Below are 56405 nucleotides of genomic sequence, written 5' to 3' on the forward strand. Positions count from 1 at the left end.
CCAGCTCGTCGCGCAGCTGCTGGCGCTCCGCTTCCCAGCCGCCACCGTCGGAGACGGCGCCATCTTTTTCCGCTTCGACCATAAGTTTTTCTTTTCTTACCACGTTTGATCGTTTATGCCAATATTTGCGTTGAATGCAACAGTAGCAAGCCGACGCGGCGGAAAGGAACTGTTTTTGTCCCCTTTTCGCCGAGTTTTCCGATCCGTCAGGCGAAATCCGACCACCCGAGGGGACCCGAGATGCCGAAATCGATCGTAGCCGCGACAGCCCAGGGGCCGATCCTGGTGTGTGACGAGGGTCTCAGCGTCTGGGGTGGGGTCGATCCCGCGACCGGGCGGATCATCGATGCGCTGCATCCGCAGCACGGGCAGGGGCTTGCGGGTCGGGTGGTGATGATGCCGACCAGCCGCGGCTCCTGCACCGGCAGCGGCGTGCTGCTTGGACTTGCCTTCGCCGGTGCCGCCCCAAAGGCGCTTGTCTTCCGCGAGGGCGAGGACATCCTGACCCTCGGCGCGCTGGTCGCCGCGCGGCTCTTCGGCCACGAGATCGCCGTGCTGCGCCTCTCCGGCGCCGACTATGACGCGCTGGCCGGCGAGAGCCAGGCCGAGATCACCCCTGACCGCCTGCGTGCCGGGGCGCTCGACTGGCCGCTGACGCCGGAAACCGCCGAGGTGCAGCTCACCGCGCAGGACCGCGCCTTCCTCGACGGTGCCCATGGCGCGGCGGCGCAGCTGGCGATGGAGATCATCACCACCATGGCCGCGGCGCAGGGCGCGACCGAGCTGGTCGACGTCAGCCGCGTGCATATCGACGGCTGCATCTACGCCAGTCCCGCCTTCCTGACCTTTGCCCGCGCCATGGCCGACAAGGGTGGCCGGGTGCGCGTGCCGACGACGATGAATGCCATTTCGGTCGATCACGCCAACTGGCGCGCGCAGGGCGTGGCCGAGGACTTCGGCCTGCCCGCCAGCCAGCTCGCCGACGCCTATGTCGAGATGGGTGCCCGCCCCAGCTTCACCTGCGCCCCCTACCTGCTCGACGATCGCCCGTCGGAGGGCGAGGACATCGCCTGGGCCGAGAGCAACGCGGTGATCTACGCCAACAGCGTGCTCGGTGCCCGCACCGTCAAGCACGCCGACTTCATGGACCTGTGCATCGCGCTCACCGGGCGCGCCGCCCGCGCCGGGGTCTACCTGACGCCCAACCGCGCGCCGCGCCGCATCCTCGACGTGACCCTGCCCGAGGGCGCCGACGATGCCTTCTGGCCGATGCTCGGCTGGCTGGTCGGCCAGGCCGCGCCCGACCGCATCCCGCTGATCCGCGGGCTTGAGGGCAGCGCACCCTCCGAGGATGACCTCAAGGCGCTCTGCGCCGCCTATGGCACCACCTCGGCCTCGCCGATGCTGCATATCGCCGGGATCACCCCCGAGGCGGAGCTTGCCCCGGCGCCGGAGGCCGACCGCATCGCCATCACGCCGGCGGATTTCGCGCGGCTCTGGCGGGAGTTCAACAAGGGGGCGGAGAAGGTCGATCTTGTCGCTTTCGGCAGCCCGCACTTCTCGGAGAGCGAATGCGCCGCGCTGGCCGATCTCATGGATGGCCGGACCGTGCATCCCGAGGTGGCGGCGATCGTCACCCTGGGCCGCGGCTCGCTGGCGGCGATCACCGCAAGCGGCGTGAAGGCGCGGCTCGAGGCGGCGGGGCTCACGCTGGTGCCCGATCTGTGCTGGTGCTCGATCTCGGAGCCGGTCTTCCCGCCCTCGGCAGAGGTGCTGATGACCAATTCCGGCAAATATGCCCATTACGCGCCCGGCCTGAGCAACCGCGCCGTGCGCTTCGGGTCGCTGGCAGATTGCGCCGAAACCGCCTGCATCGGGCGCGCGCCCGGCGTCCCGCCGCGCTGGATCGACAGCGGCGCGGCCTCTCCCGCCCCATCCGGTCGCGCGTGATCCCCGCGCCGACACGCCCTTCCACCCCCTCCTAGCCTACGGACATTCCCATGAACAAAGACGTCTTCTTCGGCACCATCCCCGCCCTGCTCACCCCCTGCACCCCCGACCGTCAGCCCGATTTCGACGCGCTGGTGAAGAAGGGCAAGGAGATGATCGCGGCGGGCATGTCGGCGGTGGTCTACTGCGGCTCCTGCGGCGACTGGCCCCTGCTCACCGACGCGCAGCGCATGGAAGGTGTTGCGCGGCTGACCGAGGCGGGCGTGCCCGTCATCGTCGGCACCGGCGCGATCAACACCAAGTCCGCCGTCGCCCATGCCGCCCACGCGCAGAAGATCGGCGCTGCCGGTCTCATGGTGATCCCGCGCGTGCTGTCGCGCGGCCTGTCGGTCGCCGCGCAGCGCAACCACTTCAAGGCGATCCTCGACGCCGCGCCGGACGTGCCCGCGATCATCTACAACAGCCCCTATTACGGCTATGCCACCAAGGCGGACCTGTTCTTTGCCCTGCGCGCCGAACACCCCAACCTGATCGGCTTCAAGGAGTTCGGCGGCAAGGCGGATCTCAGCTACGCGGCCGAGCACATCACCTCGCAGGACGATAACGTGATCCTGATGGTCGGCGTCGACACCGAGGTCTACCACGGCTTCGTCAAATGCGGCGCGGTCGGCGCGATCACCGGCATCGGCACGATCTTCCCCACCGAGGCGCTGCTGCAGGTCGAGCTGTCGCGCCGCGCCGCGACCGGCTGCCCCGAGGCCGACCTGCGCGCCCGCGAGCTCGCCGAGGCCTTCTCGGTGCTGGCGAAATTCGACGAGGGTGTCGACCTGGTGCTCTATTTCAAGCACCTGATGGTGCTGAAGGGCGAAGAGGAATACCGTCTCAACATCTACGAGACCGACGCGCTGTCGCCGTCGCAGGCGAAGTTCTGCGAGGCGCAGTTCCACCAGTTCAACCGCTGGTTCGCGACCTGGTCCAAACAGGGTGGAGTGATCGCCGAATGCATGTGATCGACAGCCACACCGGGGGCGAGCCCACGCGTGTGATCCTTGACGGGGGGCCGGACCTCGGGTCCGGGCCGCTGGCCGAGCGCGCCGCGAAGCTGGCGAGCGAGCACCGCGCCTTTTACCGTTCGGTCAGCCTCGAGCCGCGCGGCCAGGTCGCGATGGTCTGCGCGCTGCTGGTGGAGCCGGTGGATCCGGATTGTGTTACCGGCGTCATCTATTTCGACGCCGAGGCGGTGCTGGGCATGTGCGGTCACGGCACCATCGGGCTGGCGGTGACGCTGGCGCACATGGGCAGGATCGGGCCCGGCAAGCACCGGATCGAGACGCCCGTAGGCGTGGTCACCGTCGAGGTCATCGACGCCAACACCGTCACCGTGACCAACGTCGAGAGCCGCCGCACGCAGGCGGGCGTCTCGGTCGAGGTCGAGGGGCTTGGCACGGTGACCGGCGATGTCGCCTATGGTGGCAACTGGTTCTTCCTTGTCGATCCCAGCCCGATCCCGGTGGTCTCGTCGAACATCCGCCAGCTCACCGACATGACCGTCGCCACCCGCACGGCGCTCAAGGCACAGGGCATTGCCGGCGAGAACGGCGGCGAGATCGACCACGTGATCTTCTACGGGCCTTCTGACAGCGCCGAGGTGCACAGCCGCAACTTCGTGCTCTGCCCCGACGATGCCTACGACCGCTCGCCCTGCGGCACCGGCAGCTCGGCGCGGCTTTCGTGCCTCGCCGCCTCGGGCCGCCTCGCCGAGGGCGCGGAGATCGTGCAGGAAAGCGTCATCGGCAGCAGCTACCGGCTGTCCTATGCCGCGGGGCCGAGCGGCGGCGTGATCCCCTCGATCACCGGCCGCGCCTACGTCATGGCGGAAAGCAAGCTGCTCTTCGATCCGGCCGATCCGTTCAAGCACGGCATCGAGCTCTGATCCCCCGCCGCCGCGCGCCCCCTGCTCCCGGCGCGCGGCGGCGCTTCTCTTCATTCCGCGCAGATCGAGGTCCGCCATGGCTGAGGCCGAGCACACAGAAATTCTTGTCATCGGGGCGGGCATCATCGGCGTCACCGCCGCTCTGGCGCTGCAATCCGAAGGCCACAAGGTCCGCCTGCTCGACCGCGCCGGTGTCGCCGCCGGGACCTCGGTGGGCAACGCCGGGGCCTTCGCCTATGCGGACGTCGAGCCGCTGGCGACGCCGGGGATCATCCGCAAGGCCCCGAAATGGCTGCTGGATCCGCTCGGCCCGCTGTCGCTGCGTCCCGGCTACGCCCTGCAACTCACCCCCTGGCTGCTGAAGTTCTGGCGCGCCAGCCGCAAGGACCGCTACGCCGCCGCCGTCAAGGCGCAGTCCGAGCTGATGCATCTTGCGCAGGCGGCGCAGGAGCGGCTGATCACCGAGGTCTCGGGCGAGCCGCTGATGCGCCGCGAGGGACAGATGCAGCTCTACGAGGGCGCGGCCTCCTACCGCGCGAGCCTGCCGTCCTGGGAGCTGCGCCGCCAGCATGGGGTAACGTTCGAGCTGTTCGAAACCCCCGACGCCATCGCCGAGATCCAGCCCGGCGTCGCGCGGCGCTTCACCCATGCAGGCTACACGCCCGAGTGGATGAACACCGTCGATCCGGCGCTCTGGACCCGCCATGTCGCCGAGGCCTTCGTCGCGCGGGGCGGCACGATCGAGATCACCGAGATCCGCGCGCTGCGCCCGCTTGGGCAGGGCGTCGAGGTCGAGACGGCCAGCGGTCCCCTGCGGGCCGCCAAGGTCGTGCTGGCCGCCGGGGCGTGGTCGCACCGCATCGCCCGCACGCTCGGCGATCGCATCCCGCTCGACACCGAGCGCGGCTACAACACCACCTTCCCCACCGCCAGCTTCGATCTGCGCACCCACCTGACCTTCAGCGACCACGGTTTCGTCATCAGCCGCATCGGCGAGGGGCTGCGCGTCGGCGGCGCGGTGGAGCTGGGCGGGCTGGAGCTGCCGCCCAATTACAAACGTGCCGAGATCCTGGTGGACAAGGCCGCGACATTCCTTCCGGGCTTCGAGACCACGGGCGGCACGCAGTGGATGGGCTTCCGCCCGTCGATGCCAGACAGCCTGCCGGTGATCTCGGCCTCGCCGACGTCGCGTGACGTGATCTACGCCTTCGGCCACGGCCACCTCGGGCTGACGCAATCGGCGGGCACCGCGCAGCTGGTCGCCGCGCTCTGCGCCGGCCGCGCGCCGGGCATCGATCTATCGCCGTTCCGCGCCGACCGGTTCTGAGACGTCCGGCGGCCGCGCGAAGGCGGCCTGGCGATCAAGGAAAGCGGGCCCGGAGACGCCTCCGAGCCCGCCATGAGGGGATCGTTTCCGGGAAGTCTGGGGGGTGGTCCTGTGCTGGCTGTTCAATTCCACCCCGGCCCGATTGGCGCGCCGTTCTTTCTGCCAATCGGCGCCCCGCGGCGCTCAGGAGGCGATCGCGAGTTCGGTCAGTTCGCCGCCCGAAGAAAGATGCGCCTCGACCCATTTCGGTTTCCGGCCGCGGCCAGTCCAGGTTTGCGAAGGGTTTTCCGGGTGCGCGTACTTCGGAGCGCCCTTGCTTCCCTTTGTGGCCGGTGCATCGAGAAGGTCCGAAAGAGAATAGCCGTGTTCCTTGGCTAGCGCTTCGGCAGCGGCGCGCGCCTTGGCTTTCTGGCGGGTGTCGTAATCCGCCAAGGCCTTAGAGACGCGTTTGCCGAGTTCCGTCAGCTCTTTCTCGTTCATGTCTTGTAGATTTATATCGTTCTTCATTTTTTTGGTCTCCGCTTCCGATGGCCGCAAATATAAACTCAGGCGCTAATAAAGCAAGTTCTCTTATCGGTCACCAATTGGCATCGACAGCTATGGCATGTTTCCGCTTGAGGTTTCCGCATGTGTTTGGTGAGGCAAGAGAGGAAAAAATAATTATTTTGATAATGTTTTGCAGCCGGCCCGCTTGCTTCACCCGCTCCGTATCCCCACATCCGCGACTGAAACGCGATTGGGTTTTGCGCCACGAAAAAACAATCAATGCATACGCAAGAATGCGCATTGGAAATGTAATTTGCGTCAATATGATTTGTGTTCAATGTGTTACGCGGAACTCCCGCCGCGCGTGCTCGGCTTGTCTCACCATGCTTTGAAAAGGATTTTTCCGGGACCATCGCATGTATCTGAATTGGAGGTCCGAAGGGCGTGATGAAAATTTTCCGGGTCACCTCCTGGAAAATTTTCACAAAGTAACCAGGTCATGTTGGCTTATTTTTATTCAAGAAAAGAGTATTCACAGGCAATTTTTGGAATGTTCGCAACATCAGGTTTGCGCGTTTCGCGCGATCCGGCGGGGAAATGTCGGCCGAGGTGAACGCAAAAGCGAGCCCCTTGCCTTCCAGCGGGAGAGGGTAAGTCCGGCGGGCTTCCCGGCTGCGACGCACCGCCGGTTCTGCGGCGGTCGCTTTGCGCCCCCATTCGCCGCCCCCGGCATACACAAAGGTTTTGCCCGGTCGGGGCTGGGCAATCGTGACTGTCGGCCATTCCAATGATCGGTGCGCAGGCGTGTATCGCGGTGTGACGGGCAGGTGGGGCGAAGGCCGTGACGGCGCAATGCGCCGGGCGGGGCGACGCCCAATGCGCCCGCTCGCCATCACGCGGAACTGGCGGGCGCGGGCGGGTCATCGCGGCGAGGCCGGGGAAGAAATGCCGCCGACGCCACGCGGGATCCATCGCGCCCCCTCCCCGCGGTTTCCGTGCCGGGTAAAAAAAGGCCGCCCGGACCTGGAGTGGTCGGGGCGGCAATATCGAGGGGCACTGCGCGCGAATGACTCGCGCCTTGGGGGAAAATCAGGAGTGGCGCACGATACGCTTTTCGGCCCAGGGCGGAGCAACTTTCATCTCCCGGTTGATGGGGAGATTGACGTAATATTCCATATCGCCGTAACGGCGGTCGTAGACACCCCAATCGCAAACGTATTCGACGCGGTATCCTGCGAGTTTCAGAAGTCCTTGGACCATTTTCTTCTCTCCTTCCGACCAGCCTCTGCGAACATCTCTTGATCTCCGCGGCGTAAGTTGAAGGTAGCGCATCCTGCGCCCGTGCCTCCAGACCCGCGCAGGGATGGGCATTGAGCGTCGGAGGAGTGCCAACCTCGCCAAACGGGTAGGTCCGCCCTGCCCGCCGGTCGAGGGGATGACCCGCTTGTGGCGCCCCGAGTGTCGCGGCCGCGACATTCGCCCGGATCGGGGGCGGCAGTCGCGCTTAAGGAGAAAGGATCGCCGGTGAAGATCGCTTTTCGCGAACAAGCCGTAATTGTATTCCTGGCTCGATATGATTGAATTGATGCGCGTGCCGGTGTTGCGCCACATAGGGCGAATGCCAAGTGTCATCCTGGCGACAATTAATTGAGTGGATTTTTTAACCCGGCATTAATCCGGTGAGTCAATATCAATTCCCGGATGCGCTTGTTTTGCGTCCCGAGCCAAGAGCCAGAACGGCACATCGGCTTGAGTGTGTTTGGAGCATGAGTGATGACGTCGGTACGGACCAATATTTCATCAATGTCTGCCTTGTTGACGCTGACCCAGATCGGCAAGGACCTTGAGACCACGCAGACGCGGATTTCCACGGGCCTGAAGGTCGCGTCCGGCAAGGACAACGCCGCCTATTACGCGATCTCAGAGAGCATGGGCAGCGATGCCTCGGTCTATGGCGCGATCAGCGAAGGGCTGACCCTGACCCGCAACTCGCTGTCCACCGCGCGGCTCGGGGCAGAGAGCTTCCAGGACATCGCCGGAGAGTTCGTCGACCGGCTCGCCTTCGCGCAGGGGGCAGAGGGTGGCATGGGCTCGATCGAGACCGACCTGAAGGGCCTGGTGTCGCAGATGAAGGACATCATCGCGCAGGCCACCTTCAACGGCAACGACCTGGTCAACGCCGCGGGGGCAAGCTCGGGGACGGCGGCGGTGACCGCGCTTGGCGTGCTCACCACCTCCGCCACGGTCAGCGCGGTGCAGACCGTGGTTACCGGCATCACCCGCGGCGGTGGCAGCCTGTCAACCACCAGCACCACGTTCCAGTCCGAGGACCTGACGCGGTTGATGCTGGGCTTCGACGCCATCGCCACGGGTTTCGAAGCCCATGCCACCGCCGCGACGGGACCCACCTTTCTGCAGAACGTGCTGTCCGCCGCCGACGGGCTCTTGTCGGGATCGATCGCGGCCGCCACCCGGCTTGGCGTCGCGGAGAAGGGGATCGAGAAGCAGCAGGACTTTCTTTCGGCGCTGGTCGACAACCTCAAGACCGGCATCGGTGGCATGATCGATGCCAATATGGAGGAGGAGGCCGCGCGGCTGCAGGCGCTGCAAATCCAGCAGCAGCTCGCCACGCAGGCGCTGTCGATCGCCAACGCGCAGCCACAGGGAATCCTCGCACTGTTCCAGTAAGCCGCCCGGCGCATCGCGCGGCTCAGGCCAAGTCCCGCCGCCCCGATATTTTCCGGTGGCTGGCCCTGCCCGACTGCGCGACACTGCGGTCATTGAATCGCACGCATTTCACGGGAGAATTCGGCATGGGACTTTTCAGCTTCCTCAAGGGCAAGGGCAAGAAACTCGGCACCGAGCCGACTCCGGCCAAGGCCGAGCTCGAGGCGGAACTCGACACGCTCGGGCTCGACAAGACCGGCGTTGATATCGAGGTCGATCCGGACACGTCGAAGGTGAAGATCAAGGGCCAGCCCAAGGACCAGGAGACGCGCGAGAAGATGATCCTTGCGGTGGGCAACATCGAGGGCGTGGCCGAGGTCGAGGATGAGGCCGAGGGTCCGGCGCCGGTGTTCCACACCGTGAAAGAGGGCGAAAACCTGTGGAAGATCGCCGAGGCCACGCTTGGCGAGGGCGCGCGCTACACCGAGATCTTCGAGGCCAACAAGCCGATGCTCAGCGACCCGGACAAGATCTACCCCGGACAGGTGCTGCGGATTCCCGCCTGAGCGCCCGGATGCGCCGCCAATGGATGAGCGGCGCATCCCAGCCGCAATCATGAGATGCAGATCGGCAGGGCGCCGCCGAGAAAGCCGCCCGTTGCCCCGCGGCCCGATCCGCAAGGCCGGGCATGACAAAAGGCTGGCTTGCCTTTCGTCCGCGACCCGACAACACTCGCCGGAACTGCAATTTCGGGTTGCCCATGCCACGGGAAATCGAACGCAAGTTTCTGGTCGCAGCGGACAGTTGGCGCCCGCGTGTCCTGCATCGTGTCGAGCTGCGCGACGGCATCATTGCCCTGCGCGATGGCCGCAAGATACGCGTGCGTTTCTACGGCGATACGCGTGCGACGCTCTGCGTGAAGGGGCCGCGCAGCGGCATGTCTCGCGACGAGTTCGAATACACCATCCCCTGTGAGGACGGGCTGGTGATGCTCACCCACCATTGCGATGGTCCGCCGATTCGGAAGACCCGTCACCACCTGAGCCACGAGGGGCGGGCCTGGACGATCGACGAATATCACGGCGTGCTGGACGGAATCCTGATCGCCGAGATCGAATTGCCGTCTGAAGACAGCGACTTCCCGCGTCCACCCTGGCTGGGGATCGAGGTGACCTTCAACCGCGACTACCGGCAATCGGCGCTGCTTCGCCGCCACATGTCGGCGCTGGCCGACAGCGCCTAGTCCAGAATTCTTTACAAAACCCTAACGTGTGTGGTTACTTTGTGGGACGAGTCCGCGAGGCGCGGTGTTCATTCAGTTAATTTTAAGCGCTTCCCTGCGCCGTTTCGGGCGGACCCGCGCAAGACCCGGCCATTTTCCCGCCGGACCACAGACCCACGACACAATTCACGTCGCGTTTTTATACTGTGAGGATTTATGAAGTACGTTTGTATCGGTACGGCCGCGCTGGCACTCCTGTCAGCCTGCGGCGACGGCAGCAAGAGCTCCAACAGCGGTTCGGCTGTCCCCGGCTTCACGTCATTCAGCGCCATGGGGACGTCCGGTGACGGCACCTATCGCGCCAATGGCATGGCGCTTTCGACCAGCTACGTGACCGACGCGGAGGGCAATGTCACCTCTGTCGGCGCGCCGGTTCTGGACCGGAACATCACCACGGATCTGACCTATGCGGGGGGCGAGCTGACTGGCGCGACGATCCGCACCAGCAAGGGGACGATCACGCTCTCGACCGCCAATGGCGACACGTTCGACGTCACCTCGATCGACGGCGGCTTCCTGGCCACCAGCGCCGATGGCGACAGGTTCCTCGTTGCCGCGGACCCCTTCCAGCAGGGCTACGAGTATCAGACCTTCGGCACCTGGCAGACCGGGATGACCGGCACCAGCCGGGTCGCCGGAGCCGGCTCGGTGGGCAGCCGCACCTCGGCCAGCCAGATGCCGGCCACCGGCAGTGCCAGCTATTACGGCGACAGCCTCGGGCAGGTGATCACCGATGGCCAGGTGGCGGTCACCACCTCCTATATCGCGGTGGACACGCCCGATTTCTCGACGGTCGAGATCTACAGCAGCGACACGATCACCGCCGATCCCCTCACCGGGGCAAAGATCGCCGACCGGGCGGACCTGGATTTCTACGCCGCCGGCACGGTCAGCGGCACGGGGTTCGCCGCCGATATCGACACCGGCGTGCTGACCGGCGCGGTCGACGGGCAGTTCTACGGCAGCAACGCGCAGGAGGTCGGCGGCACCTTCTCGGGCACCACCGCCGACAGCACCTATATCGGTGCCTTCGGCGCGGTCGACGTCAGCCGCTGACCATGCCCGCCCGCAAGGCCCTGCGCGCTGGCCCCCGCTGGGGGCTGGCCGCTGCGCTCGCGCTGGCCGCTCTGCTCCCGGCGGCCGAGGCGCGAGCGCAACAGGCCCCCGCCCCGGCGGCCGCCGAAATGGAGGCCGGGTTCCAGCAGGCGCTGGCCGCGCTGGCGCAGCGCCAGCCCGAGACCGCCGTCCGGCTGCTGCGCAGGCTGCTTGCCACCGATCCCGGCCTGCTGCGCGTCCGCCTCGAACTGGCGCGGGCGCTCTTCGAGGCCGGCGATTACGCGCAGTCGCGCGAACAGTTCCGCATCGTGCTGTCGAGCCCGGACCTGCCGCCGTCGGTGCGCGCCAACGTGATGCGCTTCATGCGGGCCATCGACGAGAAGCGCGGGCTGCGCACGCGGTTCTCGTTTGCCCTGCGCGCCCCCGAGGGCGCGGGCCGCAGCTACGACAGCGACCAGATCCAGTCCGTCCTCGGCGATCCGCCGATCGTCCTGTCGATGACCCGAGAGGAGGCGCCGCTGACCGGCCTAGAGCTGTCCGGGGCGCTGCGCAAGCAATGGCCGCTGCGCACGCTTGCCGGCGGTGCTGGGCTGACCGGCTACGTTGCGGCCGAGGGCGATCTTTACCAGACCGGCGGCAGCGACTGGGACGAGCTGGGGGCCGAGCTGAGCGCCGGCCTGCAGCTGACCTGGCCGCAGACGACGGCCTGGGCCGAGGTGATCGCGGGCACCGATTACTTCGGCGGCGAGCGGGTCGAGGACCGCTACGGGCTCGGCGTGGGGGTCACCTGGCGAAGCGTCTCGGGGCTGACCACGACGCTCGAGGGTGAGCTGATGACGGTGGACCTGGGGAGCGTGCCCGAGGTCGATGTGACCCGTTCGAGCGCCCGGCTTTCGGTGATCCGCCCGCTGCGCGGCCGCGCGCAGATCGCCGGCAGCCTGTCGCTCCAGCACCAGCAGGCAGAGCGCGACGACCTGTCCTACGATTATGCCGAGCTGCGGCTTGGCGCGCGCAGCGAGGTCGGCGGCGGCTTCCTGATCGAGCCGTCGGTCTATGCCGCGGCCTTCGACCAGGTCGGCGCCTCGCCGGTGCTGGGCAAGACGCGCAACGAAACCGAATACGGCATCGAGCTGCGCATCGACAAGACCGACAGCTTCCTGTTCGGACGGCTCACACCCTATGTGCAGATCGAGGCGGCGCGGCGCGAGAGCAATTTCGACGCCTACAGCTATCGCGATCTGCGGCTCAGTGCCGGGCTGACCAGCGCGTTCTGAAAAGGGGGGGCGCAGGCCCCCCTTCCCCGCATGCTAGATCGCCGTCTTCTTCAACCAGGCGCTCATTTCGCGCAGCCGGTCCTCGGCGGCGCTGCCGAAGCCGATCGCATGCAGGTAGTCGCGCACCAGCCCCTTGCCGGGATCGATCTGCGCGCTCACCCCCGCCTCTTCCAGGGCCTCGGCATAGGCGATGCCGCTGTCGCGCAGCGGGTCATGCTCGGCCAGCGCCAGATAGGCCGGCGGCAGCCCGTCGTGCGAGCTTGCCAGCAGCGGCGCGACCAGTGGATCGCTGTAGCGCAGCTGGGTGTCCGGGCAATATTGCACATGCGCCGAGAGCAGCTGCGCCAGCGTCCAGAGCGGGCCTTCGGCATATTCCGTGCAGGAGGGCCGCGCGGTGTCGAAGTCGCAGATCGGGTAGATCAGCAGCTGCGCCGAAAGCGCGATGCCCGCCTCGCGGCAGAGCAACGTGGCCGCCGCGGCGAGGTTGCCGCCCGCGCCATCGCCGCCGATCGCCAGCCGCGCCGGATCGAGGCCGAGCATCTCGGCCTGCTCGCGGGCCCAGAGCAGCACCGCGGGCACCTGCCCCAGCGCCTCGGGGTAGGTGTGTTCGGGCGCCAGCGCGTAGTCCACCGAGATCACCAGGTGCCCCGACCAGGCGGCGAGCCGCGCGGTGATGTTCCAATGGGTCTCGGGGCTGCCCTGACGCCAGGCCCCGCCGTGCAGGTAGATCAAGGCGGGCAGCGGACCCTGACCCGCCGGGCGGAACAGCCGCACCCGCACCGGGCCGCTGTCGGTGTCGATCCAATGCTCTTCGTCGGTCTCGACCCCCTCGGGGCTGGGCAGGCGCATGGAGCGCGAGACGGATTCGAAATGCAGCCGGCGGGTGGCGGCGTCGCCCTCGGTCGGCAGCGTTGCCCAGGTGGCGTCCCAGGTCTCGCGGAAGCGGTAGATGTCGGGGTGGATGGCGCGGGTCTCGGTGATCGGCCGGGCCGAGGCTTCCTCGACCGAGAGCCCCGGTTTCATCACGAAGCGCAGCAGCATGTCGCCGACATGGCGGCGCAGCTGCTGCTGGCCCTTGGGTTGGAACAGCGTGTCGCCGAAGAGGCTGGAAAAGGTCGCCCGGTTTGCGACGTTGAAGATCGCCAGCGCCGAGATGTGCCAATGCAGCTCGAGCGCGGTCAGGCCGCGGCGGAACAGCCCTTCGGCGCAGCCGCGCTGATAGATCTGGTCGAGCAGGCGGATCGCCGAGATGTTCTGCCCGGAGAGGTCCCCGGCCCTTTCCATGTGGCGCGCCTTTTCCAGGTTCTCGACCATCACCAGCCGCACGAAATCCGCGTGTTCGGCATGGTGGTCGAAGGTGAATTCCGCCAGCCGCCGCAGCGCCTCGACCGGGTGCAGGCTGGCCAGTTCCAGCCGGTCTTCGGCGGCGCGCACGCGCGCGTAGGCATCGGCGAGCACCGCGCGGTAGAGCCCTTCCTTGTCGCCGAAGTAATAGTAGATCATTCGCTTCGAGGTCTCGGTGCCCGCAGCGATGTCGTCGATCTTGGCGCCGGTCAGGCCGTGCTCGACAAAAGCCTTGCGGGCGACCTCGAGAATATTGGCGCGCACCGCCTCGGGGTTCTGCTTCCAGTGACGCCGCGACGCCCCATTGGCATCATGCTCCGAGTCGCCTTTGATCACGGTGCTGTCCTCCATAAAAATCTCTCCACAAAAAATCACGGTCAGGGACTGCGGTCCCGGCCTGCCTTGGTTCAAAGATCGCGCCAAGAGCTTGAGCTCATTCGTTAATTTGTCCAGGCGCGAGCGGCATGCGCCGAAAATGCAGCGTTAATTAAACAGATCGTTAAAATTTGACGCCCCGCGGGCCGGGTCAGGACCACCGAAACATGGTGCCCCCGCGGACCCGACGCGGTGCGCTACATCTATAGGTATAATGAAAATCACCCCGCGTCACGACCGGAGCGGATGAAACTGCCCTGCTCGTACATTTCTGATGCCAATGCGCGTCAAGCTTTGCCCCGGTGCCTGCCGGTTGGGCACCGCGGGGAGCCCGGCCTAGGGTTTGGCCGGCCCGTCCTCCGGTTGCCGGGCCTGTCCCGCCAGCGCCCAGCGGGAGAGCGGCCAGGACAGGGCGATGAGCACCAGCCCGGCGACGGCGCTGCCGAAGAACAGCTGGTTGAACAGCCCCGGCAGGGCAGAGGGGGTTTCCGTGTCCATGCCCGCCGCCAGCAGCCCGGCCAGCAGGTTGCCGAGCGAGGCGGCGACGAACCAGAAGCCCATCATCTGGCTGACGAAACGCTCCGGCGCGAGCCGCGAGAAGGTCGACAGCCCCACCGGGCTGAGCAGCAGCTCGGCGCAGGTGTGGATGAAGAAGGTGGCGATGAGGAACAGCGCCGAGACCTTGGCGCCGGTCATGGCGATCTTGGCCGCCGGCACGAGGATCCAGAAGCCGAGGCCGACCAGCACCAGTGCCAGCCCGAACTTGACGAAGACCGAGATCTCCCAGCCGCGGTCCTGCGCCCAGGTCCAGAAGGCGGCGAAGAGCGGCGTCAGCAGGATGATGAAGGCCGGGTTGAGGTTCTGGAACCACGAGGCGGGCACCTCGAAGCCGACGAGGTCGCGGCGGGTCAGCTCGGCGGCGAAGATCGACAGCGACGATCCGGCCTGCTCGAAGCGCGACCAGAACACCGCCGCGCCGACGAAGAGCACCGCCAGCACGATCATCCGCTTCTTCTCGTCGGCCGAGAGGTCTCCGGCGACGAAGATGTTGAGGAAGAAGCCCACGGCGATGGTCACGATCAGCACGCCCGTCGCCTGCGCCACGCCCTCGGCGCTGCCGACGTCGATGGTGCCGCTGCCGATCAGCACCGCAAGCAGCGCCACCACCGCAGCGGTGATGCCGAGGCTGACCATGCGGTCGCGCCGATGGGTCGCCGCATCGACCAGCTTGGGCGGTGGCCGCTCGCCCTTGCCGCGCAGCGAGCGGTTGCCGGCATAGAGGAAGTTGACCAGCCCCAGCGCCATCGCAAGCGCCGCCGCGCCGAAGCCCCAGTGCCAGCCCCAGACCTCGCCGAGATAGCCGGCGATGAAGCCGCCGAGGATCGCGCCGAGATTGATGCCCATGTAGAAGAACGAGAAGCCCGCATCGCGCCCGCCGACATCGTCCTTGTCGTAGAGCTCGCCCACCATGGTCGAGATATTGGGCTTCAGCAGCCCCGTGCCCACCGCGATGCAGACAAGTCCGGCAAGGAAAATCCAGGCCGTCGAGCCGGAGATCGCCAGCAGGATGTGGCCGATGATGATCACCACCGCCCCGGCGATGATCGCCTTGCGCGCGCCCCAGAACCGGTCGGCGATCCAGCCGCCGGGCAGGGCGAGGATGTAAACGGCGGCCGAGTAGATGCCGTAGATGGCCACCGCCTCCGAGGTTTGCAGCCCCATCCCTCCGGTTTCCACCGCATCGACGAGGTAGAGCACGAGGATCGCCCGCATGCCGTAGAAGCTGAAGCGTTCCCACATCTCGACGAGAAACAGCGAGGGCAACCCGGCGGGGTATCTTGCAAATCTGGACATCAAAGGCCTGCAACGAAAGCAATTCCCCGACGATAGCGCGAAAACCCGCAAGGCGCGAAGTATTTGGCGGAAGCTCGCCTAACTCAGGCGGCGGCTTGCCGACGCGGTCCCTGCCCCGGGGACAGGGTGATCTCCTTAACGGACGCATGAGTGGTTGACAGGTCGTCTCTGGGTCTATTTTTTGTAGGACAAATAAGGAGGAGAGTCGGATGCGGGTCACTGCTGCCATCCATCGGGCGTTTGAAATCGCAAAGATCGACGACAGGCTGTATGCCGCGTTCATCGAGCACATGGGCCGGGCGATCTATTCCGGCATCTACGAGCCGGGCCACCCGCAGGCGGACGGAGACGGTTTCCGCCGCGACGTCGCGCAGATGGTGCGGGATCTGAAGATCCCGGCAATCCGCTATCCGGGCGGCAATTTCGTCTCGGCCTACAACTGGGAAGACGGGATCGGGCCGAAGGAGGATCGGCCGGTGCGGCTCGACCTCGCCTGGCGCAGCAAGGAGAGCAACCAGGTCGGCATCAACGAGTTCGCCATCTGGGCACAGGACCTTGGCATCGACATGATGCTGGCGGTGAACCTCGGCTCGCGCGGCATTTCCGATGCGCGCAACTTCATGGAATACGTCAACCACCCCTCGGGCAGCTACTGGTCCGACCTGCGCCGCAGTCACGGGGTGGAGCAGCCCTACAACGTGAAAATGTGGTGCCTCGGCAACGAGATGGACGGCCCCTGGCAGATCGGCCACAAGGAGGCCAAGGAATACGGCCGCCTTGCCGACGAGACCGCCAAGGCGCTGCGCCAGCTCACGCCGGGTGCCGAGATGGTGGTCTGCGGCTCGTCCAACGACGAGATGCCGACCTATCCCGACTGGGAGCGCGGCGTGCTGGAGGAATGCTACCAGAACGTCGACTACATCTCGCTGCACAAGTATTTCGGCAATTCCAGCCACGACACGCTGAATTTCTTCGGCAAGGTCGAGGAGACCGGCCGCTACATCCAGGCCATCGCCGGGGTGATCGACTTCGTGAAGGCCAAGAAGCGGGCGAAGAACGACGTCTACATCTGCTTCGACGAATGGAACGTCTGGTACCACAAGCGCGAGCAGGACTCGAAGAACTGGAAGAGCTGGGACTGGCCCGAGGCCCCTGCCCTGCTCGAGGAAGACTACAACTTCGAGGACGCGCTCTTCGTCGCCTGCCTGCTCAACGAGTTCATCCGGCGCTCGGACCGGGTGAAGATCGCCTGCATCGCGCAGCTGGTGAACGTCATCGCGCCGATCCGCGCCGAGAAGGACGGCCCGGCCTGGCGGCAGTCGATCTACTGGCCCTATCAGCTTGCCTCGCTCTACGGGCGCGGCACGGCGCTGCGGGTCTCGGTGGACGGGCCGACCTACGACTGCGCGGTCGCCGATGACGTGCAATATCTCGACGTCGCGGCGACCCATGACACGGCGGGCGGCACGGTGACGCTGTTCATCGTCAACCGCCACCTGACCGAAGCCGCCGACCTGCGGCTGGCGCTGACCGGCTTCGAGGGGGCCTCGGTTCTGGACCACCAGGTGATGGAGGGCCACGACCTGCGCGCCACCAACGGGCCGGGCCGCGAGGCCATCGTGCCGGCGCAGGGCAGCGGGCTCGCGGTCGAGGACGGCACGCTGGGCGGCTCGGTCGCGCCGCTGTCCTACCATGTCGTCCGGCTCAAGGTGTAAGCCATGTCGGGCGTGAAGCTGACGAACGTTAAGAAGTCCTTCGGGGCGCATGACGTCATCAAGGACGTGTCGCTGGAGATCCCGAAGGGCGAGTTCGGGGTCTTCGTCGGCCCCTCGGGCTGCGGCAAGTCCACGCTGCTGCGGATGATCGCCGGGCTGGAGGAGAGCAGCGGCGGCACCATCGAGATCGGCGGGCGGGACGTCACCCATGTCGAGCCCGCCAAGCGCGGCGTCGCCATGGTGTTCCAGTCCTACGCGCTCTACCCGCACCTGAGCGTCGCCGAGAACATGGGCTTCTCGCTGCGCCTCGCCCGCGCCCCGCGCCACGAGCGCGAGGAGAAGGTGCGCGAGGCGGCGCGGATTTTGCAGCTGACCGATCACCTCGACAAGAAGCCCTCGGCGCTCTCGGGCGGGCAGCGCCAGCGCGTCGCCATCGGCCGCGCCATCGTGCGCGAGCCCGAGGTGTTCCTGTTCGACGAGCCGCTGTCGAACCTCGACGCCGAGCTGCGGGTGCAGATGCGGCTCGAACTGACCCGGCTGCACCGGCAGATCGGCGCGACGATGATCTACGTCACCCACGACCAGGTCGAGGCGATGACCCTGGCCGACGACATCTTCGTGCTGAAGGGCGGCCACGTGATGCAGGCGGGGCGTCCGCTGCATCTCTACGACGATCCCGACAACCGCTTCGTCGCGGGGTTCATCGGCTCTCCGGCGATGAACTTCGTCGAGGCCGTGGTCACCGGCAGCGACGAGGGCACCATCACCGCAGAGGCCGAGGAGGGCCTTCTGCGCGCGGCGCTGCGCGGGCCGAAACCGGCCGAGGGCAGCCGTGTGGTGCTGGGCGTGCGCCCCGAGCACCTGGTGCCGACCGAGACCGGCGGCCTGCCGGTGACGGTCGAGGTGGCCGAGGAGCTGGGGGGCAATTCCTACCTGCACACCCGCTCGGCCTCGGGCGCGGACATCGTCTTCGAACGGCGCGGCAGTCGCGATCGGCTCGAGGGACAGCGGCTCAATATCGGCGCCGAGCCGGACAAGGTTTTTGCCTTCACGCCCGAGGGCGTGAGGCTTCGCTAGGGTCTGCTGGAGGGCGGACCGACACGGGACGGGGCGCCTTTCGCCCCACGGTCAAGGAGGAGGACCGAATGAAACTGAAAACATTGGCACAGGTCTCTGCAATCGCGGCGCTTGCCGGCATCGGCATGCCCGCCTTCGCGCAGCAGACCGTCACCTGGTGGGATTTCTTCGCCGGCGGCGACGGCGTGCGCATGAAGGCGCTGATCGAGCAGTTCAACGAGGAACACCCCGACGTGCAGATCGAGGGCACCACGCTGGAATGGGGCGTGCCCTTCTACACCAAGGTACGCACCTCCGCCGCCGTGGGCCGCGGGCCGGATCTCATGACCTACCATCTGTCGCGCATGCCGCTCGGCCTCAGCGAGGGGGTGCTGACCCCGATCACCGCGGCCGACCTGGACGCCGCGGGCCTCAGCGAGGGTGATTTCTTCGCCAGCTCGCTCGACGCGGCCAAGGGGCCGGACGGCGCGCTCTACGCGGTGCCCTTCGACATCCATTCGATCGTGCTCTACTACAACAAGTCCTACCTCGAGGGGACGCGCTTCCTCGACGCCGAGGGCAAGCTGACCGGCATCGAGAGCCTCGCCGACTTCGAGGAAGCGCTGCAGGCCGCCGCCGACAATGGCTCGGAGGCCCCGGTGACCTATGCCACCGGCGACGATGGCGGCACCTACCGCGTGTTCTACACGCTGCTCTCGCAGCAGGGCGGCACGCTGATCTCGGACGATGGCGAGGTGCTGCCCGGCGACAGCGCCGAGAAGGCGGTCAAGGCGCTCGAGATCATGACCAACTGGCACGACAAGGGCTGGCAGCCCGAGCAGGCGCTCTACGAGGCCTCGGTCGCGCTCTTCACCTCGGGCAAGTCGGCGTTCCAGCTCAACGGCGTCTGGGAAGTCCCGACGATGAAGGACCTCGAGAAGAACGGCAACCTCGGCTTCGAATGGGGCGCGGTGGAGATCCCCAAGCTGATGGACACCCAGACCACCTGGGCCGACAGCCACGCCTGGGCGATCCCCGTGCAGGGCGACACGGAGATGGATCCCGCCAAGCGCGAGGCGGTCATGCAGGTGATCGGCTGGATGGAGAAACACGCGATCCAATGGGCCGACGCGGGCCACATCCCGGCCTACAAGCCGGTGGCCGAGAGCGAGGAGTTCAAGACCATGGAGCCGAACGCGACCTACTCGTCGCTGGCCGATGGCGCGACCTACGATCCGCGCAGCGAGGTCGCCGGCGTGGCCTCGCCCGCCTATGACGCGGCGCAGAACATCATCTCGCCCGCGATGCACGGCTACCTGTCGCCCGCCGATGCGATCGAGCAGGTGAAATCCGAGCTGGAAAGCAAGATGAACTGAGGCGCGACCCGCGTCCACGCCCCCGCGCGTCGTCGCGCGCGCGGGGGCAGAATACCCCCCTGGGAGGAGAATTGACGACATGGCCATGATCCGGAACCGGTCACGGCACAGGCTGGTGGCCTATTCGCTGATCCTGCCCTTCGTGGCGATCTTCGCGCTGGTCTTCGCCTACCCGGTGATCGAGGTGGTCCGCATGAGCTTCACCGACGCGCCGCTGATCGGCGGCGGCGACTGGGTGGGCTTTGACAACTACGCGCGGCTGCTGTCCGACAAGCTGTTCTACAAGTCGCTGGTGAACAACGGCTATTTCGTTCTGCTGACGGTGATCCCGACAACGGTGATCGCACTGGTCATCGCGCTGGCGGTGAACCGGCTGTCGGGGCGGATGCAGGCGCTGGCGCTGGTGCTCTTCTTCATGCCCTACGTGCTGCCGGTCTCGGTGGTGACGCAGATCTGGGCCTGGATGCTCGACTTCCAGTTCGGCATCCTGCAACCGGTCATAGAATTCTTCACCGGCAAGCCGGTGCCCGTCTTCAAGAACCCCTTCTGGGTGATGCCCGCCGTGGCGGTGGTGACGATCTGGTGGACCAACGGCTTCAACGTGCTGCTGTTCCTCGCCGGTCTGCGCAACATCCCCGAAGAGCTCTACGAGGCCGCCAAGCTCGATGGCGCGACGCGCAGGCAGCTGTTCCTGCGGGTGACATGGCCGCTGCTGTGGCCGGTGACCGCGCTGGTGCTGACGCTGCAACTGATCCTGCAACTGAAGATCTTCGACCAGGTCTACCTGCTGTCCGAGGGCGGGCCGTTCAACTCCAGCTACGTGCTGCTGCTGATGGTCTACCGCGAGGCCTTCCAGCTCAACCACGGCGGCTATGCCGCGGCGATCTCGCTGGTGCTGTTCCTGATCATCGTGGTGATCTCGGTGCTGCAATTCCAGATCCTGCGCATCGGGGGGAAAGACAAATGACCCGGCAGAGACGTTTCGAGAACCTCGCGCTCACCGCGATCACGCTGCTTGCCGGGCTGATCTGGATCTTCCCGCTCTACTGGGCCTTCGTCACCTCGATCCGCTCGGAAAACCGGGTGGTCTCGGAGGCGGCGGGGCTGCTGCCGGACGAATTCAACCTGTCGTCCTATGTCGATGCGCTGTTCAACACCTCGCTGATCGACTGGTACATCAACTCGATCGGCACCTCGGTGATCATCACCGCGGTGGTGCTGCTGACCGGCATGATGTGCGCCTATGCGCTCAGCCAGATGGAATTCCCCGGCCGCCGGCTGCTCTACGGCATCGTGCTGGCCAGCTTCATGGTGCCGGCGCAGGCGCTGGTGGTGCCGCAATTCGTGCTGATGAACGATCTCGACCTGATCAACCGCTGGGGCGGGATCATCCTGCCGCAGCTGGTCGTGCCGGTGGTGATCATCGTCTACAAGCAGTTCTTCGACGCGGTGCCGAAGGAGATGAAGGAGGCCGTGGTGCTGGATGGCGGCGGCGACTACACGCTGCTCTTCAAGGTCTACCTGCCGCTCAACTGGGGCATCACCACGGCGCTTGGCATCATCACCTTCATCATGAGCTGGAATGCCTTCCTCTGGCCGTTCCTGGTGATCACCACCGAGGACATGATGACCATTCCCGTCGGCATCACCCAGGTGAACGACGCCTTCGGCGTGGCCTACGCGCGGATCATGTCGGTGGCGCTGCTGGCCGCCGCCCCGGTGGTCATCGCCTACCTGATCTTCCAGAAGCGGGTGACCGAGGCGGTGATGATCTCGTCGGGCGTCAAGGGCTGACCCTTCCGATCCTCCCGGGAACCCTGGTCCCGGACCTGGCCCCCGCCGCGATCGGTGGGGGCCTTTTTTGCGCGGCGTGGCCGCCGTGCCTTGCGGGCGCAGAAAGGTGGTGCCTAGCTGTTCTGGGCCTCTGGCCGGGCGGGCGACCGCGCGGCCTGCCAGGCTCCGCGCCAGTAGTCGGCAAGCGCGCACGACAGGTCGCGGCCGAAATCCACCCGCGCGAAGGGCTGCCCCGCGAAACCGGGAAAGGCCCGCACCGCCTCGGGCAGGTCGGAGAGCTGCCATAGGCCGCGGGTCATCGCATAGGTGCGGAACAGCAGGGTCAGCCCCTCGCCCGAGCGCAGATCCAGCGCCGCCTCCATGGCCCGGCCCGCCTCTTCGAGCGCGCCGGAGAACCGCAGCTTGAAATCGGCCAGCGCCGCGTCCGAAAGCGCCGGTTCGAGCATGGCATAGCCCATGGAGTCGAGCCGCATCAGCGCCGGATGGTCAAGGATATGCGCGACATAGACCTCGATGAACCCCGCCAGCCTCTGCTCGGGCGTGCCCGTGGCGCTGGCGAAATAGCCGCTGATCAGCCCGATGAAATCGCGCCAGTCGCGTACCAGCAGCGAGGCGAAGATCTGCTCCTTGCTGTCGAAGTAGAGGTAGACCGTGCCCTTCGCCAAGCCCGAACGGGCGGCCACGGCGGCGACGGTGGGCAGGCGGCGGGTGTCCTCGAGAAACAGCGCCAGCGCGGCCTCGAGAATGACATCCCGGCGCGCTTCCTTGTCTTCCGCGGCGGTTGCATATTGCACCATGTCTTCGGCCTCCTGCTCGTCCGGGCCTCGCGGCACGCGACCTCCCTAATCTGACCGCGGGTCACTTTCAACAGGGCCGACTCCGCCTGTCGCAAGGTCAGCCGGTGCCGCGCCGAAGGTCCTCTTCCATCACGCGCGCCAGGTGCACCGGGTTGAAACTGATCACGCCGGAGCCCTCGCGCCGGATCAGCCCGCCACGTTCGAGCGTCCGGAACACCGGGCCGATGCTGTTGCGCGACAGGCCGGCCATCTCGCCAAGCTCCTGCTGGGTGCAGGGGATCGAGATCTGCGCATCATAGGGCATCTCGGGACCGGCGAGCCGCACCAGCGTGCTGATGATCTTGGTCCGCGCGTCGCCCTTCAGAAGCGCGGCGGCATACATCAGCGCATTGTCCAGGTGCAGCACGGTGAGCTGCCCAAGCGCGCGCCACAGGTCGGGGAAGACGCTCTCGAGCTCCGTGAGCCGCTGGAGCGCGACATAGCAGACGGTCAGCCCGGTCCGGGCGCGGACCTCGACGCGGCGCGGCGAGCCGGTGACCGCGGCCGCCTCGCCGACCCACCAGCCGGGCCGCGCGATATGGCCGAGCACCGGCGGCTGATAGCCCGATGCGGCCAGCACGTCGGCGAAGCCCTCGGCGATGCCGTAGACCCCGCCGGGCGGATCCCCCAGAGAGTACAGCCGATCACCCCGCGGGACCGCGCGAAACTCGGCGACATCGAGCCAGGCACGCCGGAACGGGGCCGGCTGCGTCGCCAACCAGCCGCGCCGGTGAAAAATATCCTCAGGCTCGCCCATGGTGCTGAAAAACCTTCCAAAAATGCCCAATTCTGTGCATCGTAACCGTGCCGACCATGCTAATCAATCGGGGCGACGCGGACAGTTGGCCGGTCGCGAATTTTAAGGACCAATTTTTGACCGAGCCAGCGCCCGGCGCAGGCATTGAGAGCAAAGGTGCTGACATGAAACGATATTTCATTGCCGTGGCCGTGATGAGCCTTGCTGCGCCGGGCCATGCGCAGGATTGGCCAGACCGCAGCAAGCTACCGGTGCCGCTGGCACCCTTCGAAGGCACCATCGGCGAGACCTACGAGGACTCCGAGGCCGACTGGCAGGAGCCGGTCGCCGCGCCCGAGGGGGCGCCCAATGTCATCGTCATCCTGCTCGACGACGTGGGCTTCGGCCAGACCTCGACCTTCGGCGGGCTGATCCCGACCCCGGCGCTCGACCAGCTCGCCGCCGAGGGGCTGCGCTACACGCGCTTCCACACCACCGCCATCTGCGGCCCGTCGCGCGCCGCGCTGCTCACCGGGCGCAACCACCACAGCACCGGAAACGGCTTCCTGATGGAATGGGCGACGGGCTTTCCCAGCTATTCGACCATGCTGCCGAAGGAGACCGCGACCATCGCCGAGATCCTCAAGGACAACGGCTATGCCACCTGGTGGTTCGGCAAGAACCACAACACGCCCGACTGGGAGCAGACCGTCACCGGCCCCTTCGACCGCTGGCCCACGGGCATGGGCTTTGACTATTTCTACGGCTTCAACTCGGGCGAGACGCACCAGTACTACCCTGTGCTCTTCGAGAACACCGTCCCGGTCGAGCCCGACAAGACGCCCGAAGAGGGCTACCACCTGATGACCGACATGACCGACCGCGCCATCGCGCGGATGAAATTCGCCAAGTCGGTCGCGCCGGGCAAACCCTTCTTCATGTATTTCGCCCCCGGCGCCATGCACGCGCCGCACCATGTCACCGCCGAGTGGCGCCAGCAGTTCGACGGCGCCTTCGACATGGGCTGGGAGGAATACCGCACCCAGGTCTTCGCCAAGCAGCAGGAGATGGGTCTTCTTCCCGAGGGCACCGAGCTGACCCCGCGCCCCGAGTGGGTGCCCGCCTGGGACACGCTCAGCGACGTGCAGAAGGAGGTCTACGACGACCTCATGGAGAATTTCGCCGGCTACTTCGCCTTCACCGACCACGAGGTCGGGCGGCTGCTCGACGCGGTGAAGGAGCTGCCCGACGCCGAGAATACCATGGTGGTCTATATCGTCGGCGACAACGGCGCCTCGTCCGAGGGCGGGCCGGACGGCACGCTCAACGAGATCATGAACCTCAACGGCATCCCCTCGGACCTCGAGGACATCAAGGCCAATATCGACAAGCTGGGCGGGCCGGAGTCCGAGCCGCATTACCCGGTCGGCTGGGCCTGGGCCGGGAACACGCCGTTCCAATGGGTCAAGCAGGTGGCCTCGCACCTCGGCGGCACGCGCAACCCGATGGTGATCAGCTGGCCGGCGAAGATCCAGCATGACGACGCGCCGCGCACCGCCTTCCTGCACCTCGTCGACGTGGTGCCGACCATCCTCGAGGCGGCGCATATCCCCATGCCCGACAGCGTCAACGGCATCGACCAGAAGCCGCTCGAGGGCGAGAGCTTCCTTGCCAGCTTCACCGACCCCGAGTTCAAGGGCCGCACCCAGCAGTATTTCGAGGTCTTCTCGAACCGCTCGATGTACGCCGACGGCTGGAAGGCCAACGCCCAGCACACCTTCCCCTGGCGGTAGGACTTCGCGCCGGGCAACTGGGACCAGGACAAGTGGGAGCTCTACAACCTCGACGAGGACTTCTCGGAGGCCAACGACCTTGCCGCCGAGAACCCCGAGAAGCTGGAAGAGCTGAAGGCCATGCTCGACGAGGCCTTCGAGAAATACGGCGTGCTGCCGCTGGATGACCGGGGCGCGGGGCGGCTCGCCATCGCCAAGCCGCCGGTGCCGGGGGCGGTCGAGGGCACAAAGATCTTCACCTACTACGAGGGCGCGATCCGCATCGCCGAGCCCGCCGCACCGCCGATGAAGAACCGCTCGTGGACGCTGACCGCCAAGGTCGAGACCGAGGGCGCGGCAACCGAGGGGGTGATCATGGGCTTCGGCGGCGTCGCCGCGGGCATGGCGCTCTACGTCGAGGGCGGGGTGCCGATCTTCGATTACAACCTCTTCGAGGAGCACACCGTGGTGCAGGGCAGCGAGCCGCTGCCCGAGGGCGCGGCAGAGATCACCCTCGACTTCGCCTACCAGGGCGGCGAGGGCGAGGCCGGCAAGGGCGCCGAGATCACCCTGTCGGTGAATGGCACCGAGGTGGCGACGGGGTCCATGGAGTCCACCGTCGCGGGGCGCTTCGGCATCGACACCTTCGGCATCGGCGAGGACAGCGGCCAGCCGGTGACCGCCGCCTACAAGCCGCCCTTCAAGTTCACCGGCGCGATCGAAAGCGTGGTGGTCGAGGTGGAGTGATCAGACCTTCAGCGTCGGCAAACCGAGGTCGAACACCGTGGTGCCCTTGGAATCGAGCAGCGCGGTGTCCACCAGTTCGGTCATCAGCCGGCGCGCCCCCACCGGGTCCCGCGCCGCGATCCGCTCGAAGACCGCCGCGTGCTCCTCGACCGGGTTGCGGGTGTGCGGGTTGGGCATGTCGCGGTAGCGGAAGGCGGTGGTGTAGGCGACGGCGGCGCAGATGCCCGATTGCAGCGACAGCAGCACCGGGTTGTGCGAGCTGATCAGAATCGCCCGGTGAAAGCTCGCGTCGGCGTTGTGCCAGCTGTCCTCGGTCATGTCGCAGTAGCGCATCGCGTGCAGCGCCTCGCGGAACAGCGCCAGATCCGCCTCGCTGCGGCGCTCGGCGGCGAAGGCGGCGGCGGGCGGCTCGATCATCGCGCGCATCTCGTAGAGGGCGCGGATGTACCAATCGGGCGGCGCGCCGCTCTCGAAGCTCCAGCGCACCACGTCGGGATCGAGCAGCGACCAGTTCTCGCGCGGGGTAACCCGCGTGCCGCTGCGGGTGCGGGTGACGAGCATGCCCTTGCCCGCCAGGCGGCGCAGCGCCTCGCGGTAGGCGCCGCGCGAAATCCCCGTTTCCGAAAGGAAATCCATCTCCTTCGGGATGGGATCGCCGCTCGCGTAGACACCGCTGACGATCTGGCGGCCAAGCCAGTCAGCGATGGATTCATTCTTGCGTTTCTCGGGCGCGGCCTGCGTATCGAAGCCAAGCCCCACCATGTTTAATTTGTCCGACATATTCCAAGTCTATCCGGCGCACCGCGGCTGTCAATCGCGCCCGGCGGCTGCCGCGGGGGCGCAGGTGAACTTCGCCGCCGGGCGTGGCTTGCCGGCACGGATGCCCGCGGCGGGCAGAGAGGGATTGCAACCGGGCCGCCGGGCGTCGTACCCCGGACCGACGTCGGATCGCAGGGAGAAGCGCGCGGGTGCTTGAGCTCAGGAATGTCTCGGTGAAGCTTGGCGGCACGCAGGCGCTGCGGCAGATCTCGGTGCGCGCGGCCGAGCGGCGCATCGCCATCGTCGGCCGCAACGGCTCGGGCAAGACCACGCTGGCGCGGGTGATCGCTGGCTTGCAGACGCCCGACGAGGGCAGCGCCGAGATCGGCGGGCGCGACATGGCGCGCGACCGCAAGGCGGCGCTGCGCGCGGTCGGCATCCTGTTCCAGAACCCCGACCACCAGATCATCTTCCCCACCGTCGAGGAGGAGATCGCCTTCGGCCTCGTGCAGCTCGGGCGGCCCCGCGCCGAGGCCGCGACCGAGGTGCAGGCGATCCTCGCGCGCTTCGGCAAGAGCCATTGGGCCAGCGCGCCGACGCACGGGCTGTCGCAGGGGCAGAAACAGCTGGTCTGCCTGATGTCGGTGCTGGCGATGCAGCCCGCGCTGATCGTGCTCGACGAGCCCTATTCCGGGCTCGACATCCCCACCCGCCTGCAACTGATGCGCTACGTCGGCGAGGTCGAGGCCAGCGTCCTGCACATCACCCACGACCCCGAGAGCGTGCGGCACTACGACCGGGTGATCTGGATCGACGAGGGCGCGATCCGCGCCGACGGCCCGCCCGCCGAGGTGCTGCGCCAGTTCGAGGCGCAGATGCGGCTCTGGGGAGGGTGCGATGATCTCTCTGACCTCGCCGGTTGAGACCTGGGCCCACCGCGTGCCCGCGGGGGTCAAGCTCGCGGCGCTGTCGCTGGCGACGATCGGGCTCTTCGCGCTGGAGGACCCGGCGCCGCTCGCGCTCGCCTTCGCCGGATCGGTGGCGCTGGTGCTGTCGGGCGGCTGGCGCTTCGCCGGTGCGGCGGCGCGCAGCCTGCGCATCCTCTGGCCCTTCCTCGGTCTCATCGCGCTCTGGCACGGCGTCACCGGGCAGCTGGCCGAGGGACTCGCCGTGGCGCTGCGGCTGCTGGCGGCGCTGACGCTGGCCAGCTTCGTGACCATGACCACGCGGCTCACCGACATGGTGGCGGTGGCGAGCTGGCTGCTGGCGCCCTTCCGCCGCTTCGGTCTCTCGACCCGCGCGCTTGAGCTGTCGGTGGCGCTGGTGGTGCGCTTCACCCCCTCGATCGCGCGCAAGGGCGGGCTGCTGACCGAGGCCTGGCGCGCCCGCTCGGCCCGCCGCGCCGGCTGGCAGGTGGTGATGCCCCTTGCGGCCCTGGCCATCGATGATGCAGAACATGTCGCCGAGGCGCTGCGCGCCCGCGGCGGTGTCGTACCGCCCGAACACACCGGATAGGAGGATCCGCCCTTGGAACGCACTCTCACCCTCGTGGCGCTGTTTGCCGCGCTCATCGCCGGGCTCGGGCTGATCCCCAAGTTCACCCTCGCCTTCGGCGTGCCGATCACCGCGCAGACGCTGGGCGTGATGCTCGCCGGCACCGTGCTCGGCGCGAAACGCGGCGCGCTGGCCTGCCTGCTGTTCATCGCGCTGGTGGCGCTCGGCCTGCCGCTTCTGGCCGGTGGCCGCGGCGGTCTCGGCGTCTTCGCCTCGCCGACCGTCGGCTTCCTCGTCGGCTGGCCCGCCGCCGCCTTCGTGACCGGCTTCATCGTCGAGCGCTGGCGCGGCAACCTGGCGCTGGTCTCTTCCATCGCCTCGGTGATCGGCGGCATCCTCGTGCTCTATGTCTTCGGCGTCATCGGCATGTCGGTGACCCTCGGCAAGACCCTCCCCGAGGCGGCGCTGCTGGTCACCGCTTTCATCCCCGGCGACGTGATCAAGGCGGTTCTGGCGGGCCTCATCACCTCGGCGCTGGCGCGCTCGCGCCCGGCCAGCGTGCTGTCGCGCGGCTGATCCGGGGATGAGCGTCACGGCGGCAGAGGAGCTGCTCTTCGCGCGCCGCTCCGCCCGCGCCTTCCTGAAAGACCCCGTGCCGCGCGCCGATCTCGAGCGGATCCTGCGCGCGGCGCGCTCGGCGCCGAGCGGCGCCAACCTGCAACCCGGCCGCTTCCACGCGCTGACCGGCGCGCCGCTGGCCGATCTGAGCGCGGCGCTGCTCGGGGCGATCGACGCCGGCCGCCCGCAGGTGTCGCAATATTCCTATTTCCCAAGCCCCATGCCGCCCGAGCTGAAGGCCAAGCAGCGCGCGGCGGGCTATGCGCTCTACGCCGCGCTGGGGGTCGCGCGGCGCGACCTCGACGGGCGCCGCGCCCAGTTCACCCGCAACTACGGCTTCTTCGACGCCCCGGTCGGCATCGTCGTGACCATCCACCCGGAGATGGGCAAGGGCTGCTTCATGGATCTGGGCATGGCGCTGATGGCACTGATGGTCGCGGCGCAGGGCATGGGCTACGCCACCTGCGGCATCGGGGCGCTGGCCAATTACGCCGATGTCGCCCACGCCCAGCTCGGCCTCGGCGCCGACGAGATGGTGGTCTGCGGCATGGCCCTGGGACGCGCCGACCCCGAGGCGGCGGCCAACATGGTCGAGACCGCCCGCGACCCGCTTGACGATTTCTCCACCCTGCGCGGCTTCAGCTAGACAGCAGCACCGCCGTCCCCAGCCCGCCCGCCGCCGCGATGGTGGCAAGCCCGGTGCCGCCGCGCGCCGACAGCGCGTGGAACAGCCGCACCGCGTTGATCGCGCCCGAGGCCCCCACCGGGTGCCCGCGCGCCAGCCCGCCGCCGCCGGGGTTGACGATCCCCGGATCGATCCCGGCCCCGCGCACGCAGGCGATCGCCTGCACCGCATAGGCCTCCATCACCTCGGCGACGCTCAGATCCGCCGCGCCCAGCCCCTGCCGTTGCAGCAGCGTCCGGATCGCCGCCACCGGCGCAAGGCCGGGCCGGTCGGGCCGCCCGCCCAGCGTCAGCCCGCCGCGCCAGCCAAGCCCGTCCCGCCCGAGCCGCGCCGCCACCCGCTCCGAGACGAGGATGCAGATCGCCGCCCCATCCGCCGCCACGGCGGCGTTTGCGGCGGTGATCGCGCCCGACAGCACCGGCGCCCGCGCCGCCAGCCGCGGCGACACCGCGCGGCTGAAGGCATCGCGCTCCAGCCCCGCCAGCGGCACGATCTCGGCCGAGAGCTCGGCGGCCAGCGCCTTGCGGTGGCTCTCGATGGCCCAGGCGTCCTGCTCTGCCCGCGCGATGCCGCCCTCGGCCCCCAGCGCCTCGGCGGCGACGTCCATCTCCGGGTCGAGCTCGGGCCAGGGGGTGAAGGGCGGGCGGTCATAGGCGGTGGCCGCACCGCCCTCGGGATCGCTGCGCAGCCGCAGCGGCCGGCGCGAGTAGGATTCGACCCCGCCCGCCGCCACCACCTCGGCCTGCCCCGAGGCGATCATCGCCGCGCCGACCACCAGCGCATCCAGCCCGCCGCAGCATTGCCGGTCAATGGTCAGCCCGGCCACCCGCTCGGGCAGCCCCGCCGCCAGCGCCACCAGCCGCGCCGGGTTGCCGCCCGCGCCGAGCGCATTGCCCAGCACCAGCTCGTCGACCTCGCCGGGCTCCAGCCCCGCCGCCGCCAGCGCCGCCCGCAATACCGGGGCCGCCAGATCGGGGATCTCCAGCCGCGACAGCGCCCCGCCGCGCGGCGCGACGGGCGAGCGCAGCGCCGAGAGGAGCCGCACCCCGCTCACGCCTCCGCCTCCAGCCAAAGCCCGATCGCGCGCAAATCCGGCTTGCCGGAGACGGTCAGCGGGAAATCCGCCATGCCGAGAACCCGGCGCGGCGCGGCCAGCGGGCCGAAGGCGGCGCGGCCAAGTGCCAGCAGCCGCTGCGAGCGCGCCGCGTCGCAGGGCCCGGCGATCACCGCCACCAGCTGCACCCCCCGGCGCGGGTCCGGAAGGGGCAGCACGGCGCAATGCGCCACCTCGGGATCGGCGAGCAGCAGCGCCTCGATGTCCTCGGGAAAGACGTTCTGATCGGCGATGGTCACCATGCGCGAGCGCCGCCCGGCGACGCTCAGGACCCCCTCGGCATCCAGCCGCCCCATCTCGCCCACGGTCAGGAACCCGTCCCGCCAGCGCGTGTCGGCGCTGGAGCCCTCGGCGTAGCCCTCGAAAAGATAGGGGCTGCGCACCCAGATCTCGCCGAAGCCCCCTTCGGGCGCGTCGATGCGGATCTCGACGCCCGGATAGGCCCGGCCCACCGCCCCCTCGGGCGTCAAGGCATCGCCCCAGGCGATGAAGCTGGTCTCGGCGGCGCCGTAGAATTCGCGCAGCTCGGCCCGCGGGCAGAGCGCCGCCAGCCGCGCCCGCAGCCCCTCGGGCATCCGCCCGCCGCCGCAGAGGATGTGCCGCAGCGACGGCAGCCCCTGCCCCGCCTCGCAGAGCAGGCGCAACTGGGTGGGCGTGGCGTAGAGCAGCGTCGCCGCCGTCTCGCGCAGCGCCGCCGCCTGCCGCGCCGGGCGCTGCCCGCCGAGGCACAGCAGATCTGCCCCCAGCCAGGCCGCCTCGGCAATGGCGTAGAGCGCCAGCGAATGCTGCGGCGCGCCCAGAACCGCGCAGGTGTCGCGCGGGGTGATCCCGAGCGCCGCGGCATTGACCTCGAAGCTGGCGATCCACGAGCCATGGCTGCGGCGGATCGCCTTGGCCGCGCCGGTGGTCCCCGACGAGCGGCTCTGCATCAGCCCGCGCCGCGCGCCCGGCAGCGGTGTCACCCCCTCGGGGCCGATGGTGAAGCCGGCCCCGGCCGCCAGCGCCGCGCGCAGGTCGCGCAGCACCGGGTCCGGCGGCGCGGCGCGCAGCAGGCGGCAGTCGGGATGCCAATGGAAAACGGCGTCACTCATCAGGACAGGCCCCTCCGGATACGCGGCTCGCCGCCCTTTTCGCCGATGCCGCGGCGCAACGCAAAGCCGATCGGGGCGGGTCGTTCTTCTAGGATCAAATATCCCGGGGGACGCCGCGCAGCGGCGGGGGGCAGAGCCCCCGCAGCCCGGCGCCCGGGGTCAGCCCCACATGTCGCGCATCTGCGCGGCGATGTCGATCCGCCCCGGCGCCGGGGCCGCGCCGCCGCCCTGCGGGGCGGGCGACCAGTGGCTGCTGTCGAAATGCCCGAGCAGCTCGCGCGGGATGAAGCGGGTGCGCGTGGCGTAGACATGGCGGTCGCCGCCGCGGCTCTGCTGGGTGACGTAGAAGCGCAGCGGCAGCCCCAGCGTCAGCCGGTCCTTGGCGCGGGTCATGGCGACGTAGAGCAGGCGCCGCTCCTCCTCCAGCTCCGGGGTCGATCCGGTGCCGAGATCCGAGGGGATGCAGCCGTCGACCGCGTTGAGCAGGTAGACCGATTTCCACTCCTGCCCCTTGGCGGAATGGATGGTCGAGAGGATCAGGTAGTCCTCGTCCTTCAGCGGCACGCCGGATCGGTCCGAGGTGGCGTCGGGCGGATCGAGCGTCAGCTCGGTGAGGAAGGCCTCGGCCGAAGGGTAGCCCATGGCGATCTGCTCCAGTTGCAGCAGGTCGTCGCGGCGGGTGTCGGCGTCTTCGTGGATGCGCGTCAGGTGCGGCTCGTACCACGCGCGCGCCAGCCCGATGGCGGCGGGCCAGGGCGCGCGGGTGGTCATCGCGGCGACGAAGGCAGGCCAGTCGGCCTCGGCCTTGGCGGGGGGCGCGACGTCGTTCAGCGCCGCGGCGGGATCGGGCGAGAGGTCGAGCGCATTCAGGATGTTGGCCGCCGACTTCGGCCCGATGCCGGGAATGAGCTGCAGCACCCGGAAGCCCGCCACCCGGTCGCGCGGGTTGCGCGCGAGCCGCAGCACCGACAGCAGGTCCTTCACGTGGGCGCTGTCGAGGAATTTCAGCCCGCCGAATTTCACGTAGGGCACGTTGCGGCGGGTCAGCTCGGCCTCGAGCTGCACCGAGTGGCTGGAGGTGCGGAACAGCACCGCCTGCTGCTTGAGCGTGGTGCCGGTCTCGCGGTCCTCGAGGATGCGGCCGACGATGTAGCGCGCCTGGTCGGCCTCGGTGTTGACCGTCACCAGCCGCGGCTTCTCGGCCGAGGCGCGGGTGGTCCAGAGGTTCTTGGTGAAGCGCTCGCGCGCCTGCCCGATCACCGCGTTGGCGGCGTCCAGTATCGGCGCGGTCGAGCGGTAGTTGCGGTCGAGCGTGATGACATCGGCGGGCGGCGCGAAGGCGGCGGGGAAGTCGAGGATGTTGCGCACCGTGGCGGCGCGGAAAGCGTAGATCGACTGCGCGTCGTCGCCGACCACCGTGAGCCCGCGCCCGTCCGGCTTCAGCGCCATCAGGATGCGCGCCTGAAGGCGGTTGGTGTCCTGGTATTCGTCGATCAGCACGTGGTCCCAGGCGCTGCCGATATGGGCGGCGAACTCGGCGTCCGACATGACCTGCGCCCAGGCCAGCAGCAGGTCGTCGTAATCGAGCACGTTCTGCTCCTGCTTGGCGCGCACATAGGCGCCGAAGAGCTGTCTCAGCTCCGCCTCCCACATGGCGCACCAGGGGAAGTGGTCGCGCAGCACCTCGTCCAGCGGCTCGCCGGCGTTGACCGCGCGGGAATAGATCGACAGGCAGGTGCCCTTGGCCGGGAAGCGCTTCTCGGTGGCCGAGAACCCCAGCGCGTTGCGGCAGAGGTTCATCAGGTCGGCGCTGTCCTCGCGGTCGTGGATCGAGAACTCGGGGTTCAGCCCGATGGCCGGCGCGTGCTCGCGCAGCAGCCGCGCGCCGATGGCGTGGAAGGTGCCGGCCCATGTGAGCGCCTCGGCGACGATGCCGGTGCCCATGGCGCGGGTGGTGATCGTCTCGACACGGCGGGTCAGCTCGGACGCGGCGCGGCGCGAGAAGGTCATCAGCAGGATGCGCTGCGGATCGGCGCCGTTCATCAGCAGCTGCGCCACGCGGTGCGCCAGCGTGCTGGTCTTGCCCGAGCCCGCCCCGGCGATCACCAAGAGCGGCCCGGCCGGCGACGCATCGCCGGCGCTGATGCCGAAGGTGGCGGCGGCGCGCTGGTTGTCGTTCAGCGCCGCGAGAGGGTCCGTCTGCGCCGCGCCCGCGCCCGGCTGGAGATCCGTCGCCGGACCTGTGCTGAGGTCTGCCTGTGTCATCTGCTGCCCGATCCTGCCCTGCGGCATGTTCTGATCGGGCCGAGCATAGCCGAGAAGGAACATAATGGGAACGCCGATCTGCCGCGCCGTGGCGTCCCGCCGCCGCCGGATGACGTGGCCGGATGACGTGGCAGGGGGCGGCTAGGGCCGCCCCACCGGCGACAGGCTGTCGAAGGGCTTGCCGGTCACCTCCTCGTATTCCTGCGCGTCCCAGAAGCCGATGAGGATGCCGGTCTCGGCCGCCTTCTTCTGCCGCGCCAGAACCGTCGGCGTTGCGGTGATCCGCGTGTGGTGCCGCCGCGCCCAGTCGAGCAGCGCCGCCTCCATCCGCGCGCGCACCGAGGCATGGTCTGCCGCCTGCGACGCCCCGAGGTCCGTCAACTCGTCCGGGTCGGTCTCCAGGTCGAACAGCACCGGGCGGAACCCCTCGCAGCGGATGTATTTCCAGCGCCCGTCGCAGATCATCACCGTATGCGCGTCTTCCTGCGGCTGGTTCAGGCTGCGGGCCATGTCGGACCAGTGGTAGTCGTGCTCGCTGATCACGTAGCGGCGCGCGAAGCCCCCGGTGCCGTGCAGGATCGGGGTGAGGTCGCGGCCCTCGATCACATGCGGCTTGGGCGCGCAGCCAACGGCGGCCATGAAGGTCGGCGCGAGGTCGATCATCTCGACCAGCGCATCCGAGACCAGTCCGCGCGTGCCCTCTGCCTCGGGGCGCGGATCGGCGATGATCAGCGGCACCTTCACCGCCATCTCGTGGTAGAAATCCTTGTCCCCCATCCAGTGGTCGCCCATGTAGTCGCCGTGGTCCGAGGTGAAGGCGACGATGGTGTTCTCGCTCAGTCCCTGCGCGTCCATCCAGGCGAAGAGCCGCCCGAGGTTGTCGTCGAGCTGCTTGATGAGCCCCATGTAGGCGGGGATCACGTGCTCTCGGACGTGATCGCGCGAGAAGCTCTTGCAGACCCGCGCCGCGTGGTAGGCGCGCAGCAGCGGGTGATCGGTCTCGCGTTCGGCCCCGGAGCGGACCGGCGGCAGGATGTGACTTTCGTCGTACATGTCGTGGTAGGGCGCGGGCACGATGTAGGGCCAATGCGGCTTGATATAGGACAGGTGGCACACCCAGGGGCGCCCGTCCGCCTGCGCCGCGCGCATGAAGTCCATCGCCCGGTCGGTCATATAGGCGGTTTCCGAGTGCTCCTCGGGGACATTCGCCGCGAGCCGCGAGTTCTTCAGCAGCCAGGCCGAGAGCAGCTCGCCGTCCGCGTCGAGCCCCGAGTTGGCAAAATCCTCCCAGGGGTTTTCGGAGGCGTAGCCCTGCGCCACGAGGTAATCGTCATAGGCCGACCAGTTCTGCCGCGCGCTGTCGGGGTGCAGCCCGTCGTCGCGCTCGAAAGGCTCGAAGCCGCATTCCGAGACCCGCACGCCGATCTCGCTTGTCGGGTCGATCCCCAGCCACGCCATGCCCTCGGCATCGGCGGTCATATGGGTCTTGCCGACCAGCACCGCGCGGGCACCGACCTCGCGCAGGTGATCGCCGAGCGTCGGCTCGCCGACCCGCAGCGGCATGCCGTTCCAGGTCGAGCCGTGGCTGCGCACGTAGCGCCCGGTATAGGCCGACATGCGCGACGGGCCGCAGACCGGCGACTGCACGTAGGCATTTGTGAAGCGCACGCCGCGCGCCGCCAGCGCATCGATATGCGGCGTGTGCAGATGCGGGTGGCCGGCGCAGCTGAGGTAGTCGAAGCGGAGCTGGTCCGCCATGATCCACAGAACGTTGGGTGGGGTTGTCACTTGGCTGTCTCCTCCTTCAGCACCTGCTCCACGGGCCTGCGCAGGAAATCCTCGAAACGGTCGAGAAAGCCCACGAAGACCGCGATCTCCTCCTCCGAGAACACCTCGCGCAGCGCGGCGCGGCGGCGCGCCATCACCGGCGCGGCCCGGTCGTAGGCGGCGCGGCCCGCCGGGGCGATCTCGACGATGGTCTGCCGCCCGTCGCCCTCGTCCCGGCGCATCGTCACATAGCCCTTGCGGCGCATGTCGGGCAGCGCCCGGCTGAGCAGCGAATGGTCCGCGCGCTGGATCGTGGCGAGGTCGCGGATGGTCATCGGGCCGACCTCGTGCAGATCCCACAGCGTCCGCCATTCGACGATCGACAGGCCGCCGCCGTGCTGCAGGAACTGCTGCCCCTGCATCCGCGAGGCGGCATAGATCGCCGGGAGCCGCGAGAAGAGGTTGTAATCCTCGCGCGCCTGACGCGCCGCGATGCGCGCTTCGTCCCGTTCCGTCGCTGTCGTCATCATCCGCCTCCTGTTGTGCCGATAAAGCCCGAATAGATATTACGTGACAAGTCATATAATATCTGCGAGCGTTTCCCCATGCCTCCGGAAAATGGGGGCATCCGCCTTTGGAGGAGGGCGGTGACCGAAGGGAGGACCCATGCTCAAACAGACGCTGATGGGCGGCGTTCTGGCGCTTGCGCCGATGCTCGCCTCGGCCCAGGCCACGCTGACCGCCGAAACCACTACGCCCGGCTCGACGCCGCATTACATCGATTCCACGCTCGCTGCGGTGCTCGACAGCGCCGGGGTTGCCACACTGCAGATCACCGAGGGCGCAACGCTGACCAACTCGGTTCTGGCGGTGGCCGAGGGCCGGCTCGACATGGCCCCCGCGCCGCTGATCCTGCCGTTCCTGCTGTCGCGGGGCATCGGCCCCTACGCCGGGGTCGGCCCGGAAAAGGGCGCAGAACTGGCCGCGAACCTGCGCGCGATCTTCTTCAACGCCGGTTCGGCGCAGATGCTGGGCTATTTCAACAGCAACCCGATCGAGGACATCCGCGACATGGCGGGCAAGCGGGTCTGGAACGGCCCGCCGCGCGGCGCGGCGCTGACCTCGGGGCGGGCGATGATCCAGCTGCTGTCGGGGCTCAAGGACGGCGAGGGCTACGAAGGCATCCAGACCGCCTGGCCCGACACCGTCCCGACGATCACCGGCGGCGGCGTCGATGCCTGGACCATCCCCGAGGGCCTGCCCTCGGGCCGGCAGATCGCCATCGCCTCGGCCGGCGGCATCACCATCCACGACGTGCCCTCGGACCTGCTCGCCAGCGAGCTCGGCCAGCAGATCATCGCCGCGCCGGGCCATGCGCCCTATTCGGTGCCGGTCGAGGCCTTCCGCGCCGCCTATGCCGGCAATGACATCACCGTGGTCACCGACGACGACACCTTCGACAGTTTCGCCACCGCGTTCGGCCAGATGGTCCCGGCGAGTCTCGACGAGGATCTCGTCTACCAGATCACCCGCGCCTACCTCGAGGGCGAGCAGCGGTTCATCACCGGCTCTCCGCGCGGGCCCTTCGCGGTGATGAGTTTCGGCGACATCGACGGCACCAGCCAGGGCGCCTGCGGCGCGGTGCAGATCAAGATGCACCCCGGTGCCATCCGCGCCTTCGAAGAGGCCGGCCACAGCATCGCCGACTGCCTGCGGCCCTGATCCCGTAACCCCGGCGGGACCGCTCCGGCGGTCCGGCCCGAACAACACCCGGTGCCATGACACAACAGCAGATCACCCGCCCGCTGGGACAGCGGATCGCCCTTGTTCTGGCCGTCATCCTGGTGATCGTCGGCATGATCAACACCATGCCCGAGATCCCCGGCCTCCAGGACTGGGCGCGCGAGATCACCGGGCGGCCGTTCTTCCGCGTCTCGGGCTTCCCGCCGGAATATTTCTACCCGCCGGTCTTCCTCGTGATGATGCTGATCGTGGCGCTCGATTCCAGCGTCTACCGGGCGTGGAAATGGGACCATCCCGACCGCGCCTGGCTCGGCGCGCTGCTCGACGCGGGGCTGATCCTCGCCGCGGTGCTGGCGGCGGTCGGCTTCCTGGTCGAGATCGACTCGATCTGCCTGATCGACCAGCTCACCGGCGAGCGCGCGCGGCTCATCCAGGAGGCCGCCGAGCGCTCGGCCGGGGTGATCCCCGGCATCTCCTTCGAGGCCGAGGTGCCCGCCTGCCAGGCCCGCTTCGGCATCTGGATCATCCCGCTGCTGTTCACCATCATCACGCTGTTCTTTCTCTATAACGTGCGGGTCTGGGGGCTGCCGCTGGTGGCGGTGGCGAGCGTCGTTGTGCTCTATACCGTGGCCACGGCGCTGATCTGGATGTTCGACCTGTCGGACAACAGCTTCCTGCTGACCAAGCTCGGCGCCGACGGCGGCGACACGCGCGCCGCCGCCATCCAGAAGGCCACCAATGTCTTCATCACCCCCGACGGTTTCATGGGGCGGTTCATGGACATCGTGGTCAACCAGGTCTTTCCCTACGTCGTCCTGGGCGCGCTCTTCGGCACCTCGGCCGGCGGCACCTCGCTGATCAAGCTGGCGGTGCGCCTGACCCGCCGGCTGCGCGGCGGCCCGGCGCATGCGGCGATCGTCTCCTCGGCGCTCTTCGGCACGATCACCGGCGGGCCGGTCACCAACGTGCTCTCGACCGGGCGGCTGACCATTCCGATGATGCGGCGCAACGGCTTCTCGCCGCAGTTCGCCGGCGGGGTCGAGGCGGCAGCCTCCTCGGGCGGGCAGATCATGCCGCCGGTGATGGGGGTCGCGGCCTTCGTGCTGGTGGCGCTGACCGCCGTGCCCTACACCAAGGTGATCACCGCCGCCTTCCTGCCGGCGCTGGCCTTCTTCTTCTCGATCTTCCTCGCGGTGATGTTCCAGGCCCGCAAGGACCGCATCGAGGCGATGCAAGAGATCCCCGACGACCTGGTGATGCACCGCCAGGACTGGCTGAACCTGGTGATCATCCTGCTGCCGATCCTGACCATCCTGCTGCTGCTGCTCGGCACCAAGGACGCGGTCGGCAGCGGCCGCGCGGCGCAGATCCTGCCCGGTTTCGTGACGCAGACGCTGGTCAATGCCACCGGCGACGCGGTCTCGGCGGGCTGGTGGGCGGTGGTGGTGCTGCTGCCGCTGCTCTTCCTCGATCCCGGCACCCGCGCGAAACCGTCGAAGGTGCTGCTGTCGCTGGCCGACGGCGGCATCCTGATCTCGCGGCTGTTCCTGCTGCTTTTCGCGGTGTCGGTCATCTCGGCCTTCCTCAACGAAAGCGGGCTGACCGGCGAGCTGACCCGCGCCGTGACCACCTGGCTCGAACACGCGCAGGTGCTGAACCTCTTCGGCCTCGAGATCCACATCGTCGGCGGCGTCTACCTGATGCTCGCGCTGATCTGCGCCATGCTCTGCGCCATCCTGCTGGGCATGGGGATGCCGACGGTGCCCGCCTATGTGAACGTGGCGCTGCTGCTCGGGCCGCTGCTGTCGAGCCTCGGCGTCAGCTTCTTCACCGCGCATATGTTCGTCTTCTACTTCGCCGTCGCCTCGGCGATCACCCCGCCGGTGGCCATCGCCGCCTTTGCCGCCGCCTCGATCACCCGCACCGAGCCGATGCGCACCGGCATCGCCGCCGTGCGCGTGGGCATCGTGATGTTCGCCATCCCCTTCGTCTTCGCCTGGTACCCCGAGCTGCTGCTGATCGAAGAGGCGGTGACGATCACCGACGACACGGGCCGCCGGGCGCTGATCGAGGGCTACACCGGGCAGACGGACGTGACCGCGCTGCTGCTCCTCGGCGGGCGGCTGGGGCTGACGCTCTACCTGCTGGCCTCGGCGCTGACACGCTTCGACCGTGGCCGCCTGCGCTCTTGGGAGGTCGCGCTGCGGCTTCTGGCGGCGGTCCTCGTGCTATGGAAGACCGCCGGATTGATGAGTGTCGGGCTGGCCCTCGGGCTGGGGCTGATCGCCCTGCATGCCCTGCGCGCCCGTCCCGAACCCGCGCGGACCCCGGCCTGACGGCGCGGGCCGCGCGGCGCGGGCCTTACGCGGCGAACAGACCGTCGAAGTCCTTGAAGCCCTTGATTTCGATCGGGTTGCCCGAGGGATCGAAGAAGAACATCGTGCGCTGCTCGCCCGGCTCGCCCTCGAAGCGGATCACCGGAGGAATGTCGAACTCGATGCCCTTCGCGGCCAGACGGTCGGCCAGCGCCAGCCAGTCGTCGAGCCGCAGCACCGCACCCATGTGCGGCATCATCACCATGTGATCGCCGACCTTGCCGGTGCGCGTCACCGGGAAGGGCTCGCCAAGGTGCAGCGAGAGCTGGTGGCCGAAGAAGTCGAAATCGACCCAGGTGTCGGTCGAACGTCCTTCCTGGCAGCCGAGCACGTCGCCGTAGAAGGCGCGGGTCTCGTCGAGGTCTGTGACGTGGATCGCGAGGTGGAAGAGGGATTTCATGGCGGGCCCCTTGCAGGTTTGAGAAATGGAGTCGGCGTCGAAGCGAGACTCGGGCGGCACCGGACGGTCCACCCGGCGCGCGGTGGCTCAGGGATTGCTCATTCAATGAGCATCGTAAAGGGGGGGTGCGCGGGATGCCCTCCGGCCCGTCGAGGCCGTCGCGCCTGCCGCAGCAGTCGCGCAACGGGTGACGCACCGCGACTACAGACCCTGCGAAATCAACTGGTTGTGTATCCCATTGCTGCCCCGCGCCGATCGGGGGCGGCGTCCCAGCTCACCACATATATAAGCGCAGATTATAATTATAGTTTAATTATAATCCTGATTTGTATTGCTCCCGAACCGGTCCGGCGGCTTTTTCGAAGTCACGTCTCGCATCCTCCCGATGCCAAGAAAACAGACCCAACCAACACGGAGCCACCCCATGACATCCAAGAGCCTTCTCTTCTCCGCCGCGCTCGCCGCGCTTGCGCTTCCGGCCCATGCCGAGGGCTACAAGGTCGCGCTCGACGGCACCTTCGCCCCCCACGCCATGCCCAGCCTCTCGGGCGGGGTCGAGGGTTTCAACGTCGATCTCGCCGCCGCCATCGGCGAGAAGCTCGGCACCGAGATGGAGGTGGTCGCCGCGCAGTTCTCCGGGCTGATCCCGGCGCTGCAGGCGGGCACCTACGACTTCCTCGTCGCCCCCACCACCGTCACCGGGGAGCGCGCGTCGAACCTGCTCTTCTCCGAGGGCTTCATGGACACCAACTTCGCCTTCACTGTGCCCGCCGGCAGCGAGAAGATGGAAGGTCTCGACGCCTTCAAGGGCAAGACCATCGCGGTCAACAAGGGCTCGGTCTATGAAAGCTTTCTGACCGAAAAGGCCGAGGAATACGGCTGGGAAGTGGTGGCCTACGGCACCAACACCGACGCGGTCGAGGCGGTCTCGACCGGCCGCGCCGATGCCAACCTCGCCGGCGCCACCGTCTCTGCATGGGCCGCCAAGCAGAACCCGCGCATCGACCTCAGCTACGAATACCCCACCGGCCTCGTCTGGGCCTTCCCGTTCCGCAAGGACGACGTGGAGACCCGCAACAAGATCGACGCCGTGCTGGAATGCCTGAAGACCGACGGCACGATGGTCGCCCTTTCGGAGAAATGGTTCGGCGTGACCCCGACCGAGGGCACCGCCATCGTCACCCCGACCCCCGGCTACGGCACCCCCGGGTTCGACGGCTACGACGAGACCGCGCACGACGTCTCCTGCGACTTCTGATCCCTGACACTGCTCCCTGAACCCCTCGGACGGGGCGCCCGCCGCCCCGTCCTCCCATCCGAAAGACAGCCCATGCCCGCAGCCCCCTCCGCCTCCGCCGCAAAGGTCCACCTCAGGCCGATGCTCGAGATCAACCAGCTCGAGAAGAGTTTCGGCGATACCCAGGTGCTGACCTCGATCGACCTCAGCGTGAAGCCGGGCGAGCTGGTCTTCGTCATCGGCCCCTCGGGCTCGGGCAAGTCGACCATGCTCCGCTGTTGCAACCGGCTCGAAGAGCCGACCTCGGGCAGCATCCTGCTCGACGGCGAGCATGTCACCGCCTGCCACGGCGCGGCGCTCGACAAGATGCGGCTGAAGATCGGCATGGTGTTCCAGGGCTTCCACCTCTACCCGCACAAGTCGGTGCTGGCGAATGTGATGCTGGCGCAGGTCAAGGCGCTGAAACGCTCCAAGGAAGAGGCCAAGGCGCGCGCAATGGAGATGCTGGACCACGTCGGGCTGGCGCATAAGGCCGATGCCATGCCGTCGGAACTCTCGGGCGGCCAGCAGCAGCGCGTCGCCATCGCCCGCGCATTGGCGCTCGACCCCAAGGTGATGCTCTTCGACGAGCCGACCTCGGCGCTCGATCCGGAACTGGTCGGCTCGGTGCTGAAGGTGATGAAGCAGCTGCGCGACGAGGGCATGACCATGGTCGTGGTCAGCCACGAGATGGATTTCGCCCGCGAGGCCGCCGACCGCGTCGTCTTCATGGACGGCGGCGTGGTGGTCGAGGCCGGCACCCCCGAGGAGATCTTCGGCAGTCCGAAATCCGAGCGCCTGCGCGCCTTCCTCTCGCGCCTGCACCCGAGCGCGTCATGAGGTTCCTCGACACGTTCTTCGACGGCGCGGTGATGGCGAAATACCTGCCGGACCTGCTGTCGGCCATCGTCACCACGCTCTGGCTCAGCGTCATCATCGTGCTCGGCGGGCTTGCCCTCGGCCTCGTGCTGGCCTGCCTGCGCACGCTCGGCCGCTGGTACCTGACCCTGCCCATCGTCGCCTTCGCCGACATCGGCCGCGCGCTGCCGCCGCTGGTGGTCATCCTGATCTTCTACTTCGGCCTGCCCGGCCTCGGCCTCAACCTCTCGGGGCCGATGGTGCTGATCCTCGTGCTCGGCGGCGTGCTCGCCGCCTTCGCCGAGGAGATTTTCTGGGCCGGTCTCACCGCCGTGGCCAAGGGCCAATGGGAGGCGGGCCGCGCCACCGGCCTCAGCTTCGCGCAGACGCTCTTCGAGATCGCCCTGCCGCAGGCCATCCGCATGGGCATCCCGCCGCTGGTCAACCGCGCGCTGGCGATCACCAAGATGACCGCGCTCGGCTCGGTGATCGGGGTGAAGGAAATCCTCGCGGTGTCGTCGTCGGCGCAGAGCTTCTCGGGCTCGGCAACGCCGCTGACCATGGCCGCGCTCGCCTATCTGGCGATCTTCCTGCCGGTGGTCATCCTCTCGCGCCTGCTCGAACGGCGCTACGCCTGGGCCGTGTAAGGGCACATGACATGAGCAACTTCATCGACCTTTTCTTCAACTTCAGCATCATGGCGCAGGCCTGGCCGCTGCTGCTCAAGGGGCTGATCGTCACGCTCGAGCTTTGCGCGGTGGTCATCGGGCTCGGCCTGATCGGCGGTCTGTTCCTGGCGCTCGCCGCGCTCTCGCCCAGCAAGGCGCTGAAATGGCCCGCCGTCGGCTTCATCGACCTCTTCCGCGCGCTGCCGCCGCTGGTTCTGCTGGTCTTCGTCTTCTCGGGCCTGCCCTTCGCCGGGCTGGAACTGAGCCCCTTCATGGCCGTGGTCGTCGCCTTCTTCCTCAACAACTCGGCCTATTTCGCCGAGGTCTTCCGCGCCGGCATCCAGTCGGTGCCCAAGGGCCAGACCGAGGCCGCCCGCGCCACCGGCCTGAGCAAAGCGCAGACCCTCGGTCACGTGGTCCTGCCGCAGGCCGTGCGCAACGTGCTCCCCGACCTGCTGTCCAACACCGTCGAGGTGGTCAAGCTGACCTCGCTCGCCTCGGTCGTCTCCCTCTCCGAGCTGCTCTACTCGGCCAACATGGCCCGCTCGGTCACCTACAACTCCTCGCCGCTGATCCTCGCGGCGCTGATCTACCTCGCGATCCTCTGGCCGCTGGTGCGACTGATCTCGCGGTACCAGCGCGGGCTCGCGGTGCACTGAACGTCCCTGAAAGGAAATTCCCATGACGAAGATGATTATCGGCGGCGCCCAGATCGGCGGCATCCAGAAGGACGAGACCCGCGAAGAGGTGATCGCCCGGATGATCGCCCTGATGGACGAGGCGCAGGCAAAGGGCGTGAAGTTCCTCGTCTACCCCGAGATGACGCTGACCACCTTCTTCCCGCGCTTCTACGTCGAGGACCGCGCCGAGTTCGACCACTGGTTCGAGACCCAGATGCCGAACCCCGCCGTGCAGCCGCTCTTCGACAAGGCGAAGGCCTGCGGCATGGGCTTCACCTTCGGCTACTGCGAGCTGACCCCCGAGGGCGAGCACTTCAACACCTCGATCATCGTCTCCCCCGAGGGCGAGATCGTGCTGACCTACCGCAAGACCCACCTGCCCGGCCACGCCGAGTTCGAGCCCGAGCGCACCCACCAGCACCTGGAAAAGCGCTACTTCCTGCCCGGCGACACCGGCTTCGGCGTGGTCAAGAACCAGGGCGTGATCATGGGCATGGCGATCTGCAACGACCGCCGCTGGCCGGAAACCTGGCGCGTGCTCGGCCTGCAGGGCGTGCAGCTGGTGACCATCGGCTACAACACCCCGTCGCAGAACAACCTCTCGGCCGAAGAGGGCATCGAGCGGCGCATGTACCACCACGAGCTCTCGGTCTGCGCCGGCGCCTACCAGAACGCGACCTACGCGGTGGCCGTGGCCAAATGCGGCATGGAAGACGGCAACCACATGTTCGCCGGCTCGATCATCGTCGACCCCGACGGCTTCGTCGTGGCAAAGGCGGAAGGTGAAGGCGACGAGCTCATCGTGCACGAGGCGGATTTCGCCAAGTGCGATTTCGGCAAGTCCACCGTGTTCAACTTCGCGGCGCACCGCCGGATCGAGCACTACGGGCTGATCGCCAGCCAGACCGGCGTCAAGGTGCCGGAATAAGACAGACGCGCCAAGGCCCCTGCCCCGGCGCCCGTCCCCGCGGGGACAGACGGATAGGCCGCCCGCGGCGGCACGGAAGGAGAGACGAGATGCAGTTCGACACGGTGATCCACGGCGGCCTGATCGCGACCGCCGATTACACGGCCAAGGGGGACATCGGCATCAAAGACGGGCGCATCGCCGCCGTGGCCGAAAAGCTCGAGGGCGGCGACCGCCGCATCGACGCGGGCGGGCGCATCGTCGTGCCCGGCGGCATCGAGGCCCACGCCCATATCGCGCAGGAAAGCTCCTCGGGCGTGATGACCGCCGATGACTACCTCTCGGGCTCGATCTCGGCGGCCTTTGGCGGCAACTCGTCGTTCATCCCCTTCGCGGCGCAGCAGCGCGGCCAGTCGGTCGATGACGTCATCGCCACCTACGACGCCCGCGCCGCCCGCTCGGTGATCGACTATTCGTATCACCTGATCATCTCCGACCCGAAGCCCGAGGTTCTGGAAGACCAGCTGCCCCGCGCCTTCGCCCGCGGCATCACCTCTTTCAAGGTCTTCATGACCTACGACCTGATGAACCTCGGTGACGGCGGCATGCTCGACATCCTGACCGTGGCGCGCGAGCACGGCGCGATCACCATGGTCCATGCCGAGAACAACGACATGGTCAAATGGATGAACAAGCGGCTGGCGGCGAAGGGGCTTACGGCACCCAAGTACCACGCCATCTCGCGCCCCGAGCTGGCCGAGCAGGAGGCGATCAACCGCGCCATCCAGCTCGCCAAGCTGGTCGACGCGCCGCTCTTCATCGTGCACGTCTCGACCGAAGGCGGGGCCGAGATCGTCCGGCGGGAAAAGTTCAACGGTGCCAAGCTCTTCGCCGAAACCTGCCCGCAGTACCTCGCGCTCACCCGCGCCGATCTCGACCGGCCCGGCATGGAGGGGGCGAAATACATCTGCTCGCCGCCGCTGCGCGATACCCGCACGCAGGACGCGCTCTGGCACCACATCGCGCAGGGCACTTTCGAGAGCGTCAGCTCCGACCACGCGCCCTACCGCTTCGACGAGACCGGCAAGTTCCTGAACGGCAAGGACATTCCCTATCCCAAGATCGCCAACGGCATGCCCGGCATCGCCGCGCGCCTGCCCTATCTCTTCTCCGAAGGCGTGGTGAAGGGCCGCATCACGCTGGAGCAGTTCGTGGCGCTCTCGTCCACCAATGCCGCCAAGACCTTCGGCTGCGACACCAAGGGCCGCATCGCGCCGGGCATGGACGCCGACATCGCCATCTGGAACCCCGAGGCGCGCGTCACCGTCACCGCGGCAGACCAGCACGACAACATGGATTACACCCCCTTCGAGGGCATGGAGATCACCGGCAAGCCCGAGATCGTCCTGAACCGCGGCGCGGTGATCGTCGAGCATGGCGCGCTGAAGGCCAGGGAAGGCCAGGGCCGCTTCGTCGCCCGCCAGCCGGTCGACCTGCGCGGCAAGCCCGGCGTCACCGCCAAGGAGTTCGACCCGGCGCAGAACTTCGGCGCGGAGCTGCGCTGATGGGCCCGATCCTGATCATCAACCCCAACTCCGCCGCCAGCGTGACGCGGGGCATCCGCGAGGCCATCGCCCATCTCGCCCCGGCCAATGGCCCCGCCTTCGAGGTCACCGACCTGCCTGCCTCCCCGGCGACGATCATGACCGCCGAGGACGTCGCCCGCGCCGGGCTCGGCTTTGCCGCGGCGGCGCAGGCGCGGCCCGACGCCGCCGCCTATGTCTCGGCCTGTTTCTCCGATCCGGGGGTGGAGTTGACGCGCACGCTGGTCAAGCAGCCGGTGATCGGCGTGCAGGAGGCGGGCATCCTGACGGCCATGGCCCGTGCCGATCTTTTCGGCATCATCGCGCTGGCCCCCGGCTCGGTCGCCCGCCACCGGCTGAGGATCCGCGCCATGGGCGTCGAAAGCCGCCTCGCCGCGGAGCTTGCCCTGCCCGGTGTCTCGGCCGAGGCCTCGGGCCGCGACCCGGAGGTCTACGGCATGTGCGTTACCCTGGGCCGCGAACTGGCACAAAAGGGCGCGGGCGCGGTGGTGCTCGGCTGCGCCGGCATGGCGCCGATCCGGGCCAGGCTGGAACGCGACATCGGCATCGCGGTCATCGACCCGGTGCAGGCCGCCGCCGCCATGGCACTGGGTCTGGTCGGAGCGTCCGAATGACCACCGAACCGGGCCTGCCGGACGTCTCGCTGCGGCTCTTGGAGATCTTCGCCGCGATGATGCGCTGCGCCACCACGGTGGAAGCCGCCGAGCAGCTGCGGGTCTCGCAGCCGGCGGTCTCCGCCGGGCTGCGGCAGCTGGAAACCCAGCTCGGCCTGACGCTCTTCGAGCGCACCGGCCGACGCCTGCAGCCCACCGCCGAGGCGAAATCCCTCTACGAGGAGATCCGCCCGGTCTTCGGCCTGATGCGCGGCTTCTCGCAGCGCGCCCGCGACATGAAGCTCGGCATGGCCGGGCGGCTCAAGGTGATCGCCACGCCGCCGCTCGGCTACTCGGTCGCCCCGGTTGCCCTGCGCCGCTTCCTCGACGCGCGGCCCGACGTGTCGGTCGCCTTCGACGTGCGGCGGCTGGAACAGGTGAAGGACGCGGTGCAGAGCGGCCAGGCCGACATCGGCCTTGCCATCGACCACGACCGGCAGACCGCGGTGAACAGCGACGTGCTGCAGCGCGCGCATATGGTGGCGCTGGTGCCGCGGGAAAGCCCGCTGGCGCAAAAGCCGCATCTCACCGCGCTCGACCTGCAGTCCGAGCCGCTGGTCGGGCTCGAGATGGGCTCGAACCTCGGGCAGCTGGTGCGCAAGGCCTACGAGCAGGTCGGCGCCACCTACGCGCCGCGCATCGAGGTGCGCTATTGCGCCACCGCCACGGTTCTGGCGGCGCAGCATCTCGGGGTCACCGTGGTCGATCCCTATTCCGCCACCACCCATGCGACCGACGCGCTGGTCTGCAAGCCCTTCCTGCCCGCCTGCGAGGTCAAGGCGGTGATGTACACCCGCCGCGGCGTGCCCTACTCGGGCCTGCTGCACAGTTTCATGTCGGACCTGCGCGCCGCCTTCGCCGACAGCGACCTGCTGATCGCCGAGCCGCCGCGGGGCTGACCCCTCCATTCCCCAAGGACCCCAGCCATGAGCCTGCTCACCTCCGACGCCCGCGGCGTCTACGTCATCTCCGTCACCCCCTTCACCGATCAGGGCGCGATCGACTGGGACAGCCTCGACCGGGTGGTGGATTTCTACTTCGACAAGGGCGCCGACGGGCTGACCATCCTCGGCATGATGGGCGAGGCGCCGAAGCTGACGCAGGCCGAAAGCCGCGCCGTCGCCGAGCGGGTGATCAAGCGCGCCGGTGGCAAGCCGGTGGTGGTGGGCGTCTCGGCCCCCGGCCTCGCTGCCATTGGCGAGCTGGGCCGCGCGGTGATGGACATGGGCGCGGCGGGCTGCATGGTGACCACGCCGGGCGCGCTGAAGACCGACCCGCAGATCCACGGCTACTTCGGGCAGGTCGCCCGCACGCTGGGGGACGATGTGCCCATCGTGCTGCAGGACTTCCCGCTGGCCACCGGCGTGCAGATCTCCGACGAGGTGCTGGGCCGGATCATCGACGACATCCCGCAGGTGGTCATGCTCAAGCACGAGGACTGGCCGGGCCTTGCCAAGATCAGCAGGCTGCGCCGCGCCGAAGCCGAAGGCCGCCGCCGGATCTCGATCCTCTGCGGCAACGGCGGGGTGTTCCTGCCCGAGGAGATGGCGCGCGGTGCCGATGGCGCGATGACGGGTTTCGGCTACCCCGAAATGCTGGCAGAGGTGGTGCGGCTGGCCGGCAGCGGCGACATGGACCGGGCGCAGGACATCTTCGACGCCTACCTGCCGCTGGTGCGCTACGAGCAGCAGCCGGGTGCCGGGCTGGCGGTGCGCAAATACGTGCTGGCCAAGCGCGGGGCGATCGGCTCGGCGGCGCTGCGCGCGCCGGGCGCGGGGCTTGCCCCCGAGGCCATCGCCGAGGTCGAGCGGCTGCTCGCCCGGCAGGAGAAACGACTGAAGGAGCTGAACTGATGGATCTGGGACTGAAGGGCAAGACGGCGCTGGTGCTCGGCGCAAGCCGTGGGCTCGGCGCGGCGAGCGCGACGCTGCTGGCCGCCGAGGGCGCGCATGTGATCGCCGCCTCGCGCAGCGGTGACGCCCCGGCGGAGGGCATGGAGGGGCTGAAGCTCGATCTCGCGGATGCGGCCAGCGTCGCGGCGCTGATCGCGCGGCTCGCCGAGCAGCCGGTCGACATCCTCGTCAACAACTGCGGCGGCCCTGCCGCCGGACCCGCCAAGGGCCAGAGCAGCGCCGCCTGGCAGGCCGCCTTCGAGGCGATGGCCGCACCGATCTTCGCGATCACCGACGCCGCCCTGCCCGGCATGATCGCCAAGGGCTGGGGCCGTGTGGTGACCATCGGCTCCTCGGGCATCGTGCAGCCGATCCCGAACCTCGCGCTGTCGAACGGCGTGCGCGGCGCGGTGGCGGGCTGGTCGAAGACCCTCGCCGAAGAGGTCGCCCCGCATGGCGTGACGGTGAACATGGTGCTGCCGGGCCGGATCGCGACGGACCGTCTGGCGCAGCTCGACGGCATCAAGGCCGATAAGACCGGCGCCTCGCTCGATGCGGTGCAGGAAGCCAGCCGCAGGACCATCCCCGCGGGCCGCTACGGCACCCCCGAGGAGTTCGGCGCCATGGTCACCTTCCTGTGCTCGGCGCAGGCCGCCTATGTCACCGGCTCGATGATCCGCGTCGACGGCGGGATGATCCGGGGGATGTGAGGTCCGGCAGAGGCCAGCGGACGACCGCGGGCTGCCGCTGCCAGCGCAGGTGGCCGGGCGCTTTGTCTCGACACCCCGACGGGCGTTGGATCGCGCGCTGCCCCCAACAAGAGCGGCCGCCCGGGGGGCGGTCGTCCGCTGGCCGGCGGCACTGCGTGCCTTGTTCCGGCCGGGCGCTCACCCATTGCCACCAAGAGCAGAACACCCGGGCAGTCTCCTGCCCGGGTGTTCTCATCTCACGCAAAGGCCCCTGCCCTAGCCGGCCGAGAGCTTCGCATCGGCGGCCATGCCCGCGTGGCCCGAGGAGCGCAGCGCGCTGTCGAGCAGGTGGCGGGTGTAGGGGTGCTCGGCCTGCAGCCTGCGCATCGCGTCCACCTCCAGCGTCTCGACGATCTCGCCGGTCTGCATCACCGCCACGCGGTCGCACATGTGGCCGATGACGCCAAGATCGTGGCTGACCATCAGGTAGGTCAGGCCGAACTCGGACCGCAGGTCCGACAGCAGGTTGAGGATCTCGGCCTGCACCGACACATCGAGCGCCGAGGTCGGCTCGTCGAGCAGCAGCACCTTGGGCTCGGGCGCCAGCGCCCGCGCGATGGCGACGCGCTGCCGCTGACCGCCCGAGAGCTGGTGCGGGTAGCGGAAACGGAAGCCGCCGCCCAGACCCACCTGCTCCAGCAGCCGGTCGATGCGCGCATCGACCCCGTCCTTGATACCGTGCAGCGCCAGCGTCTCGCTCAGCACCCGGTCCACCGTCTGGCGCGGGTGCAGCGAGGCGTAGGGGTCCTGGAAGACCATCTGCACCCGGCGGTAGAACTCCTTTGACCGCCCGATGCGGGAAAGTTTCTCGCCGCCGACACTCATCGCGCCCGCCCAGTCCGGCACCAGCCCGACCAGCGCGCGCAGCACCGTCGACTTGCCCGAGCCGGACTCGCCGACGAGCCCGTAGCTTTCGCCCTGCGCGACGTTCAGGTCGATGCCATGCACCACGCGGGTGCGCTCGGTGCCGTCGCCGAAGAAGACCTCGAGCCCCTCTATCTGGATCTCTGGCAAGCTCATAGCAGCGCACTCACGGAAGGAGCCTCGCGCCAGGCCGGATCGCGCGTCAGCGCCTCCAGCCGCGGCCGCGGGCGTTCAAGATCGGGGACCGAGTTCAGCAGGCCCAGCGTGTAGGGGTGTTTCGCCTCGTGCAGCCTGCCCGCCTCGCAGACCTCGACGATCCGTCCGGCGTACATCACCGCCACCCGGTCGCAGAAGCCCGCCACCAGATTGAGATCGTGGCTGATGAAGATCAGCCCCATGCCGCGCTCGCGCACCAGCTTGTCCATGATCTCGAGCACCTGCAGCTGCACCGACACGTCGAGCGCCGAGGTGGGCTCGTCGGCGATCAGGATCTCGGGATTCGGGATCAGCATCATGGCGATCATGATGCGCTGGCCCATGCCGCCCGAAACCTCGTGCGGATAGAGCTTCATCACCCGCTCCGGCTCGCGGATCGCCACGGCATCGAGCATTTCCAGCGCGCGCTTGTAGGCCTCGGCCTTGCCGACCTTCTCGTGCGTGCGCAGCGCCTCGATGATCTGGTCGCCGACGGTCATCACCGGGTTCAGCGAATACTTCGGATCCTGCATGATCATCGAGATATGCTTGCCCCGGATCGCCCGCATCCGCTTCGGCGAGGCGGTGAGCAGGCTCTCGCCCTGCATCTCCAGACGGTCCGCCGTCACCTGCCCCGGCTTGCGGATGAGCCCGAGGATCGCCCGTCCGGTCATCGACTTGCCCGAGCCGGACTCGCCGACGATCCCCAGACGCTCGCGGCCGAGCGAAAGCGAGATCCCCCGCACCGCCTCGAAGCTGCCCGAGCGCGTCGGGAAGCGCACCGAGAGGTTCTCGATATCGAGAAGATTGCTCATTTGCCACTCTCCTTCGGGTCGAGCACGTCGCGCAGACCGTCGCCGATCAGGTTGAAGGCGAGCGAGATGGCGAAGATGGCGAGACCGGGGATGGTGGCCACCCACCAGTAGTCGAGGATGTACTTGCGCCCCTCCGAGATCATCGCGCCCCATTCCGGGCTCGGCGGCTGCGCCCCGAGGCCGAGGAAGCCGAGCCCCGCGGCGGTGAGGATGATCCCCGCCATGTCGAGCGTCACCCGGATCACCAGCGACGAGATGCACAGCGGCCAGATGTGCCGCGTGATGATCCGCACCGGCCCCGCGCCCTGCAGGCGGATGGCGTGGATGAAGTCCGAGTTGCGGATGGTCAGCGTCTCGGCCCGCGCGATCCGCGCATAGGGCGGCCAGGCGGTCAGCGAGATCGCCAGCACCGCGTTCTCGATCCCCGCCCCCAGCGCCGCCACGAAGGCCAGCGCGAGGATCAGCCGCGGGAAGGCGAGGAAGATGTCGGTCACGCGCATCAGCACGGTGTCGACCCAGCCGCCGAAATAGCCCGCGGTGGTGCCGATGATCAGCCCCAGCAGCGGCGCGACCAGCGCCACCAGCAGCACGATGTAGATCGAGATCCGCGCGCCGTAGAGCAGCCGCGAGTAGATGTCGCGGCCAAGGCTGTCGGTGCCGAAATAGTGCCCCTCCCAGCCCGGCGGCTTCAGGCGCGCGCCGAGATCCTGCGCGAACGGGTTGTCGGTGGCCAGCATCGGCGCGAAGAGCGCCGCAAGCACCAGCAGGGTCAGCACGATGAGGCCGAGCGAGGTCAGCTTGTTCGAGGTGAGCCGCAGCCAGCCCTGGTACCAGGCGGCGGCACGCGCCTGCCCGCGCGACTGCGGCGTGTCGCTCAGCAGCCAGGCCTTGAGGCCGGGCTTGGCGGATGCGTTGCTTTGCGGGGTCATGACTTGGCCCTCGGATCGAAGAAGCGGTACAGCAGGTCCGACAGGATGTTGAGGCACACGAAGATCGAGCCGATCACCACGGTCCCGCCAAGCACCGAGGCCATGTCGTTGGACAGCAGCGAGGTGGTGATGTAGCTGCCGATGCCCGGCCAGGCGAAGATGATCTCGGTCAGCACCGAGCCCTCGAGCAGGTTGGCATAGGCCAGCGCGATCACCGTGATCAGCTGGATGGCGATGTTGCGGAAGGCATGGCGCCAGACCACGTGCCACTCGCTGAGGCCCTTCACCCGCGCGGTGATGACATATTCCGAGTTCAGCTGTTCGAGCATGAAGCTGCGGGTCATCCGGCTGATGTAGGCCAGGCTGAAATAGCCCAGCAGGCAGGCCGGCAGGATGATGTGCGACAGCGCGTCCTTGAACACGTCCCAGTCGCCGGCGATGATCGCGTCGACCAGCAGCAGCCCGGTGCGCGTTGGCACCAGCCCCTCGTAGAAGACGCCGAGCCGCCCGGGCCCGGCCACCCATCCGAGGATGCCGTAGAAGATCAGCAGACCCATCATGCCAAGCCAGAAGATCGGCATGGAATAGCCCACAAGGCCGATCAGCCGCGAGATCTGGTCGATCCAGCTGCCGCGGTAGACCGCGGCGAGAACGCCCAGCGGAACGCCGAGGACGACGCCCAGAAGCGTGCCCAGCGTGGCCAGTTCCAGCGTGGCGGGGAAGACGCGCGCAATGTCCTCGGCCACCGGCTTGCCGGTGCGGATCGAGGTGCCGAAATCGCCCTGAAGCACGTCGCCGACATAGATGCCGAACTGCACGATCAGCGGCTTGTCGAGACCCAGCTCCAGGTAGACCTGGTCGTATTGCGCCTGAGAGGCGCGCTCGCCGATGACCGCGAGCACGGGGTCGATCGGCATCACGCGGCCGATCATGAAGGTGACGAAGAGCAGCCCCAGCAGGGTGATCGCCACGGTGAAGGCAAGGCTGACGGTCTTCTTCAGCCAGTTCGGCGGAAAGGAGGGCGCGGCGCGCCCTCCCCCGGTGTTGGTCGTCTGATGCGTCACGGGCTTACTTCGTCACGGCCCAGTAGGACACGGCGGTGGTTGCGCCACCCGCCACGAAATGCTCGACGCCGGTCTGCATCGCGTTCTGCTCGATCTGCTGGAACATGATGGCGAAGGGCGCGGTCTTCAGGAACTCGCGCTGCAGGTCCTCGTACATCTTGGCGCGCTTGGCGCTGTCCTGCTCGACCACCGCGGCAAGGGTCTCTTCGCTCATTTCCGGCAGCGCCCAGGCGTTGCGCCAGGCCAGCAGGCCGGTTGCGCCGGCCTCGTCGCTGTTGTCGGGGTTATAGGCGAAGGTGCCCGCGTTGGTGTTGGGGTCGGGATAGTCCGGGCCCCAGGCTTCCAGCGAGATCTGGTGCTGACGCGCGCGGTAGGTGTCGAGCGTCTGCGCGCCGGTGCCCACCACCAGCTCGGCCTTGATGCCGATCTGGCCCCAGGTGTTCTGCAGCGACTGGCCGATGTCGATGCGGTCCTGCGCCTCGCGCACGCCGATGGTCACCTCGAAGCCGTCGGGATAGCCCGCCTCGGTCAGCAGCGCCTTGGCCTTTTCCAGGTCCAGCGAATAGGGCGTGTCGTCGATCGCCCCCATGAAGGTCTTCGGCAGGAAGGCCTGGTGGGTGATGTACTGGCCCTTCAGGAAGCTGTCCTGCATGCCCTGGTAATCGGTGGCGTATTTCATCGCCTCGATGACCTTCGGGTTCGACAGGATCTCGTTCTTCTGGTTGGCCGACCAGTACATCAGGCGGCCACGCAGCTCGTCGACGACCTTGACGGTGTCGACCGTTTCGAGACCGGCCACGTCCTCGGGCGAGAGGTTGCGGGCGATGTCGACGTCACCGCGCTCGAGCTGCAGGCGCTGGGTGGCGCTTTCCTGGATGTGCTGGACGATCACCCGCTTCATCGCCGGTGCGTCGCCGGTGAACTCGGGGTTGAGGTCGAGCGTGTAGCTCTCGTTCGGCTTCCACGCGGCCAGCTTGTAGGGGCCCGAGCCGGCGGTGTTGTCGCGCAGCCAGGCGTTGCCCATGTCGCCGTCCTGCTCGTGCTCCATGACCGTCTTCATGTCGACGATGCCGCCGATGGTCGCGGTCAGGCAGTTCAGCACGAAGGACACGGCGTAGGCCTTGTCGAGCTTCAGGACGAGCGTCTTGTCGTCGGGGGCGACGATGGTCTCTTCGACGTTCTCGGGGGTGAAGCCGAACTGCGTCAGGATGAACGAGGGCGTCTTGTTCAGCAGCACCGCGCGGCGCAGCGAGAACTCGGCGTCCTTGGCGGTCACCGGGTTGCCCGAGGCGAAGACGTGGCCATCGGCCATGGCAAAGGTGATCTGCGTGCCGTCCTCGGAGACCTCCCAGCTTGCCGCCAGCTTGGGCTGGTAGCCGGCATCGAGGTCGAGCGGGTCGAAGTCGACCAGCGGCTCGTAGACGTTGCGGCTGATGTCGGCACCGGAGAACTCGAAGCTCTCGGCCGGGTCGATGGTCTTGATGTCGTCGATGCGCTGCGCGATCACCAGCATGTTCGGCGGCGTCTCGGCCTGTGCGGTCAGCGCGGTGCTGGACAGCAGCGCGGCGGTCAGCAGTGCCGCGCCGAGGCGCGTGGTCCGCGACGGAATGTGACGGGTCATGGTCTTCTCCCTGAAGTTTCTTGGTCTTTCGCTGCGCGCTCCGGCGCCGCTGCCGCCAATCTCGTCCTCCCACCGGGGGATCAAACAGGCGTCGCTGCGTCACGGGGCACGATGGCGCGAGGTTCGGTCAGTTTTTGGGCCCTGTCGATCATTTTTTGATCAAATGGGAAAATCCTCCAGTGGTATCGTCGCGTCACATTTCCACCTGGCGCAGAGCAGAGCACCACGCCCTCGCGCAGCGACCCGGCGCGGCGGGTTCCCGGCCGCGCCGCAGCGCTTTCCGGGGGGGTCTTGATGACGCCGCGTGCCCCGGTCTATCTGGTCGCGATGGCGCGGGGCAGTTTTTGCCCGGCCGCGCGCATCTTGGCTTGCGGCAGTCGCTCCGGCACGGAGCCCGCCGCCCCTTGAAAGGACGTTTCCATGACCATCACCCGCATCGAGCCCGGCGCCCGCATGAGCCAGGCCGTCGTCCACAACGGCATCGTCTACCTTGCCGGCCAGGTCGGCCATGGCGCGGACATCACCGCGCAGTGCCAGGACGCGCTGGCGCAGGTCGATCGGCTGCTGGCCGAGGCCGGCTCGGACAAGTCGCGCCTGCTGACCACCACCATCTGGCTCGCCGACATGGCCGATTTCGCCGCGATGAACGCCGTCTGGGACTCCTGGGTCGATGCCGCCAACCCGCCGGCCCGCGCCACCGGCGAAGCCAAGCTGGCGACCCCCGACTACCTCGTCGAATTCATCGTGACCGCCGCGCTCGCCTGATCCGGCGGCCCGCAGATCACGCCCCGTCAGCGCCCCTCGCGGGCGCTGACCCGCTCAGCCGCGCCAGCGCCGCGCGCGCCGCTCCCAGGGTTGCAGCACCAGCCATTCCACCGCCAGCATCACGGCGATGAAGGAAAAGGCGTAGACCAGCACCATCCCGACGTCGAACAGCTGGAAGTAGAGGTGGATCTGGAATCCCACCCCGTCCGAGCGGCCGAGGAACTCCACCACCAGCACGATCTTCCAGATCACCGCCACCCCGGCCCGCGCCGCAGCGGTGATGAAAGGCGCGAGCTGCGGCAGCACCACGTGGCGCAGCCGCCGCCCCGGCGGCATGCCGTAGACCCGCGCCATCGCGTCCAGCCCCGGATCGAGCGCCCGCGCGCCCTCGCGGATCATCGTGGCGACGCTGGGGATCTTGTTGAGCGTGACGGCGGTGATGGCCGCGGTCTCGGTCAGGCCGATCCACAGGTAGCACAGCACGATCAGCACCAGCGCCGGCAGGTTGAGGAAGATCACCAGCCAGGGATCGAGCCAGCGGTCGAGCCGCGGCGCGCGCCCCATCGCCAGTCCCAGCGCGATGCCGAGCCCCATCGCCAGCACGAAGGCCCAGGCCACGCGGGTCAGCGTGCGGCCAAGGTGATGGACCAGCTCGCCCGAGCGCAGCGCCTCGGCGAAAGGCCCGGCCAGCGCCCAGGGTTGCGGCAGGATGCGCGCGTCGCCGGTCAACGCGGCGGCGAGGATCCACAGCAGCAGCAGCCCGCAGAGCGACAGCAGGGTGACCACGGCCCGCCCCGGCCCGCGCGGCGCCGCGCCCCCGGCCCGGCCGGTGATCCGTATCGCGCTGTCGTTGCCCTGCACATGGTCCTCCCGTCCCAGGCCGCGAAGGTGCCGCCTGCCGCGCGCCGCGTCAATCACCGCGCGCCGGACCCGCCGAACCGGCCCGCGCCATAGCGCCCGGTTCAGGGTCTCTT

52 protein-coding genes are annotated in these 56405 nt (G+C 68.2%); 33 read left to right on the forward strand and 19 right to left on the reverse strand.

Annotated features, from left to right (window positions below; translation table 11 throughout):
* Positions 1 to 240: 240 nt before the first annotated feature.
* From lhpI to IQ782_RS24100, 4 genes are all read left to right on the forward strand, one after another.
* Complete coding sequence (gene lhpI, locus IQ782_RS24085; protein ID WP_194137223.1) at positions 241 to 1950, forward strand: cis-3-hydroxy-L-proline dehydratase; 1710 nt, start codon at positions 241 to 243, stop codon at positions 1948 to 1950.
* Between the two features lie 50 nt (positions 1951 to 2000).
* On the forward strand, positions 2001 to 2960 hold the full coding sequence (locus IQ782_RS24090; protein WP_194137224.1) for a dihydrodipicolinate synthase family protein: 960 nt from the start codon (positions 2001 to 2003) through the stop codon (positions 2958 to 2960).
* Entirely contained in the window at positions 2951 to 3883 is a 933-nt protein-coding gene (locus tag IQ782_RS24095) for a 4-hydroxyproline epimerase (RefSeq protein WP_194137225.1), read from the forward strand. Before IQ782_RS24090 ends, IQ782_RS24095 begins: the two co-directional genes overlap by 10 nt.
* Before the next feature lie 76 nt (positions 3884 to 3959).
* A complete protein-coding gene (locus tag IQ782_RS24100) occupies positions 3960 to 5210 on the forward strand; it encodes an NAD(P)/FAD-dependent oxidoreductase (protein WP_194137226.1) in 1251 nt (416 codons plus the stop codon).
* A 183-nt stretch (positions 5211 to 5393) separates the two neighbouring features.
* On the opposite strand, the gene IQ782_RS24105 is transcribed toward IQ782_RS24100, so the two are convergent.
* Both IQ782_RS24105 and IQ782_RS24110 read right to left on the reverse strand, forming a co-directional pair.
* Positions 5394 to 5717, reverse strand: a complete 324-nt coding sequence (locus IQ782_RS24105) for an H-NS histone family protein (RefSeq protein WP_194137227.1) — start codon at positions 5715 to 5717, stop codon at positions 5394 to 5396.
* A gap of 1068 nt (positions 5718 to 6785) precedes the next feature.
* Entirely contained in the window at positions 6786 to 6956 is a 171-nt protein-coding gene (locus IQ782_RS24110; protein ID WP_194137228.1) for a hypothetical protein, read from the reverse strand.
* Positions 6957 to 7469: 513 nt separating this feature from the next.
* On the opposite strand from IQ782_RS24110, the gene IQ782_RS24115 reads away from it, so the two are divergent.
* The 5 genes from IQ782_RS24115 (at position 7470) to IQ782_RS24135 (ending at position 11975) form a co-directional block, all read left to right on the forward strand.
* Entirely contained in the window at positions 7470 to 8384 is a 915-nt protein-coding gene (locus tag IQ782_RS24115; RefSeq protein ID WP_194137229.1) for a flagellin N-terminal helical domain-containing protein, read from the forward strand.
* 125 nt (positions 8385 to 8509) lie between these two features.
* On the forward strand, positions 8510 to 8929 hold the full coding sequence (gene lysM, locus IQ782_RS24120; RefSeq protein WP_194137230.1) for a peptidoglycan-binding protein LysM: 420 nt from the start codon (positions 8510 to 8512) through the stop codon (positions 8927 to 8929).
* A gap of 194 nt (positions 8930 to 9123) precedes the next feature.
* A complete protein-coding gene (locus IQ782_RS24125; protein ID WP_194137231.1) occupies positions 9124 to 9606 on the forward strand; it encodes a CYTH domain-containing protein in 483 nt (160 codons plus the stop codon).
* Positions 9607 to 9801: 195 nt separating this feature from the next.
* Complete coding sequence (locus tag IQ782_RS24130) at positions 9802 to 10701, forward strand: transferrin-binding protein-like solute binding protein (protein ID WP_194137232.1); 900 nt, start codon at positions 9802 to 9804, stop codon at positions 10699 to 10701.
* A 2-nt stretch (positions 10702 to 10703) separates the two neighbouring features.
* On the forward strand, positions 10704 to 11975 hold the full coding sequence (locus IQ782_RS24135; RefSeq protein WP_194137233.1) for a surface lipoprotein assembly modifier: 1272 nt from the start codon (positions 10704 to 10706) through the stop codon (positions 11973 to 11975).
* Between the two features lie 33 nt (positions 11976 to 12008).
* Here IQ782_RS24135 and IQ782_RS24140 read toward each other — a convergent pair whose 3' ends face one another.
* Together IQ782_RS24140 and IQ782_RS24145 are read right to left on the reverse strand one after the other, a co-directional pair.
* Entirely contained in the window at positions 12009 to 13670 is a 1662-nt protein-coding gene (locus IQ782_RS24140) for an alpha/beta hydrolase fold domain-containing protein (RefSeq protein ID WP_194137234.1), read from the reverse strand.
* A gap of 360 nt (positions 13671 to 14030) precedes the next feature.
* Positions 14031 to 15548 carry a peptide MFS transporter gene (locus tag IQ782_RS24145; RefSeq protein WP_194137235.1) on the reverse strand — a complete coding sequence of 506 codons (1518 nt, stop codon included), beginning with the start codon at positions 15546 to 15548 and terminating at the stop codon, positions 14031 to 14033.
* A 209-nt stretch (positions 15549 to 15757) separates the two neighbouring features.
* Between IQ782_RS24145 and arfA the strand changes: the two genes are divergently transcribed.
* The 5 genes from arfA to IQ782_RS24170 all read left to right on the forward strand — a co-directional run bounded on the left by arfA (position 15758) and on the right by IQ782_RS24170 (position 21489).
* Positions 15758 to 17263, forward strand: coding sequence for an arabinosylfuranosidase ArfA (gene arfA, locus IQ782_RS24150; protein ID WP_194137236.1), 1506 nt, complete (start codon positions 15758 to 15760; stop codon positions 17261 to 17263).
* 3 nt (positions 17264 to 17266) lie between these two features.
* A complete protein-coding gene (locus IQ782_RS24155) occupies positions 17267 to 18340 on the forward strand; it encodes an ABC transporter ATP-binding protein (RefSeq protein WP_194137237.1) in 1074 nt (357 codons plus the stop codon).
* 68 nt (positions 18341 to 18408) lie between these two features.
* Entirely contained in the window at positions 18409 to 19695 is a 1287-nt protein-coding gene (locus tag IQ782_RS24160) for an extracellular solute-binding protein (RefSeq protein WP_194137238.1), read from the forward strand.
* A gap of 79 nt (positions 19696 to 19774) precedes the next feature.
* Positions 19775 to 20662, forward strand: coding sequence for a carbohydrate ABC transporter permease (locus IQ782_RS24165; RefSeq protein WP_194137239.1), 888 nt, complete (start codon positions 19775 to 19777; stop codon positions 20660 to 20662).
* Positions 20659 to 21489, forward strand: a complete 831-nt coding sequence (locus tag IQ782_RS24170; RefSeq protein WP_194137240.1) for a carbohydrate ABC transporter permease — start codon at positions 20659 to 20661, stop codon at positions 21487 to 21489. The genes IQ782_RS24165 and IQ782_RS24170 overlap by 4 nt, the downstream gene beginning before the upstream one ends.
* A gap of 113 nt (positions 21490 to 21602) precedes the next feature.
* On the opposite strand, the gene IQ782_RS24175 is transcribed toward IQ782_RS24170, so the two are convergent.
* Both IQ782_RS24175 and IQ782_RS24180 read right to left on the reverse strand, forming a co-directional pair.
* The gene (locus IQ782_RS24175) at positions 21603 to 22286 is read right to left on the reverse strand and encodes a TetR/AcrR family transcriptional regulator (protein ID WP_194137241.1); all 684 of its coding nucleotides are present in this window, start codon (positions 22284 to 22286) and stop codon (positions 21603 to 21605) included.
* A gap of 97 nt (positions 22287 to 22383) precedes the next feature.
* Positions 22384 to 23043 carry a Crp/Fnr family transcriptional regulator gene (locus IQ782_RS24180; RefSeq protein WP_194137242.1) on the reverse strand — a complete coding sequence of 220 codons (660 nt, stop codon included), beginning with the start codon at positions 23041 to 23043 and terminating at the stop codon, positions 22384 to 22386.
* Between the two features lie 203 nt (positions 23044 to 23246).
* On the opposite strand from IQ782_RS24180, the gene IQ782_RS24185 reads away from it, so the two are divergent.
* Positions 23247 to 24854 (forward strand): arylsulfatase, encoded by a 1608-nt coding sequence (locus IQ782_RS24185; RefSeq protein ID WP_240989539.1) that lies wholly within the window; start codon positions 23247 to 23249, stop codon positions 24852 to 24854.
* Between the two features lie 120 nt (positions 24855 to 24974).
* The gene (locus IQ782_RS29980; RefSeq protein ID WP_240989540.1) at positions 24975 to 25580 is read left to right on the forward strand and encodes a hypothetical protein; all 606 of its coding nucleotides are present in this window, start codon (positions 24975 to 24977) and stop codon (positions 25578 to 25580) included.
* On the opposite strand, the gene IQ782_RS24190 is transcribed toward IQ782_RS29980, so the two are convergent.
* The gene (locus IQ782_RS24190) at positions 25581 to 26360 is read right to left on the reverse strand and encodes a FadR/GntR family transcriptional regulator (protein ID WP_194137243.1); all 780 of its coding nucleotides are present in this window, start codon (positions 26358 to 26360) and stop codon (positions 25581 to 25583) included.
* A 188-nt stretch (positions 26361 to 26548) separates the two neighbouring features.
* Between IQ782_RS24190 and IQ782_RS24195 the strand changes: the two genes are divergently transcribed.
* Genes IQ782_RS24195 through IQ782_RS24210 form a run of 4 tightly spaced genes read left to right on the forward strand, consistent with a single transcriptional unit; the run spans position 26549 to position 29097 of the window.
* The gene (locus tag IQ782_RS24195; protein WP_194137244.1) at positions 26549 to 27262 is read left to right on the forward strand and encodes an ATP-binding cassette domain-containing protein; all 714 of its coding nucleotides are present in this window, start codon (positions 26549 to 26551) and stop codon (positions 27260 to 27262) included.
* Entirely contained in the window at positions 27237 to 27854 is a 618-nt protein-coding gene (locus IQ782_RS24200) for a CbiQ family ECF transporter T component (RefSeq protein WP_194137245.1), read from the forward strand. Before IQ782_RS24195 ends, IQ782_RS24200 begins: the two co-directional genes overlap by 26 nt.
* Positions 27855 to 27866: 12 nt before the next feature.
* Entirely contained in the window at positions 27867 to 28409 is a 543-nt protein-coding gene (locus IQ782_RS24205) for a biotin transporter BioY (protein ID WP_194137246.1), read from the forward strand.
* Positions 28410 to 28416: 7 nt separating this feature from the next.
* Positions 28417 to 29097, forward strand: coding sequence for a nitroreductase (locus tag IQ782_RS24210; protein ID WP_194137247.1), 681 nt, complete (start codon positions 28417 to 28419; stop codon positions 29095 to 29097).
* On the opposite strand, the gene IQ782_RS24215 is transcribed toward IQ782_RS24210, so the two are convergent.
* From IQ782_RS24215 to IQ782_RS24235, 5 genes are all read right to left on the reverse strand, one after another.
* On the reverse strand, positions 29090 to 30190 hold the full coding sequence (locus IQ782_RS24215) for an acetyl-CoA C-acyltransferase (RefSeq protein WP_194137248.1): 1101 nt from the start codon (positions 30188 to 30190) through the stop codon (positions 29090 to 29092). The genes IQ782_RS24210 and IQ782_RS24215 overlap by 8 nt on opposite strands.
* Positions 30187 to 31341, reverse strand: a complete 1155-nt coding sequence (locus tag IQ782_RS24220) for an AMP-binding protein (protein ID WP_194137249.1) — start codon at positions 31339 to 31341, stop codon at positions 30187 to 30189. Before IQ782_RS24220 ends, IQ782_RS24215 begins: the two co-directional genes overlap by 4 nt.
* 159 nt (positions 31342 to 31500) lie before the next feature.
* A complete protein-coding gene (locus IQ782_RS24225) occupies positions 31501 to 33606 on the reverse strand; it encodes an ATP-dependent helicase (RefSeq protein WP_194137250.1) in 2106 nt (701 codons plus the stop codon).
* 141 nt (positions 33607 to 33747) lie between these two features.
* Positions 33748 to 35394, reverse strand: coding sequence for a sulfatase-like hydrolase/transferase (locus IQ782_RS24230; protein ID WP_194137251.1), 1647 nt, complete (start codon positions 35392 to 35394; stop codon positions 33748 to 33750).
* A complete protein-coding gene (locus IQ782_RS24235; RefSeq protein ID WP_194137252.1) occupies positions 35391 to 35900 on the reverse strand; it encodes a MarR family winged helix-turn-helix transcriptional regulator in 510 nt (169 codons plus the stop codon). Before IQ782_RS24235 ends, IQ782_RS24230 begins: the two co-directional genes overlap by 4 nt.
* Positions 35901 to 36039: 139 nt before the next feature.
* Here IQ782_RS24235 and IQ782_RS24240 point away from each other — a divergent pair, with 139 nt between their 5' ends.
* A complete protein-coding gene (locus IQ782_RS24240; protein ID WP_194137253.1) occupies positions 36040 to 37095 on the forward strand; it encodes a TAXI family TRAP transporter solute-binding subunit in 1056 nt (351 codons plus the stop codon).
* A gap of 56 nt (positions 37096 to 37151) precedes the next feature.
* A complete protein-coding gene (locus IQ782_RS24245) occupies positions 37152 to 39452 on the forward strand; it encodes a TRAP transporter fused permease subunit (protein WP_240989542.1) in 2301 nt (766 codons plus the stop codon).
* Between the two features lie 25 nt (positions 39453 to 39477).
* On the opposite strand, the gene IQ782_RS24250 is transcribed toward IQ782_RS24245, so the two are convergent.
* Positions 39478 to 39891 carry a VOC family protein gene (locus tag IQ782_RS24250; RefSeq protein ID WP_194137254.1) on the reverse strand — a complete coding sequence of 138 codons (414 nt, stop codon included), beginning with the start codon at positions 39889 to 39891 and terminating at the stop codon, positions 39478 to 39480.
* Positions 39892 to 40315: 424 nt separating this feature from the next.
* Here IQ782_RS24250 and IQ782_RS24255 point away from each other — a divergent pair, with 424 nt between their 5' ends.
* From IQ782_RS24255 to IQ782_RS24300, 10 genes are all read left to right on the forward strand, one after another.
* Positions 40316 to 41149 carry a transporter substrate-binding domain-containing protein gene (locus tag IQ782_RS24255; protein WP_194137255.1) on the forward strand — a complete coding sequence of 278 codons (834 nt, stop codon included), beginning with the start codon at positions 40316 to 40318 and terminating at the stop codon, positions 41147 to 41149.
* 120 nt (positions 41150 to 41269) lie between these two features.
* Positions 41270 to 42007, forward strand: a complete 738-nt coding sequence (locus IQ782_RS24260) for an amino acid ABC transporter ATP-binding protein (protein ID WP_194137295.1) — start codon at positions 41270 to 41272, stop codon at positions 42005 to 42007.
* Positions 42004 to 42672 carry an amino acid ABC transporter permease gene (locus tag IQ782_RS24265; RefSeq protein WP_194137256.1) on the forward strand — a complete coding sequence of 223 codons (669 nt, stop codon included), beginning with the start codon at positions 42004 to 42006 and terminating at the stop codon, positions 42670 to 42672. Before IQ782_RS24260 ends, IQ782_RS24265 begins: the two co-directional genes overlap by 4 nt.
* An 11-nt stretch (positions 42673 to 42683) precedes the next feature.
* Positions 42684 to 43352 (forward strand): amino acid ABC transporter permease, encoded by a 669-nt coding sequence (locus IQ782_RS24270; protein ID WP_194137257.1) that lies wholly within the window; start codon positions 42684 to 42686, stop codon positions 43350 to 43352.
* A gap of 22 nt (positions 43353 to 43374) precedes the next feature.
* Entirely contained in the window at positions 43375 to 44301 is a 927-nt protein-coding gene (locus tag IQ782_RS24275; protein ID WP_194137258.1) for an N-carbamoyl-D-amino-acid hydrolase, read from the forward strand.
* Positions 44302 to 44390: 89 nt separating this feature from the next.
* Positions 44391 to 45845: a dihydropyrimidinase gene (hydA, locus tag IQ782_RS24280; RefSeq protein ID WP_194137259.1), complete on the forward strand. Its 1455-nt coding sequence runs from the start codon at positions 44391 to 44393 to the stop codon at positions 45843 to 45845.
* Entirely contained in the window at positions 45845 to 46498 is a 654-nt protein-coding gene (locus tag IQ782_RS24285) for an aspartate/glutamate racemase family protein (RefSeq protein ID WP_194137260.1), read from the forward strand. Before hydA ends, IQ782_RS24285 begins: the two co-directional genes overlap by 1 nt.
* Positions 46495 to 47436: a LysR family transcriptional regulator gene (locus IQ782_RS24290; protein WP_194137261.1), complete on the forward strand. Its 942-nt coding sequence runs from the start codon at positions 46495 to 46497 to the stop codon at positions 47434 to 47436. The genes IQ782_RS24285 and IQ782_RS24290 overlap by 4 nt, the downstream gene beginning before the upstream one ends.
* A 27-nt stretch (positions 47437 to 47463) precedes the next feature.
* Complete coding sequence (locus IQ782_RS24295) at positions 47464 to 48390, forward strand: dihydrodipicolinate synthase family protein (RefSeq protein WP_194137262.1); 927 nt, start codon at positions 47464 to 47466, stop codon at positions 48388 to 48390.
* Positions 48390 to 49139 carry an SDR family oxidoreductase gene (locus IQ782_RS24300; RefSeq protein ID WP_194137263.1) on the forward strand — a complete coding sequence of 250 codons (750 nt, stop codon included), beginning with the start codon at positions 48390 to 48392 and terminating at the stop codon, positions 49137 to 49139. Before IQ782_RS24295 ends, IQ782_RS24300 begins: the two co-directional genes overlap by 1 nt.
* A gap of 255 nt (positions 49140 to 49394) precedes the next feature.
* Here the strand turns inward: IQ782_RS24300 and IQ782_RS24305 are convergent, their stop codons facing one another.
* The 5 genes from IQ782_RS24305 to IQ782_RS24325 form a co-directional block, all read right to left on the reverse strand.
* On the reverse strand, positions 49395 to 50198 hold the full coding sequence (locus IQ782_RS24305) for an ABC transporter ATP-binding protein (RefSeq protein ID WP_194137264.1): 804 nt from the start codon (positions 50196 to 50198) through the stop codon (positions 49395 to 49397).
* Positions 50195 to 51052: an ABC transporter ATP-binding protein gene (locus IQ782_RS24310; protein ID WP_194137265.1), complete on the reverse strand. Its 858-nt coding sequence runs from the start codon at positions 51050 to 51052 to the stop codon at positions 50195 to 50197. The genes IQ782_RS24305 and IQ782_RS24310 overlap by 4 nt, the downstream gene beginning before the upstream one ends.
* Positions 51049 to 51981 (reverse strand): ABC transporter permease, encoded by a 933-nt coding sequence (locus tag IQ782_RS24315; RefSeq protein WP_194137266.1) that lies wholly within the window; start codon positions 51979 to 51981, stop codon positions 51049 to 51051. Before IQ782_RS24315 ends, IQ782_RS24310 begins: the two co-directional genes overlap by 4 nt.
* Positions 51978 to 52982, reverse strand: a complete 1005-nt coding sequence (locus tag IQ782_RS24320) for an ABC transporter permease (protein WP_277347901.1) — start codon at positions 52980 to 52982, stop codon at positions 51978 to 51980. The genes IQ782_RS24315 and IQ782_RS24320 overlap by 4 nt, the downstream gene beginning before the upstream one ends.
* A 67-nt stretch (positions 52983 to 53049) precedes the next feature.
* Positions 53050 to 54666 (reverse strand): ABC transporter substrate-binding protein, encoded by a 1617-nt coding sequence (locus tag IQ782_RS24325; protein WP_194137267.1) that lies wholly within the window; start codon positions 54664 to 54666, stop codon positions 53050 to 53052.
* Positions 54667 to 55086: 420 nt separating this feature from the next.
* Here IQ782_RS24325 and IQ782_RS24330 point away from each other — a divergent pair, with 420 nt between their 5' ends.
* Complete coding sequence (locus tag IQ782_RS24330) at positions 55087 to 55431, forward strand: RidA family protein (RefSeq protein ID WP_194137268.1); 345 nt, start codon at positions 55087 to 55089, stop codon at positions 55429 to 55431.
* Between the two features lie 54 nt (positions 55432 to 55485).
* Here the strand turns inward: IQ782_RS24330 and IQ782_RS24335 are convergent, their stop codons facing one another.
* The gene (locus IQ782_RS24335) at positions 55486 to 56292 is read right to left on the reverse strand and encodes an ABC transporter permease (RefSeq protein ID WP_194137269.1); all 807 of its coding nucleotides are present in this window, start codon (positions 56290 to 56292) and stop codon (positions 55486 to 55488) included.
* Positions 56293 to 56405 lie beyond the last annotated feature (113 nt).

The sequence above is a fragment of the Salipiger mangrovisoli genome, from assembly GCF_015223355.1.
GTDB lineage: Bacteria > Pseudomonadota > Alphaproteobacteria > Rhodobacterales > Rhodobacteraceae > Salipiger > Salipiger mangrovisoli.

Coding starts and splice junctions, on each gene's coding strand:
- lhpI (WP_194137223.1), top strand. CDS start 241: ATGCCGAAATCGATCGTAGCCGCGACAGCCCAGGGGCCGATCCTGGTG.
- IQ782_RS24090 (WP_194137224.1), top strand. CDS start 2,001: ATGAACAAAGACGTCTTCTTCGGCACCATCCCCGCCCTGCTCACCCCC.
- IQ782_RS24095 (WP_194137225.1), top strand. CDS start 2,951: ATGCATGTGATCGACAGCCACACCGGGGGCGAGCCCACGCGTGTGATC.
- IQ782_RS24100 (WP_194137226.1), top strand. CDS start 3,960: ATGGCTGAGGCCGAGCACACAGAAATTCTTGTCATCGGGGCGGGCATC.
- IQ782_RS24105 (WP_194137227.1), bottom strand. CDS start 5,717: ATGAAGAACGATATAAATCTACAAGACATGAACGAGAAAGAGCTGACG.
- IQ782_RS24110 (WP_194137228.1), bottom strand. CDS start 6,956: ATGGTCCAAGGACTTCTGAAACTCGCAGGATACCGCGTCGAATACGTT.
- IQ782_RS24115 (WP_194137229.1), top strand. CDS start 7,470: ATGACGTCGGTACGGACCAATATTTCATCAATGTCTGCCTTGTTGACG.
- lysM (WP_194137230.1), top strand. CDS start 8,510: ATGGGACTTTTCAGCTTCCTCAAGGGCAAGGGCAAGAAACTCGGCACC.
- IQ782_RS24125 (WP_194137231.1), top strand. CDS start 9,124: ATGCCACGGGAAATCGAACGCAAGTTTCTGGTCGCAGCGGACAGTTGG.
- IQ782_RS24130 (WP_194137232.1), top strand. CDS start 9,802: ATGAAGTACGTTTGTATCGGTACGGCCGCGCTGGCACTCCTGTCAGCC.
- IQ782_RS24135 (WP_194137233.1), top strand. CDS start 10,704: ATGCCCGCCCGCAAGGCCCTGCGCGCTGGCCCCCGCTGGGGGCTGGCC.
- IQ782_RS24140 (WP_194137234.1), bottom strand. CDS start 13,670: ATGGAGGACAGCACCGTGATCAAAGGCGACTCGGAGCATGATGCCAAT.
- IQ782_RS24145 (WP_194137235.1), bottom strand. CDS start 15,548: ATGTCCAGATTTGCAAGATACCCCGCCGGGTTGCCCTCGCTGTTTCTC.
- arfA (WP_194137236.1), top strand. CDS start 15,758: ATGCGGGTCACTGCTGCCATCCATCGGGCGTTTGAAATCGCAAAGATC.
- IQ782_RS24155 (WP_194137237.1), top strand. CDS start 17,267: ATGTCGGGCGTGAAGCTGACGAACGTTAAGAAGTCCTTCGGGGCGCAT.
- IQ782_RS24160 (WP_194137238.1), top strand. CDS start 18,409: ATGAAACTGAAAACATTGGCACAGGTCTCTGCAATCGCGGCGCTTGCC.
- IQ782_RS24165 (WP_194137239.1), top strand. CDS start 19,775: ATGGCCATGATCCGGAACCGGTCACGGCACAGGCTGGTGGCCTATTCG.
- IQ782_RS24170 (WP_194137240.1), top strand. CDS start 20,659: ATGACCCGGCAGAGACGTTTCGAGAACCTCGCGCTCACCGCGATCACG.
- IQ782_RS24175 (WP_194137241.1), bottom strand. CDS start 22,286: ATGGTGCAATATGCAACCGCCGCGGAAGACAAGGAAGCGCGCCGGGAT.
- IQ782_RS24185 (WP_240989539.1), top strand. CDS start 23,247: ATGAAACGATATTTCATTGCCGTGGCCGTGATGAGCCTTGCTGCGCCG.
- IQ782_RS29980 (WP_240989540.1), top strand. CDS start 24,975: ATGCTCGACGAGGCCTTCGAGAAATACGGCGTGCTGCCGCTGGATGAC.
- IQ782_RS24190 (WP_194137243.1), bottom strand. CDS start 26,360: ATGTCGGACAAATTAAACATGGTGGGGCTTGGCTTCGATACGCAGGCC.
- IQ782_RS24200 (WP_194137245.1), top strand. CDS start 27,237: ATGATCTCTCTGACCTCGCCGGTTGAGACCTGGGCCCACCGCGTGCCC.
- IQ782_RS24210 (WP_194137247.1), top strand. CDS start 28,417: ATGAGCGTCACGGCGGCAGAGGAGCTGCTCTTCGCGCGCCGCTCCGCC.
- IQ782_RS24220 (WP_194137249.1), bottom strand. CDS start 31,341: ATGAGTGACGCCGTTTTCCATTGGCATCCCGACTGCCGCCTGCTGCGC.
- IQ782_RS24225 (WP_194137250.1), bottom strand. CDS start 33,606: ATGACACAGGCAGACCTCAGCACAGGTCCGGCGACGGATCTCCAGCCG.
- IQ782_RS24235 (WP_194137252.1), bottom strand. CDS start 35,900: ATGACGACAGCGACGGAACGGGACGAAGCGCGCATCGCGGCGCGTCAG.
- IQ782_RS24240 (WP_194137253.1), top strand. CDS start 36,040: ATGCTCAAACAGACGCTGATGGGCGGCGTTCTGGCGCTTGCGCCGATG.
- IQ782_RS24245 (WP_240989542.1), top strand. CDS start 37,152: ATGACACAACAGCAGATCACCCGCCCGCTGGGACAGCGGATCGCCCTT.
- IQ782_RS24250 (WP_194137254.1), bottom strand. CDS start 39,891: ATGAAATCCCTCTTCCACCTCGCGATCCACGTCACAGACCTCGACGAG.
- IQ782_RS24255 (WP_194137255.1), top strand. CDS start 40,316: ATGACATCCAAGAGCCTTCTCTTCTCCGCCGCGCTCGCCGCGCTTGCG.
- IQ782_RS24260 (WP_194137295.1), top strand. CDS start 41,270: ATGCTCGAGATCAACCAGCTCGAGAAGAGTTTCGGCGATACCCAGGTG.
- IQ782_RS24265 (WP_194137256.1), top strand. CDS start 42,004: ATGAGGTTCCTCGACACGTTCTTCGACGGCGCGGTGATGGCGAAATAC.
- IQ782_RS24270 (WP_194137257.1), top strand. CDS start 42,684: ATGAGCAACTTCATCGACCTTTTCTTCAACTTCAGCATCATGGCGCAG.
- IQ782_RS24275 (WP_194137258.1), top strand. CDS start 43,375: ATGACGAAGATGATTATCGGCGGCGCCCAGATCGGCGGCATCCAGAAG.
- hydA (WP_194137259.1), top strand. CDS start 44,391: ATGCAGTTCGACACGGTGATCCACGGCGGCCTGATCGCGACCGCCGAT.
- IQ782_RS24285 (WP_194137260.1), top strand. CDS start 45,845: ATGGGCCCGATCCTGATCATCAACCCCAACTCCGCCGCCAGCGTGACG.
- IQ782_RS24290 (WP_194137261.1), top strand. CDS start 46,495: ATGACCACCGAACCGGGCCTGCCGGACGTCTCGCTGCGGCTCTTGGAG.
- IQ782_RS24295 (WP_194137262.1), top strand. CDS start 47,464: ATGAGCCTGCTCACCTCCGACGCCCGCGGCGTCTACGTCATCTCCGTC.
- IQ782_RS24300 (WP_194137263.1), top strand. CDS start 48,390: ATGGATCTGGGACTGAAGGGCAAGACGGCGCTGGTGCTCGGCGCAAGC.
- IQ782_RS24305 (WP_194137264.1), bottom strand. CDS start 50,198: ATGAGCTTGCCAGAGATCCAGATAGAGGGGCTCGAGGTCTTCTTCGGC.
- IQ782_RS24310 (WP_194137265.1), bottom strand. CDS start 51,052: ATGAGCAATCTTCTCGATATCGAGAACCTCTCGGTGCGCTTCCCGACG.
- IQ782_RS24315 (WP_194137266.1), bottom strand. CDS start 51,981: ATGACCCCGCAAAGCAACGCATCCGCCAAGCCCGGCCTCAAGGCCTGG.
- IQ782_RS24325 (WP_194137267.1), bottom strand. CDS start 54,666: ATGACCCGTCACATTCCGTCGCGGACCACGCGCCTCGGCGCGGCACTG.
- IQ782_RS24330 (WP_194137268.1), top strand. CDS start 55,087: ATGACCATCACCCGCATCGAGCCCGGCGCCCGCATGAGCCAGGCCGTC.